A 56062-nucleotide genomic window follows, 5' to 3' on the forward strand; every position below is an offset into this window, starting at 1 on the left:
ACCGGCGCGCCGCACATGCCGGTATCGCCGCCGATGACCGCGAGCGTGCCGAAGCTGCCCTTGTGGGTCGCGAAGTCGCGCGCGGGCATGGACGGGCCGAATAGCGCCGTTGAGTTCAGCAGCGCGATTCCCGGGCTTTGAAAGGCGACCGGGGTTTCAATGCCTGGCGTTTCAATCCCCTGAGTTTCAATCCCGATGGGCGCCACGCTCACCACGCCCGCATAATCGCGCCCCGCGCCCGTATAGAGCCCGGGTTTCGCGGCGATGAAACTGACCGTATGGCTGGCGCGCACGGCCGGCCCGCCGCCGACCACGTTGCCCGTGTCGCTGTCGAGACCGCTTGGCACGTCGAGCGCGAGCACATGGCCGCTGGCGCGCGTGCGTGCCGACAGGCGTTCGGCCAGCCCGCCAAACTCCCCGTCGAGCGCACGCGCCAGGCCAATGCCGAACAGCCCGTCGACGAGCCAGCCGTAACCGTCGAATGAGGCAGGCGGCGTCCGCGTGATCGGCACGCCCGCCGCGCGGGCTTCGGCGAGCGCCCAGCGCGCGTCGTCGGGTTTCACTTCGACCGGCATGCAGACTTCGCAGTCGATGCCCGCCCGCTTGAGCGCGGCGGCGGCCACCAGTGCATCGCCGCCGTTATTGCCGGGGCCGGCGGCGAACCATACGGGCCTGGCGCTGGCCGCAGACGGCGCGTGCAAGATCTGTTCGCGCAGGAAGTGCGCGGCGGCGGCGCCCGCGCGCGCCATCAGCGTATGGGCAGGCAGCGCCGCCTGAGCGGCGTGTTCGCGCTCGCGCAGTTGCGCGACGGTGAGCAACGCCACGGCGCGGTCATGCGGATTGACGAGGGTGGGGTGAGAAGGCGTGGCGTCTGTCATGGCGGCAAAAGCAGGCTAAAAGTCGACACTGCAACGATACCCGAGCGACGCCGGCTCGGGTCCGCAATGAGACGCAGGGCGTCCAGGCCGCGGCGTTTAGCTGCGTGCCGGCGCGAGCGCCTCGATGGTGTCGGCGGGCAAGTCCGGCGCGGTGCCGGACACCTGGGCGGCAATCAGGCGCGCCGAGCCGAGCGCGAGCGCCCAGCCCGCCGGGCCGTGGCCCGCATTGACGTACAGGCGCGGATGGCCGGTGTTGCCCACGGCCGGCAGGCCGTCCGCGGAGAGCAGTTTCATGCCTTCCCAGGCGAGCGCGGCCGAAATGCGCGCGGCGCCCGGCGCCCAGTCGCGCGAGGCTTCGCCGAGCAGGGCGAGCGCCTCTTCGGTGAGCGCTTCGGGCAAGGCTTGCTCAAGCTGTTTCGTGCGCTGCAGGACCGCGCCGCCCGCAATGCGCAGACGGTGATTCGTGCGCGTGACGACGATGCGCCGCGCCGCATCGACGAGCGTTGTATTCGGCACGCATTCCTCGTGCGCGACCGGCGCGTTGAGCGTATGCACGCGCACCGGATAGACCGGCAGCTTGAGGCCGAGCGGCGCGAGCAGCTTCGGCGTCTGTGCGCCCGCCGCGACCACTACGGCATCGGCGGAGATGACCTCGACGTCGCGACGCTTGCCTGCTTCGTCGGGACGCGGCGCGAGTTCGACGGCGGCGCGCTGGTTCTCGACGCGGATCGCGCTCACCGTGCGCCCGGTCTCGAACTGCACGCCGCCGAGCGTGTCCAGCGTCTGCTTGAGCTGTTTGACGAACAGCGGGCAGTTGGCGATGCGCGCCTGATCGAAGCGCACCGCGCCCGCAAACGGCGGATCGGCGGGAATGGTGTGTTCGGCGGCCACGCATTCGTGGGGCGTCAGCACGTGATGCGGCGTTTCGAAGCGGCGCAGCAGTTCCAGCGCGGCCTGGTTGAGCGACCATTCATCGTTGCCGCGCACGAGATAGAGGAGGCCTTCGCGCTGCTCGTATTCAAGCTGGAAACGGCCTTCGACATCGTCGAGCGCCGCCTGGGCCGACTCGATCAGCGGACGCAGCAGCGCATAGCGTGCCGCGAACGCCTCGGAGCCGTGCAGCGAGGCGAGGCGCTTGACGAACGCACGCGCCTGGCCCGTGACGCCGGTCTTGCAGATCACGCCGCCCGAAGAATGCCGGCCGTTGCGCAGGAAGGTGGGGCCGAACCAGACGTCGAGCGGCGTCGGCAGCACGACTCCGCTGTGACCGTAGCTCGCGCCTTGCGCGACGGTGGCGTGGCGCTCGACCACGCAGACGCGATGGCCCGCCGCGCGCAGCTGGTAGGCGGTGGCGACGCCGGCAATTCCGCCGCCAATGACGATGACATCCATGATGATTCGATCTGCAGGCAGGCGGCGCGCCGTTGGCCGTCGTTGACCAGACGCCCTGCCGAAGAGGGTGAGACGTGCGGCGCACGCTTAGCGCTGCGCCGATCGGGTGAAACGCGCAATCATAGCAGCCATTCGGGCGTCGTCGCCATGCGCGTGGCACGGGCGGTTTGCGCTCAGACTGGCTTCAGGGCTGTCAGTTAATCGCGAAAAATCACGAAACAATCGCGAAAAACGGTGCAATGAAGCGTCGATGGTGGCTGCGTCGGTTTTCCGTATCACGAAAAGGCGCACGGACGTGCTTCGCGCGGTGTCGTCAAACCGCCGCCAGGGCGGCCGGAGAGGGGCTTCCGGGTTATAATCGCGGTCTCCCTTCGCCTGACCGTCGCCACAGCCCCGCGCGACGCATCGCCACCTTGCGACGCTACCGCGCGAGGCGAAGCCGCGATGTAACCTCGACGCAACGCCCCAGTCCATGGCCCACTTCTCGTGTTTCCCCGGTGCTTCGGCCCTTTCCGACTTCCGTCAGACCCGCCTGCTCGACACGCTCCAGCGTATCGACGCCAATATCGTCGGCGTGCATGGTCAGTATCTGCACTTCGTCAACTCGGCCACGCCGCTTAGCGCTGACGACAGCGCGAAGATCGAAGCGCTGATGCACTACGGCGCACCGTTCGCCGCTCCGCAGGAGCGCGGCAGCGCGGTGACGTTCCTCGTGGTGCCGCGCTTCGGCACGGTGTCGCCGTGGGCCTCCAAGGCCACCGACATCGCGCATCACTGCGGTCTCGATCAGGTGCGCCGCATCGAGCGCGGCGTCGAATACACGGTGATCCTCAAGAGCGGCCTGCTCGGCGGTAAGAAAACGCTGTCGGACGACGCACGCGCACAGGTTGCCGCCGCGCTGCACGACCGCATGACCGAGAGCGTGGCGCCGTCGCGCGACGCGGCGATGCATCTGTTCGACGAATTGCCGGCGCGCCCGATGCAGACGGTGGACGTGCTCGGCCACGGCCGCGCGGCGCTGGAGACGGCCAACGGCGAACTGGGCCTCGCGCTCGCCGACGACGAAATCGATTATCTGGTCGAGAACTTCACGAAGCTCGGCCGCAACCCGACCGACGTCGAACTGATGATGTTCGCGCAGGCCAACAGCGAGCACTGCCGCCACAAGATCTTCAACGCGAGCTGGACGATCGACGGTCAGGACCAGGACCTGTCGCTCTTCGCGATGATCCGCAACACCGAAAAGATCAGCCCGCAAGGCACCATCGTCGCGTATTCGGACAACTCGTCGATCATGGAAGGCGCGGTCGCGGAGCGCTGGTTCCCGCGCAAGACGGGCGCGGACGGCACGCCGGGCGAGCAGTATGGCCGCCACACCGAACTCACGCACACGCTGATGAAGGTGGAGACGCACAACCACCCGACCGCGATCTCGCCGTTCGCGGGCGCGGCCACGGGCTCGGGCGGCGAAATCCGCGACGAAGGCGCAACGGGTCGCGGCGCGCGTCCGAAGGCCGGCCTCACGGGCTTCACGGTCTCGAACCTCGATCTGCCCGAGGCGCGCGAAACGTGGGAAAACGCCCGCGACGCCGCCGTGCCGCTCGCGCATCGCAATCCCGCCGACGCGCATGGCACGTATGGCCGTCCGGACCGCATCGCCTCGCCGCTGCAGATCATGATCGACGGGCCGCTGGGCGGCGCCGCGTTCAACAACGAATTCGGCCGTCCGAATCTCGGCGGCTACTTCCGCGTCTACGAACAGAATGTCGCGGGCACCGTGCGCGGCTACCACAAGCCGATCATGATCGCCGGCGGTCTCGGCAACATCAGCGACCAGCACACCCACAAGCACGACCTGCCCGCAGGGTCGCTGCTGATCCAGATCGGCGGCCCCGGCATGCGTATCGGCATGGGCGGCGGCGCGGCCAGCTCGATGGCGACCGGCACCAACACCGCCGAACTCGACTTCGACTCGGTCCAGCGCGGCAACCCGGAAATCGAGCGTCGTGCGCAGGAAGTCATCAATTCGTGCTGGCAACTGGGCGAAGGCAATCCGATCCTGAGCATTCATGACGTAGGCGCGGGCGGTCTGTCGAACGCCTTCCCGGAACTCGTCGACGGCGCCGACAAGGGCGCGCGCTTCGAGCTGCGCAAGGTTCAGCTCGAAGAATCGGGTCTTTCGCCGCGCGAAATCTGGTCGAACGAATCGCAGGAGCGCTACGTTCTGGCGATCGCACCGGCTGACCTGCCCGCATTCGAAGCGATCTGCGCGCGCGAGCGCTGCCCGTTCGCAGTCGTGGGCGTCGCCACCGAAGAGCGCGAACTCAAGCTGATCGACACCGACGAGAAGGCGCTCGCCGCCAACGGTGGCCACCAGCCCGTCGACATGCCGATGGACATCCTGCTCGGCAAGCCGCCGCGCATGCACCGCACGGTCGAGCACGCGAGCACGCCGCTCGTGCCGGTCGATGTGACGGGCATCGCGCTCGACGAAGTCGCGAAGAGCGTGCTGCGTCACCCGACGGTCGGCAGCAAGTCCTTCCTCATCACCATCGGCGACCGCTCGGTGGGCGGCATGAACGTGCGCGACCAGATGGTCGGCCCGTGGCAGGTGCCGGTCGCCGATTGCGCGATCACCGCACTCGACTACGCCGGCTTCAAGGGCGAAGCAATGACGATGGCCGAGCGCACGCCGCTCGCCGTCATCAACGCGCCCGCATCGGGCCGCATGGCCGTGGGCGAGGCGATCACCAACATCGCGAGCGCCCCCATCGCTTCGCTCGACAAGCTCAAGCTTTCCGCGAACTGGATGGCCGCGTGCGGCGCGCCGGGCGAAGACGCCGCGCTCTACGACACGGTGAAGGCGATCGGCATGGAACTGTGCCCGGCGCTGGGCATCGGCATTCCGGTGGGCAAGGATTCGCTCTCGATGCGCACGAAGTGGAACGAAGAGGGCGTCGCCAAGGAAGTGGTCGCGCCGGTTTCGCTCATCATTTCCGCGTTCGCGCCGGTCGAGGACGTGCGCCGTCACCTCACGCCGCAACTGCGCCGCATCGACGAAGCGGGCGAATCGGTGCTGATTTCGATCGACCTCGGCCGTGGCAAGAACCGCATGGGCGGCTCGATCTTCGCGCAGGTCACGCAGCAGGTCGGCGACGACGCGCCCGACGTCGATAGCGCCGAAGACCTCAAGCAGTTCTTCAACGCGATCCAGAAGCTCAACGCCAACGAGCAGGTGCTGGCGTACCACGACCGCTCGGACGGCGGCCTGTGGGCGACGGTCTGCGAAATGGCCTTCGCGGGCCACACCGGCGTGTCGCTGAACGTGGACATGCTCACGCTCGACGGCGAGCACGGCACGGACTTCGGCGACGCCAAGGACTGGGCGAAGCAGACCAGCGGCCGCCGCGACGACCGTACGCTGCGCGCGCTGTTCTCGGAGGAACTGGGCGCCGTGATCCAGGTGCCCGCAACGCAGCGCGACGCCGTGATGGCCGTGCTGCGCGAGCACAACCTGTCGGTCTGCTCGAACGTGATCGGCACGCTCAACAACCGCGACTCGATCGAAATCTACCGCGACGCCAAGCGCATCTATGAAGCGCCGCGCGCCGAACTGCAGCGCGTGTGGAGCGAAGTGAGCTGGCGTATCGCGCGTCTGCGCGACAACCCCGCCTGCGCCGACGCCGAATACGACGCGCTGCTCGACGCCTCCGATCCGGGCATGCAGCCGCAGCTCACGTTCGACGCGGCCGAGGACATCGCCGCGCCGTTCATCGGCCGTGGCGCCCGTCCGCGCGTGGCGATCCTGCGCGAGCAGGGCGTGAACTCGCACCTCGAAACCGCGTATGCGTTCGACCGCGCCGGCTTCGACGCGCACGACGTGCACATGAGCGACCTGCTGGAAGGCCGCGCCACGCTCGCCGATTTCGCGGGCGCGGTGGCCTGCGGTGGCTTCTCGTACGGCGACGTGCTGGGCGCGGGCGAAGGCTGGGCCAAGACGATCCGCTTCAACGCAAAGCTCGCGGACATGTTCGCGGCGTTCTTCGCGCGTCAGGACACCTTTGCGCTCGGTATCTGCAATGGCTGCCAGATGCTGTCGAGCCTCGCCTCGATGATCCCGGGCGCCGAAGCCTGGCCGAAGTTCACGCGCAACAAGTCGGAGCAGTTCGAAGCGCGCTTCTCGCTCGCCGAGGTGCAAAGCTCGCCGTCGATCTTCTTTGCCGGCATGGAAGGCTCGCGCATTCCGGTCGCGGTCGCGCACGGCGAAGGTTTCGCGGACTTCTCGCAGCAGGGCGACATTTCGAAGGTGGCGGTGGCGATGCGCTATGTCGATCACCGTGGCCAGGCGACCGAAGGCTATCCGTTCAACCCGAACGGCTCGCCGCAAGGCATCACCTCCGTGACCACCGCCGACGGCCGCTTCACCGTGCTGATGCCGCACATGGAGCGTGTGCACCGCACCGTGACGATGAGCTGGCACCCCGAAGGCTGGGGCGAAGCAAGCCCGTGGCTGCGCGCGTTCCAGAACGCACGCAAGTGGGTGGGTTAAGGCCTTGGGTCGCTTAGCCGCCTGATGGCGGCTTGATGGCGGCTTCCCGCCGCACCCCGGAAAAACCCCGGTCATGCCCGCTACGGCGGCTGTGACCGGGGTTTTTCTTTTCCGTGCGGCGTATAAGCCGACCTGCTACGCGTCGAAGCCGCGCGGAAAGCAAAAAAACCCGCGCCTGTACAGGTCGCGGGGTTTTTTGCACGGTGAAACCGCAGTGCGGCTTTACTGGATCTTCGCTTGCGCGCGCAATTGCTTTTCGAACGCGAGCAGCTTTTCCTGCTGAAGCTGCTGGACGATCTGCGGGCGCACCTGTTCGAGCGGCGGCGGGGCGATCGCGCGGATGTCGTCGACGCGGATGATGTGCCAGCCGAACTGCGTGTGCACCGGCGTATCGGTGATCTGGCCTTTCTGCAGCGACGTCGCGGCAGCGGCGAATTCCGGCACGTAAGCCTTCGGGTCCGACCAGTCGAGGTCGCCGCCGTTCTTCGCCGAACCCGGGTCCTTCGAGTACTGCTTCGCGAGGTCTTCGAAGCTTGCGCCGGCCTTGATCTTCGCGATCAGGTCCTTGGCCTGCTGCTCGTCGGCGACGAGGATGTGGTGCAGGTGATATTCCTTGCCGCCGCCCGCGCCCTGCGTAACCTTGTCGTACATCGCCTTGACTTCGGCGTCGCTCGGCTGGTTGTTCTTGAGGAAGTCCTCGATCCACGCGTGCAGGATGACCTGCTGCTGCGCCATCGCCAGTTGTGCCTTCACGTCCGGACGATTCGGAATGCCCAGGCGCGCCGCTTCCTGCATCAGCACTTCGCGGTTGATCAGTTCCTCACGCACGGCCTTTTGCAGGTCCGGCGTGTCTTGCTGGCCCTGGGCCACGACCTGGGCGACGAGCGCGTTGGCGCGCGACGTCGGGATCGGCGTGCCGTTCACGACGGCGACATTCTGCGCAAAGGCGGGAGCCGCCGCGCACGCAGCCAGCAACACCCAGAGACGGGTTTTCTTCAAGGTCATCGAAAAATCCTGATAGGGCGAATCAAAGGACAAATAAGGCAAATCAAAGCGGGGCTTGACGGGGCAGCGCTGCGGCTTCTTCGGGCGTGAGCGCCGTGATCGCAAGGGCGTGAATGCCGCGCTGCATGGCCTCGGCCAGCGCATCATACACCAAGCGATGCCTTGCCACGCGGGCTTTCCCCATGAATGCGGCCGCAACGATCGTGACATGAAAATGACCGCCCGCGGACGCGCCGGCGTGGCCCGCGTGCAGCGCGCTGTCGTCGCGCACGACGATCGATTCGACCGGCGCGAGCGCCTCGGTCAGGCGCGTTTCGATCAGCGCGAGGCGCTCGGCGGGGCTGGCGTTGAGGAACACGTCGCTCATTCTTCTTCCTTCATGTGACGCGACAGCCAGAGGCTCTGGCCGACGATGAACACGACGAGGATGCCGGTCGCGCCAAAGAGCTTGAAGTCGACCCACGCGTCCGTGGAAAAATGGAAGGCAACGAACAGATTAAGCATGCCGAGCAGCGCGAAGAAGATCGACCAGACGAAGTTCAACTGTGTCCAGACGCGGTGCGGCAGGGCGATCTGCTTGCCCATCATCGCTTCGATGAGGTTCTTGCCGAACGCCACCTGCGAGACCAGCAGCACGACCGAGAAGGCCCAGTAGAGCACGGTGGGCTTCCACTTGATGAAGGTTTCGTCGTGCAGGATCAGCGTGGCGCCGCCGAATACGACGACGATGCCCAGCGACAGCCACAGCATCGGATCGACCTTGCGGTGCCGGAACGCCACCCAGGCGATCTGCACGAGCGTGGCGACGATGGCCACGGTCGTGGCCGTGTAGATGCCCCATATCTTGAAGGCGACGAAGAACAGGATGATCGGGAACAGATCAAACAGAAATTTCATTATCGGCCTGGAGTCCGCAAAAAGAGCCGCAAAAAGGGGCGCGACATCGGGAAAACACGCGCCCCGCATGGAGGGCGCGTGCCTGCCCGCGTCACTTGGGCTCGAATTGTAACGCAGCCGAATTGATGCAATATCGAAGGCCCGTCGGAGCCGGACCGTCTTCGAATACGTGGCCCAGATGCGCGCCGCAGTTCTTGCAGCGCACTTCGATGCGCAACATGCCGTGCGTGCGGTCCGTGCGCTCCTCGATCACCTCGCCGTCGATCGGGCGGAAGTAGCTCGGCCAGCCGCAGCCGGCGTCGAATTTCGTGTCCGATTCGAACAGCGGCGTGCCGCAGCAGACGCAGTCGTAAATGCCGCGTTCGTTGTGGTCCCAGTACTTGCCGGTGAATGGGCGCTCGGTGGCCGCGTGACGCGTGACCTGGTATTGCGTCGGATCGAGCTTCGCGCGCCATTCGGCGTCGCTCTTGTGGCCGGGGTAGGCGTCGGAGTTATGGTCGTCCTGGCTCATGTCGGGGTTCCTGTGGGTTGCTGTCAGGGGAAGATTGCGTAGATGGGGGCGCGCTCACGAAGCGCAACTAGGACGAACAGCTGACTTCCAGCGAGCTTGCCCACTCGGGCGGCAGCGCCGCGTAGGCTGCGTTTTCCGGCTGCTCGTCGAAGGGGCGCCTGAGCACGCTGGCGAGCCGTTCGACTTCGCTGAAATCCTTTTGCGCCGCGCGCTCGATCGCTGTCTGGGCCAGGTGGTTGCGCAGCACGAACTTCGGATTCACGCGGTTCATCGCGCTGGCGCGCGCCGCGTCGTCGCGCGTTTCGTGGGCGAGGCGCGCGCGGTAGTCGGCGGCCCAGGCGTCGAAGGCCGGGCGGTCGAGGAACAGGTCGCGCACGGTCGTGTCGCCTTGCGCGTCCAGCTTCGTGACGCGGGCCAGATTGCGGAACGTCAGCGTGAAGTCGGCGCGGTTGGCGTTCATGATTTCGAACAGACGGTTCGCGAGCTGATCGTCGCCGTCGCGCGCGTGCTCAAGCCCGAGCTTCGCACGCATACGGGCTTCGAGCGCGGGCGCGAAATGCGACTTGAAGCGCTCCAGCACGCCTTGCGCGTCGGCCACGCAGCGCTCGCCGCGCGCTTTCTCGTCGGCGATATCGTAGTGCGCGCCAAACAGCGGCAACAGCGCCTGCGCAAGACAAAAGAGATTCCAGTAGCCGATCTGCGGCTGCATGCGGTAAGCGTAGCGGCCCTGCGAATCCGAATGATTGCAGATGTGGTTCGCGTCGAAGCCGTCGATGAAGCCGAACGGGCCGTAGTCGATCGTGAGGCCCAGGATCGACATGTTGTCGGTGTTCATTACGCCGTGGCAGAAGCCCACGGCCTGCCAGTCGACCATCAGCGCCGCCGTGCTGCGCACCGCTTCGTCGAGCAGCGCGAGGTACGGGTCGTCGGCTTCACGCAGATGCGGATAGAAGCGGCCGATCACGTGATCGGCGAGCTGGCGCAGCGCCTCGACGTTGTCGTTCGAATAGAAGTGCTCGAAGTGGCCGAAGCGCACGAAACTCGGCGACACGCGCGTGACGACCGCCGCCGTTTCCAGTTCCTCGCGGCGCACCGGCTGGTCGGAGCCGGTCACGGCGAGCGCGCGCGTCGTCGGGATGCCGAGGTGATGCATCGCCTCCGAGCAAAGGAATTCGCGGATCGACGAGCGCAGCACCGCGCGGCCATCGCCCATGCGCGAATAGGGCGTGCGGCCCGCGCCCTTGAGCTGCACCTCGAAGCGCCGGCCGCCATGCTCGACCTCGCCGAGCATCAGCGCGCGGCCGTCGCCGAGCTGTCCGGCCCACACGCCGAACTGATGCCCCGAATACACCGTCGCGTAGGACATTGCCGATGGCGAGCGCTCGCGCGTGAAGTTGCCGCTGAAGAGCGCCGCGAACGCCGGATCGCGCACGGCAGCAGCGTCGAGGCCGAGCAGCGCCGCCGTTTCAGGCGAATAACCGACCACATAAGGCGCGGGCAGCGGCGCGCCCGGCAGCCGCGTGTAAAAGGTCGCGCCGAGCGCGGCAAAGCTGTCGTCGCGCGGCGCGGTGAGCGCGCGCTCGAAGTCGGCGAGCGGGCCGCTGGCCGGCAGGTTCATGGCGGTCTGGGTCACTTGGGAGTCGCTGGGAGAGGAATTCGGGCCTGGTGAAAACGACATGTTGAGCGCCTGTTGAATAGCCGATATTGTAAGTCCGCGCCCGCTGGCGTGCAGGACGCCGCCGCGGGTCATGTCAGACAGCCTGGAACCTGAGACCTCGCTGCACATAAGCTGTACACAACACCAACGAGCTTTCCAGACATCCGAGATCCGAGTCGAGGAGACCGCCGACCATGACCGCGCCGACCGCACCGTTGCTGGGCCAGATGATGGACGTGCCGCTGCTGGTGTCGTCGCTGATTGCGCATGCGGCGCGCCATCACGGCAGCGCCCAGATCGTCTCGCGGCGCATCGAGGGCGATATCCATCGCTACACGTATCGCGAATGCGAGGCGCGCTCGAAGCAACTCGCGCAGGCGCTGATCGCGCTGGGCGTCGAGCCTGGCGAGCGCGTGGCGACGCTGGCCTGGAACGGCTATCGGCACATGGAGGCGTATTTCGGCGTGACGGGATTCGGCGCGGTGTGCCACACCGTCAATCCGCGGCTCTTTCCCGAACAGATCGCCTGGATCGTCAATCACGCCGACGATCGCTACGTCCTCTTCGATACGACCTTCGCCGCGCTGGTCGACGCGCTCGCGCCGCAATGTCCGCGGGTGCGCGGCTGGATCGCGCTGTGCGACGAAGCGCATCGGCCCGCCATGCGCACGCCGGTGCTCTGCTACGAAACCTTGCTTGCGGTGCAGGACGGCGTTTTCGACTGGCCGCTGCTCGACGAGCGCAGCGCCTCGAACCTCTGCTACACCTCCGGCACCACGGGCAACCCCAAGGGCGCGCTGTACACGCATCGCTCGTCGGTGCTGCATGCGTATGCGGCCTCCTTGCCCGATTCGATCGCTTTGTCCGCGCGCGACGCCTTGCTGCCCGTCGTGCCGATGTTCCACGTCAACGCCTGGGGCATTCCGCACGCCGCGCCGCTCAACGGCACCAAACTCGTGCTGCCGGGCAAGGATCTCGACGGCCAGTCGCTCTACGAGCTGATGGAAGCCGAAGGCGTGACCTGTTCCGCCGGCGTGCCGACCGTATGGCTCGGCCTGCTCACCTATATGCGCGAGGCGGGCGTGAAGTTCTCGACGCTCAACCGCACGGTGATCGGCGGCTCGGCGTGTCCGCCCGCGATGCTGCGCACCTATGAGGACGACTACGGCGTGCAGGTGATCCACGCGTGGGGCATGACGGAGATGTCGCCGCTTGGCACGCTCGCGAAGCTCAACTGGGAGCAGGCGCAAAGGCCGCTGGCAGAGCAGCGCGCACTGCTCGAAAAGCAGGGCCGCGTGATCTTTGGCGTGGATATGAAGATCGTCGGCGACGATGGGCGCGAACTGCCGTGGGATGGCGTGGCGTTCGGCGATCTGCACGTGCGCGGGCCGTGGGTCATCGACCGCTACTACCGCCAGGAGGCGGGCACCCCGCTGATCGACGGCTGGTTTCCGACCGGCGACGTCGCCACCATCGATCCAGACGGCTTCCTGCACATCACCGACCGCAGCAAGGACGTGATCAAGTCGGGCGGCGAGTGGATCAGCTCGATCGACCTCGAAAACATCGCGGTCGCGCATCCGGCGATCGCGGAAGCCGCCTGCATCGCCTGCGCGCACCCGCGCTGGACCGAACGCCCGCTGATCGTCGCGGTGAAAAAGCCGGGCGCCCAGGTGAGCCGCGAGGAACTGCTCGCCTTCTTCGACGGCAAGGTCGTGAAGTGGTGGCTGCCCGACGATGTGGTGTTCGTCGACGAACTGCCGCACACGGCCACCGGCAAGCTGCAAAAACTCAAGCTGCGCGAGCGGTTTCGCGACCACGTCCTGCCGACGGCGCTCGCGGCGGCAGAGCAGTGCCCGATGGAGCCGCTCGATCTGCGCACGAACGATAGGGACGAGGGCGCAGGCGCTGCCGATCACGTCAAATCCGCCGCCTTGCGAGACTGAACCCGCGACTGAACGAGCTTGACCTCTTTTCTCCGGCGCAGCCTTCGGGCTGCGTTTTTTTTGCCCTTTTTCGGTGCTTGGTACAAACCCTGGCGCCTCGCAGACCGAAAAAAATGGAACGAGCGTACTTTTTTCGGTATTCTGCCTGCTGACCGGGAATGTCGGACAATGAAGCCGGCGACGCACAACGCGGCCCGCAAGCATGGAGGCAGGCAAATGGTAGTGGACAACGCGGCAGTGAACTACACGACTCGCGACGGCGTCGCCGTCATCACGCTCAACAATCCGCCCGTCAACGGCCTGGGTCTCTCGACCCGCACCGGCATCGTCGAGGGCCTCGCGCGCGCCAACAGCGATCCGGCGGTGACGGCCATCGTCATCACGGGCGCGGGCAAAGCCTTCTCGGGCGGCGCCGACATCACCGAATTCAACACGCCCAAAGCGACCCAGGAGCCCACGCTCCATACCGTCATCAAGGAAGTCGAAAAGAGCGCGAAACCCGTCGTGGCCGCGATCCACAGCGTCGCGATGGGCGGCGGACTGGAACTGGCGCTCGGCGCGCACTACCGTGTGGCCGCACCGGGCGCGCAGATCGCGCTGCCCGAGGTCAAGCTCGGCATCCTGCCGGGCGCGGGCGGCACGCAGCGTCTGCCGCGCGCAATCGGCCTCGAAGCCGCGCTCAACATGATCGTCAGCGGCGCGCCCGTGCTGTCGGAAAAGCTCGCGAAGTCGGGCCTCTTCGACGCGATGATCGAAGGCGATCTGCTTTCCGAGGCCGTCGCCTTCGCCCGCAAGGCCGCCGACAAACCCGGCCCGCATCCGCTCGTGCGCAACCGCAAGATCGAGCATCCGAACGCCGAAGGCTTCCTGCAGTTCTCGCGCAACACCGTGGGCGCGATGTCGAAGAACTATCCGGCGCCCGTGAAATGCGTCGATGCGATCGCCGCGGGCGTGAAGCAGGGTTTCGACAAGGGCCTGGCCTTCGAGCGCGAATGCTTCATCGAACTCGTGCAGACGCCGGAATCGCACGCGCTGCGCCACGCGTTCTTCGGCGAGCGCGCCGCGAGCAAGATTCCCGATGTGCCGTCTTCCACGCCCACGCGCGATATCCAGAAGGTCGCGGTGATCGGCGCGGGCACGATGGGCGGCGGCATCACGATGAACTTCCTGAACGCGGGCCTGCCGGTCACGCTGCTGGAAACGAAGCAGGAAGCGCTCGATCGCGGCATCGCGACGATCCGCAAGAACTACGAAGCGCAGGTCAAGAAGGGCAAGCTCACGCAGGAGAAGGCGGAAGCACGCATGGCGCTGATCAGCCCGACGCTGTCCTACGACGACCTCAAGCAGGCCGACCTCATCATCGAAGCCGTGTTCGAAGAACTCGGCGTGAAGGAGCAGGTGTTCAAGCGCCTCGATGAAGTGGCGAAGCAAGGCGCGATTCTCGCCTCGAACACCTCGACGCTCGATGTCGACAAGATCGCGGCCTTCACGAAGCGTCCGCAGGACGTGGTCGGTCTGCACTTCTTCAGCCCCGCCAACGTGATGAAGCTGCTCGAAGTCGTGCGCGGCAAGGACACGGCCAAGGACGTGCTCGCCACGGTCATGCAGGTCGCGAAGAAGATCCGCAAGACGGCGGTGGTGTCGGGCGTGTGCGACGGCTTCATCGGCAACCGCATGATCGAACAGTACGTGCGCCAGGGGCTCTACATACTCGAAGAAGGCGCGCTGCCCGCTCAGGTCGATCGCGCGGCCGAAAAATTCGGTTTCGCGATGGGTCCGTTCCGCATGGGCGACCTCGCGGGCAACGACATCGGCTGGGCGATCCGCAAGCGCCGCTATCAGGAAAAGCCGGACCTCAAGTATTCGAAGATCGCCGATCGTCTGTGCGAAGCGGGCCGTTTCGGCCAGAAGACGGGCGCGGGCTGGTACGACTACAAGGCCGGCGAGCGCAACGCGCTGCCCTCGAAGCTCGTGGACGACATGATCGTCGCGTATTCGAAGGAAGCCGGCGTCGAGCGCCGCAAGATCAGCGATGAGGAAATCGTCGAACGCCTGGTGTTCGCGCTCGTCAACGAAGGCGCGAAGATCCTCGAAGAAGGCATCGCGTCGAAGGCCTCGGACGTCGACATGGTCTATCTGACGGGCTACGGCTTCCCGCTGTGGCGCGGCGGCCCGATGCTCTACGCGGACACGGTCGGCCTCTACAACGTGGCGCGCTCGATCCGCCGTTACGCCGCGCAACCGAACGGCGACGCATGGGAGATCGCCGCCTCGCTGGCCGAGAAAGCCGAAAAAGGCGGCACGTTCAATTGAGTCACTGAGTTCATTCCGGACGGACATCATGAGAAGCGCAGACGACGTGCTCCTGTTGATCGACCTGCAATACGACTTCATGCCGGGCGGGGCGCTGGCCGTCGCGCACGGCGATGAAGTCGTGCCGGTCGCCAACCGGCTCGCGCAGGGCTTCCGGCATGTGGTACTCACGCAGGACTGGCACCCGGCGGAGCACGTGTCGTTTGCGGCCAATCACGCCGGGCGCGAACCCTTCGAGACCCTCGCGCTCCCGTATGGCGAGCAGGTGCTGTGGCCGACGCATTGTGTGCAGGGCACGCAAGGCGCGGCGCTGCATCGCGATCTCGACGTGCCGCATGCGCGTGCATTGATCCGCAAGGGCCATCACGCCGATGTCGACAGCTACTCCGCGTTTCTCGAAGCCGACCGCAGGACGCCCACGGGCCTCGCGGGCTATCTGCGCGAGACCGGCGCGAAGCGCGTCTACTGCTGCGGGCTCGCGACCGACTATTGCGTCGCGTGGTCCGCGCTCGATGCGCGCGCCGCCGGTTTCGAGACCGTGCTGATCGAAGACGCCTCGCGCGCCATCGATCTGAACGGCTCGCTGGCGCGCGCGTGGGAGCAGTTGCAGGCTGCGGGCGTGAAGCGCGCGCAGTCGGCCGACGTGCTCGCGGGCCGCGTCTGAAGAGCGACGCGAACAGCGACTCGATAAGCAACTTGATGAACGTCCAACGCCACTATTCGCAGCATCCATAATTTTGCTGGAGACACGCATGACTGACGCCGTAATCGTTTCGACCGCCCGCACGGGCCTCGCCAAATCGTGGAAGGGCGCCTTCAACATGACGCATGGCGCCACGCTCGGCGGCCATGTCACGCAGGCCGCCGTCGAGCGCGCAAAGATCGACCCCGCGCGCGTCGAGGACGTGATCATGGGTTGCGCGAACCCCGAAGGCGCCACGGGCGCCAATATCGCGCGCCAGATCGCGCTGCGCGCGGGTCTGCCGGTTTCGGTGCCGGGGATGACCGTGAACCGCTTCTGTTCGTCGGGACTGCAAACCATTGCGCTGGCCGCGCAACGCGTGATCGCCGGTGAAGGCGACGTGTTCGTGGCAGGCGGCGTGGAATCGATCTCGTGCGTGCAGAACGAGATGAACCGCCACATGGTGGCCGAAGGCTGGCTCAACCAGCACAAGCCGGAAATCTACTGGAGCATGCTGCAGACGGCCGAAACCGTCGCGAAGCGCTACGAGATTTCGAAGGAGCGCCAGGACGAATACGGCGTGCAGTCGCAACTGCGCGCGGCGGCGGCGCAGGCCGCGGGCCTCTTCAACGACGAAATCGTGCCGATCACGGTGCTTGCCGGCGTCGGCGACAAGGCCACGGGCCAGCTCGTCACGAAGGAAGTCACGATTGCCGCCGACGAAGGCATTCGCGGCGACACCACGCTCGAAGGCGTGTCGAAGATCCGCACGGCGCTGCCGGGCGGCGTCATCACGGCCGGCAACGCGAGCCAGTTCTCGGACGGCGCAAGCGCCTGCGTGGTGATGAACGCCAAGGTCGCGGAGCGCGAAGGCCTCCAGCCGCTCGGCATCTTCCGCGGCTTCGCGGTGGCCGGTTGCGAGCCGGACGAAATGGGCATCGGCCCCGTTTTCGCGGTGCCGAAGCTCCTCAAGCAGGCGGGCCTCAAGGTCGAGGACATCGATCTGTGGGAGCTGAACGAGGCCTTCGCCGTGCAGGTGCTCTACTGCCGCGACAAGCTGGGCATTCCCGCCGATCGCCTCAACGTGAACGGCGGCGCGATCGCGGTCGGTCACCCGTATGGCGTGTCGGGCGCGCGTCTCACGGGCCACGCGCTGATCGAAGGCAAGCGCCGTGGCGCGAAACTCGTGGTCGTTACGATGTGTATCGGCGGCGGGCAGGGCGCGGCGGGGCTGTTCGAAGTCGTGTAAGGCGCGGGTAGAGGCGCGGCGGGCAGCAGAACGCACGCGCCTTGTTTGTGCGTCGCTCACGGCACAGCACAGCCGATGTGCTCCTGGGCGACGTATTGTTTGTCTTCTTGCCGATAGAGCGTCTGCATGGGCGAAAGCGGGTTGAGCGCCACATCCCGATACCTGATCAGCCGTTTTCCCTCAACGCTCGCGCCGGGTATGCGCTTGGGCTGGATGGCGGCCGAGCGCTGACATTCGCGTATTCGTGTCTGAACGAACCGGTTTCGCGGGCCGTGCTCGCCGGGGTGCAGGGCATTGGCGCGATGGCGCACCGCCCGGTTCACGATCCAGCGGCGCGCGGCCGCTGAAAGCACGGCCCTCGCATCGCACGGCACACGGTTATCATGACGGCAGTTTCGCGCCTGGCGGCGCGGCACTTTCGTTCAAGACAGACAGAAAAGGTGATTACGTGATTCGTCATATCGTGATGTGGAAGCTCAAGGAATCGGCCGAGGGTGCAACGCGCGCCGAGAATCTCGCGACGTTCCGCACGCTGCTCGAAGGCTGCCGCGATCTGGTGCCGGGCACGCTGCATCTCGAAGTGGGCCTCGCGGGCGAGGGTCTCGATTCGACTTACGACCTCGTGCTCGTGTCCGATTTCGCCGATAAGGCCGCGCTCGACGCCTATCAGGTTCACCCCGAGCACCAGAAGGTGAAGGACTTCGCCAAACGCGTGGTCGAAACGCGTCAGTGTGTCGATTACGTTGCGTGATTGAAGCCATGACCGTCGATATGAAGCAAGACGCAAAGCAGGAAAACCAGCAACCGACGATCGAAAGCCCCTTCGTCGATGAGCTCGGTGCGCGGCTCGTGAGCGCACGCGATGGCGCAAGCGAGGTGCTGTTGCCGCTCGCGCCGCGTCACATGAATACGTGGCAGGTGGTGCACGGCGGCGTGACCATGACGCTCGCCGATATCGCGCTGGCGATGGCCGCGCGCAGCGTGGCCGCCGACGGCGTGGGTGTCGTCACCGTCGAAATGAAGGTGAACTTCATGCAGCCCGGCCGCGGCGAGTTGCGCGCGTATGGCCGCGTGCTGCACCGCTCGACCACGATGGCCTATTGCGAAGGCGAAATCCGCGACAGCGAAGGCCATTTCGTCGCCAAGGCGCTCGGCACTTTCAAGTACATGCGGCGTCTCGCCGTGGGCCGCGATGTGGTGCGTCAGCGCCTGCGCAGCGACCCGGACGCGACGCCCGGTCCCAGCGACGGCTGAGCTTTTGCGCTCGCCGTTTTCTATCCGCGCGGCGCGAGCCGCGCTTTCATGAAGTCAATCCCGAACGCCATGACCCAGACCAATCGCCAGATCCTGCTCGCGTCGCGCCCTGAAGGCGTCGCCAGCGTCGATAACTTCCGTCTCGTCGAAACGCCGCTCGCGCCGCTCGCACAGGGTCAGGTGCGCGTGCGCAATCACTGGCTTTCGCTCGACCCGTATATGCGCGGCCGCATGAACGACAGCAAGTCGTACGCGACGCCGCAGGCGCTCGATTCGGTGATGATCGGCGGCACTTCGGGCGAGGTGGTCGAATCGCTCAACCCGAAGTTCAAGGTCGGCGACAAGGTGGTCGGCATGGCGGGCTGGCAGGAATTCAGCACGTCCGATGGCAACGATCTGCATGTCGTCGATACGACGCATGTGCCGCTCTCCGCGTACCTCGGCCCGGTCGGCATGCCCGGCGTGACGGCATGGTATGGCCTGAACCGCATCATTGCGCCGAAGGCGGGCCAGACCGTCGTGGTCAGCGCGGCCAGCGGCGCGGTCGGCAGCGTGGTCGGCCAGCTTGCGAAGCGTGCGGGCTGCCGCGCCGTGGGCATCGCGGGCGGCGCGGACAAGTGCCGCTATGTGGTGGAGGAACTGGGCTTCGACGCCTGCGTCGACTACAAGGCCGGCAATCTCTATCAGGACCTCAAGGCCGTGACGCCGGACGGCGTGGACGGCTACTTCGAGAACGTGGGCGGCGCGGTGCTCGACGCCACGCTCGCGCGCATGAACGCGTTCGGGCGCATCGCGCTGTGCGGCATGATCGCGGGCTACGACGGCGAGCCGGTGCCGCTCAAGTATCCGCAACTGCTGCTCACGCAGCGCCTGCTCGTGCAGGGCTTCATCGTGTCCGAGCACATGGACGTGTGGCCGCAGGCGCTGACGGAACTCGGCGGGCTGGTCGCGCAGAAGAAGCTCGTCTACCGCGAAACGGTGGCAGAAGGGCTGGAAAACGCGCCTGGCGCGTTCCTCGGCATGCTCAAGGGGCAGAACTTCGGCAAGCAGCTCGTCAAGCTGATCTGACATAGCAGGCACGGACAGGCCGGCTCGATATGCCGGCCAGTTTTTTTTCGACGCACGGAAATATCCTTGCAGTCCTAACGAATCATAGAGGAGACGCTTGTGTCCGATCCGTTCCAGTTCGAAGGCCGCGTGGCCGTCATCACCGGCGCCGCCAGCGGCTTTGGCCGCGCGTTCGCGCAGCAGGCCGCCGCGCTCGGCATGAAGCTCGTGCTCGCCGATGTCGATGCCGACGCGCTCGAAGGCGTCGTCGCGGCGATGCGCGATCAAGGCGCGCAGGCAATCGGCGTGCGCACCGATGTGCGCGACCCGGCGCAGGTGGACGCGCTCGCGAAGGCCACGCTCGACACCTATGGCCGTGTTCATCTGCTCTTCAACAATGCGGGCGTGGGCACGGGCGGCTTCGTGTGGGAAAGCAGCGCGAAGGATTGGGACTGGGTGTTCGGCGTCAACGTGATGGGCGTCGCCAACGGCGTGCGCAGCTTCACGCCCGCGATGCTCGCGCAGGGCGAGCGCGCGCACATCGTCAATACGGCGTCGGTGGCGGGGCTGCTCGCGCCGTCCGCGATGGCCGTCTACAACGCGTCGAAACACGCGGTCGTGGCGCTCACCGAGACGCTCTATCACGACCTGAAGAACGTCGGCGCCCAGGTGAGTTGCTCGCTGCTGTGCCCGGCGTTCGTGCCGACCGGCATCGCCAACGCCGAGCGCAGCCGTCCCGACGATCTGCGTAACGACGCGCCGCCCACGCGCTCCCAGCAGGCCGCCGATCTGCAATTGCAGCGCGCCGTGCGCTCGGGCCGCCTCACGCCCGAGGACGTGGCGAAGGCCACCTTCGACGCCGTGCGCGACGGCCGCTTTTATATCCTCACGCATCCGGGCATACTCGCGTCGGTCAAGCTGCGTCACGAGGACATCGAGACGCTGCGCAATCCCACCGATCCGCTCTCGCTCAAGCCCGAAGTCAAGGAGGCGCGCGCGCAGTAGCGCTCAGACTGGAGGCATCGAACGCCCATGCCGCTCAACGCGAAGATCGCACTCGTACTCGACATGGTGGCCCGCGCGGGCCGCAAGCCGTACCACGAACTCACGCCGCAGGCGGCGCGCGCGTCGTATGAGAAGAGCGCATCGGTGCTGGAGATTCCGGCCGCGCCGATGCATTCGGTTGAAGACATTGCGGTGCCGGTGCGCGACGGCGCGTCGATTCGCGCGCGGCTGTATCTGCCGGTCGAGCCGCAGTGGTCGCAGCCGCTGCCCGCGCTGATCTATTTTCATGGCGGCGGCTTCACGGTGGGCAGCGTCGACACACATGACGCGCTGTGCCGCATGTTCGCGCACGACGCGCGCTGCGCGGTGCTGTCGGTCGATTACCGGCTGGCGCCCGAGCACAAGTTCCCGACCGCCGTGCACGATGCCTTCGACGCTTTTGCGTGGCTGCACGCCCATGCGGCGCGGTTCGGCATCCATCCGGCGCGCCTCGCGGTGGGGGGCGACAGCGCGGGCGGCACGCTGGCAACGGTGTGCGCCGTGATGGCGCGCGACGCAGGCATCGCGCCCGTGCTGCAACTGCTGATCTATCCGGGCACGGGCAGTCATCAGCAGACGGATTCGCACCGACGTCTCTCTAGCGGTTATCTGCTGGAAGCGCCCACGGTCCAATGGTTTTTCAATCACTACGTGCGCGACGTTTCCGATCGCCAAGACTGGCGTTTTTCACCGCTCGACGGCACGCAGGGCACGGATGGCACGCCCGATTTTCATGGCTTGGCGCCCGCGTGGATCGCCGTGGCGGAGTTCGATCCGCTCGTCGATGAAGGCGTGGCGTACGCGGAAAAGCTGCGCGCGGCGGGTAACGCCGTCACGCTCGTGCGCTACGAGGGGATGATTCACGAGTTCTTCAAGTTCGGCACTTTCGTCGAGGAAGCGCGGCGCGCTCACGCGCAGGCCGCGCAGGCACTGCGCGAGGCGTTCGATTCGGCGAAGTGAGTTTTAAACCGGATCGAAACTGTCCACCGTCGCGCTTACCGTGTAGCGTTCGCGGCGCTCGAAAGCGCCCGGACGCGCAATGCGGTGCGAGCCGTCGTCGTCGCTGCGCTCGCTGACTTCCACGTCCAGATGTTCGCCATTGACGCGCACGCGTAGCGCCGTGGTGCCGCGCGTGCCGTAATCGGGCGTATCGATAAAGGCCGCCGACAAGGCGCGCTCCCGCTCCAGCGGAATGCCGGTGGCGGGCAGTTGAGCGTCGGGTGCGGTGCGCGGGTCGCGCATGATGCCAATCAGCGTATCCAGCGGCACGTCCGGGCCGTTCGCCACTTGCTGCGCGAGTTCGGCGCGTTTGTGCACGAGCTTGGGCCAGGGCGTATCGAGCACGGCGTTCGAGATGCCGTGCGTGCCGTCGGGCAGCAGGGCGGGCGCCTTGTCGGCGCGGTTGCAGTACCAGGCCAGCTCACGGCGCGTCCAGTCGCCGACGATCAGATTGAAGCCGTTGTACAGATCGCCTTCGCGCGCCACCGCTTCGAGATAGCCGAGCGGCGTGTCGCACGATTGCGGCAGATCGGCCGCGCCAGTCAGCCAGCGCGAGACCAGCGTGCCGCGCGTGGGCGCGTCGGGACGCATCTCATGCGGCGCGCGGTAATTGGTGAGCGCGGCGAAGCGCCCGCCGCGCGTCATGCCCAGCCACGTCCCGCCGCCGACCAGATCGCGGCCCGCCAGCACGTCGGGCGCATCGTCCCACCATTGCAGGGGCGCGGCGGTGCGGCGCAGGAATTCGTCGCGGTTGGCGGCGAGCGTGAAGAGCGCACCGTCGCTCGCGCGCGGCCGCCAGTCGAATACGATCAGGCACATGGCGCGCGGTCTCCTTCGGGCGCGGCGACGCTGGGCGTCAAGGCATCAAACCTCGGTGGGCAGGGCGTAGGGCAGCGGCAGGATGCGCAGCGCGGGACCTTCGGCCGAACCCAGATGCACGCTGCCTGTCTCCAGCGCGGCGAGCTTGATCTCGGCGAGCAGATCGACGCCGCCTTCGGGCGAGACTGCCGCGTTCACGATCAGGCCGCAGGGTTGGCCCGGATCGTCGGAATGGAATAGCTCCACGCCCGCATGGGCGGCGTCGAGACCCGCCGCGACGCTCGCCAGCGCCGTGCGGCGCTTGATCGTGCCGCGATACTGGCTGCGCGCGACGATTTCCTGGCCCGGATAGCAGCCCTTCTTGAAGTTCACGCCGCCCAGCACGTCGTAGTTGACCATTTGCGGCACGAACTGCTCGCTCACCGGCTGGGTGATGCGCGGCTCGCCGGCGCGGATGTCGAGCCAGTCCCACACGGCGGGCGACACGGCCTTGAGGTCATCGCCGAGTGTGGCGAGCTTCGCCTCGACGGCTTCCTTCGGGCCGACCCACAGATAGCGCAGGCGTCCGGCCGCGTCCGGCATACGGATCAGCGTGCCGGCGGGATCGTCCACCTTGACGTGCACGCCGTCGGGCAGCGCGTCGAACACGCGGGCCAGCGCGCCGCGCACTTCACCGGCGAGACCCACGACGAGCAGCTTGTCGGTGTCGTCGGTGAGCTTGGCCTTGGCGCGCAGCACGAACATCGACAGGCGCTTTTGCACGGCGGCCTGGACGTCCTTCGAAATCAGCAGGCGGATCGTCTCGCCGGTCTTCCAGGTGAGGAACGAGGCGAGCAGGCGGCCCTTGGCGGAGCAGTAACCCGCCAGGCGCGCACCCGCGACATCGAGATGCTGGACGTCGTTGGTGAGCTGGCCATGCAGGAAGCTGGCGGCGTCGTCGCCATTGGCGTCGATCACGCCGAACTGCGGCAGGATTGCGTAGGCGCCGTCGTTGAGGACAGCGTCGAAATCGGCCGCGGTCGGGGTGTCGGGGGTCGGGTGTGTTGCGAGCGGTGCGTTCATGGATTCGGGGAACAGTCAATCCTGACTTTAGCGAGGGCGAGCGGTTATTATATGAGGTCCCCCAGAGTCATGTTTCCATGTCCCTTCTGAAGAAATGCCTTGCAGCGGGCGCAGCGCTCGTGGTGCTCGGCGCAGCCGCCGCGGGCGGCGTCGCATATTGGGCCACGCAGCCCATCCCGCTTGCCGTCCAGCAGCTCGACGTCACCATCAAGCCGCACAGCTCGGTGCGCAGCGTCACCACGCAGTTGCGCCGTGGCGGCGTGCCGGTCCAGCCCCAGTTGTTCGTGCTGATGACGCGCGTGCTCGGCCTGCAAAGCCAGCTCAAATCGGGCAACTACGAGTTCAAGGCGGGCATCACGCCCTATGAAGTGCTGCAGAAGATGGCGCTGGGCGACGTCAACGAATACGTCGCGACCATCATCGAAGGCTGGACCTTCAGGCACATGCGTCAGGAACTCGACGCCAATCCGGCGCTGAGCCACGACACGGCCGGCATGAGCGACGCGCAGCTGCTCGCCGCGATCGGCGCGCCGCCCGCGCCGCAGGGCAGCGGCGAAGGCCTGTTCTTCCCCGATACCTACCTGTTCGACAAGGGTTCGAGCGATCTGGACGTTTACCGCCGCGCCTACAGGCTGATGCAGACGCGTCTGGACGAAGTGTGGGCCGCGCGCGCGCCGGGCTTGCCGCTGAAGTCGCCTTACGAGGCGCTCACGCTGGCGTCGCTGGTCGAAAAGGAAACCGGCAAGGCGGGCGACCGCCCGCAGGTGGCGGCGGTATTCACGAACCGGCTCAAGGCGGGCATGCCGTTGCAGACCGATCCGTCGGTGATCTACGGGATGGGCGAAACCTACATGGGGCGTCTGCACAAGCGCGATCTGCAGGTCGACACTCTTTACAATACGTACCTGCGCCTCGGGCTGCCGCCGACTCCAATCGCGCTGCCCGGCGCCGCCTCGTTGCAGGCGGCGCTCAATCCGGCCGCGACCGCCGCGCTGTATTTCGTGGCGCGCGGCGACGGCAGCAGCGTTTTTTCTGACAATCTCGTCGACCATAACAAGGCCGTCGACAAGTACATCCGGGGTAACTAAATGGCGCGGGGCCGATTCATCACGTTCGAGGGCATCGACGGCGCGGGCAAGACCACGCATCTGGCGTGGTTTCGCGAGCAGCTCGAACAGAAGCTCGCCGCCGCCGGACGCACCGTGGTCATGACGCGCGAGCCGGGCGGCACGCCGATGGGCGAAAAGCTGCGCGAGATCCTGCTCAACGAGCCGATGGACCTCGAAACCGAGGCGCTGCTGATGTTCGCGGCGCGCCGCGAGCATCTCGCGCGCGTCATCGAGCCGGCGCTCGCGCGCGGCGACTGGGTGCTGTCCGACCGCTTCACGGACGCCACCTTCGCCTATCAGGGCGGTGGGCGCGGCTTGCCGCGCGACAAGCTGGAGGCGCTGGAGCGCTGGGTGCAGGGCGGTTTTCAGCCCGATCTGACCGTGCTGTTCGACATCGACCCCGATACCGCGAGCGAGCGTCGCGGCGCCGCGCGCGCACCGGACCGCTTCGAGAGCGAAACCGACGCGTTCTTCACGCGCACGCGCACCGAGTACCTGCGTCGTGCGGAAGAAGCGCCGTACCGCTTCGCGATCGTCGATTCGTCGCAGAGCATCGAAGAGATCCGCCGCCAGCTCGAACAGGTGATCGGCGCGCTCTGAGCCGTGTCGCGTTTCGCGTCTAAAAGGTTGATTTGACACATGATTTATCCTTGGCAAAGCGGTGATTGGGAACGCCTGCAGCAGTTGCGCAGCCACTGGCCGCATGCGCTGCTGCTGCACGGGCAGGCCGGCATCGGCAAGCTCCAGTTCGCCCAGCATCTGGCGAAGGGGCTGCTGTGCGAGTCGCCGCAAGCCGACGGTCAGCCGTGCGGCGCCTGCCCGGCCTGCACGTGGTTCGCGCAGGGCAATCACCCCGATTACCGCGTGGTGGTGCCCGAAGCGCTGGCCGGCCTCGTCGGCCCCACGGGCGCCGAGGACGACGCCAAAGCCGACAAGGCCGACGGCGACGAGGGCAAGAAAACCCGCACGCCCAGCAAGGAAATCAAGATCGAGCAGGTGCGCGCGCTGCTGGACTTCACCGGCGTGGGCTCGCATCGCGGCGGCCTGCGCGTGGTCGTGCTGTATCCGGCCGAGGCGCTCAACGTCGCGGCGGCCAACGCGCTCCTGAAGACGCTAGAAGAGCCGCCCGCGAGCGTGGTGTTCGTGCTCGTGTCCGCGCGCATCGACCGTCTGTTGCCGACCATCATCAGCCGCTGCCGCCAGTGGCCGATGGGCACGCCCTCGCCGCAGGAGGCCCAGGCCTGGCTCGCGCAGCAGGGCGTCGCCGACCCGGTCGGGCTGCTGGCCGAAGCGGGCGGTGCGCCGCTTGCGGCGCTGGCGCTCGCGAGCGACGAGAACCGCACGCTGCGCGACTGGACGCTCGCCCAGCTCGCAGCCGGGCCGGACTGCGACGCCTTCGCCTGTGGCGAGACGCTGCAGAAGCTGCCGGTGCCGCTCGTGCTCGGCTGGTTGCAGCGCTGGGCCTACGATCTGCTCGCCGAACGCACGGCGGGCCGGCCGCGTTATTACCCGCAGGCGGCGCACGCGCTGGCCCGCTGCGCCGGCAAGGCTGACGCGGGCGCGCTCGCGCGCTATCTCAAGACCGTGACGCGCCAGCGCGCCGTCGAGAACCATCCGCTGAATGCGCGCCTCGTGTTCGAGGAGCTTTTTCTCGGCTATCGTGAAATGTTTGCCTGAACTTCGCTTCAGGCCATTCCGCCCGTTTTCCCGTCTTTCTTCGCAGGACCGCTCATGTTTGTCGATTCGCATTGCCACATCAACTTCGAGGGCCTCGCCGACCGCCTGCCCCAGGTGCTCGAAAACATGCGTGCGCAGGACGTCACGCACGCGCTGTGTGTTTCGGTTGACCTGGAGACGCTGCCTTCGGTGCTCGACATCGCGAGCCGGTTCGAGAACGTCTACGCGTCGGTGGGCGTGCATCCGGACCACGAGGACGTGCAGGAACCCTCGGTCGCCGATCTCGTGGAGCTGGCGAAGCACCCGAAGGTCGTGGCGATCGGCGAAACGGGGCTCGATTACTATCGACTGGGCGAGCGCACCGTCGAGGACATGGAGTGGCAGCGCGAGCGCTTTCGCACGCACATCCGCGCCGCGCACGCGACGGCCAAGCCGCTCATCATCCATACGCGGGCGTCGTCCGAAGACACGCTGCGCATCATGGAAGAGGAACGCGCAGGGGAGCCGGGCGGCGTGATGCACTGCTTCACGGAACCTTGGGCGATCGCCGAACGTGCCATCGCCCAGAATTTTTACATTTCGCTGTCGGGTATCGTCACGTTCAAGAGCGCGACCGAGGTGCAGGAGGTCGCGCGCCGGGTGCCGATCGAGCGTTTGCTGATCGAAACGGACTCGCCGTATCTTGCGCCAGTGCCATTTCGGGGCAAACCGAATGAACCTGCGTACGTTAGTCATGTCGGAAGGTTCATTGCCCAGCAACGCGGATTGCCGGATGCCGAACTCGGCGCTGCCACCACGCAGAACTTTTTCCGGCTGTTCAAGATCCCGGTTCCGGCCTGACGCTTTGCCGTCAACGTGTTGAAAGACCGTCCGCTGCTGGCAAATCCGCTTGATCGATTTGATCCGCTTGTTATCAATCAGATATCGAATAACGTTAAGGCCTGACATGAATCTGAATTCGCTTACGTCCTCCGTCCACGCCGCGCGCGCACCGCGCGCCGCCAGCCTGCGCAGCCTCGCTGCCGCGCTCGCCATCGGCGTGGGCGCCGCCTTCGTCGCGAGCGCGCCGGCCTATGCCGCGCCGATCGACTCGCTCGTGAAGGGCGTGAAGTTCGACGACGACAAGGGCGTTGCCAAGGACATCGCGAACGGCATGGACCCCAATGCCACGGACGAGCAGGGCATGCCGCTGCTCGTGCTGGCCGCGCGCGAAAAATCGGACAAGGTCGCGGCGCTGCTGCTCGACAACCCGAACACCAAAATCGACGCCGAAGACAAGGCCGGCGAGAACGCGCTGATGCTGGCGTCGCTCAACGGCGACGTCGATCTCGTCAAGCTGCTCATCACCAAGGGCGCGAAGGTGAACAAGCCGGGCTGGACCCCGCTGCACTACGCTGCCGCCAACGGTAACGACGACGTGGCGAAGCTGCTGATCGGCTACTCGGCGGACGTGAACGCACCGTCGCCCAACGGCACGACGCCGCTGATGATGGCCGCGCGCGGCGATCACATGAGCACGGCGAAGCTGCTGCTCGATCACGGCGCGAACCTGCAGGCCAAGAACCAGATCGGCATGACCGCGCTCGATTTCGCCAGGCAGTACAAGGCGCCGGACGCGATCAAGGATCTGTCGGCGCGCATGGGTCAGGCTGCGCAGTAAAGACGCAACAAAGACGTAATAAGCACGCACGAATCCGGGTTGGGCGGGCGCGAGTCCAGGCTCGCCGCCCGCGCGGGAAAGGACGCCGCAGGCGGCCAGCCGCACGGCAGTCCGGAAAAACAGTGCACAATAGCGGAATTGCCTTTCGCCGCCGACGCCGCCACCGGCTCGCGCCAGCGACCGGCATGCGGCGCGGGGGCGCCGCCCCACACGACGAATCAAGGAGAACCATGCTGCGGGCTCTGTTCTGCGCCGGCGCGCTCATGTTGCCGCTCTCGGCTTTCGCATTCACTGCCAGCGACCTCAACCGCCTTTGCTCGAAGACCGACGTAGCTTCGCGTAGCGCCTGTGCGGCTTATATCGAAGGGGCCGCCGACGGCATCTTCAATACCATCGACGCGATCGGCGGCACGACCGGCCCGCGTGTCGGCCAGTATTTCTGCCTGCCGCCCGATGCGCGCTCGGCGCAACTGACCGACGCGGTGCGCAAGTACATCGCCGACAATCCCAATGTGGCCGGCTACAACGCCAGCACGGCGATATCGCTGGGTCTGGGCAAGGCGTTTGCCTGCAAGACGGGTAGCTGAAACCGCCTGTTCCCGCTGGATGGTCCTTCCATCCAGAGGATCGATCACGCAATTGACTTTCTAACCGGCTGCGCACACGCGCGCGCAGCCGCGTCTTCTCGTTGCCGTTGAACCTACGGCGAAGTCCTCATTCGATTCACCTCCGGGCTATTAAGCCGTTACCGCATTCTTTCGCGTTTTTTTACGCGTCTTGGCGTAGCGTTGCGTCAGCGCGCTCATGACCTTTCCTGACGTGCGGCCAATCGGCGCGGGCCAGCAGGCTTCTGCGGGCGTGGCGGGACGGGTTCGCCGGTATCGCGGCACGCTCCGTGCTAGGCACTCTGATTGCGGGCCGGCAGCGCGAGTGCGAAGGTCGCGAGAGGGACGCACAGGCGGTACGCTGAATCCACGACGCCCGCGCCCAGAACCTATAACAGAGGAAGCAAGATGAGACGGGAGGAAGAGCAACGATGGCCAGGCTGATAGTCGTCTCGAACCGTGTGGCGACGCCCACGGAGACCAAAGGGTCGGCAGGGGGGCTTGCCGTCGGTGTGTTTGGCGCGCTCAAGGATGCGGGCGGCGTGTGGTTTGGCTGGAGCGGCGACGTGGTGAGCGAGACCGTGGCGAACGCCGGCCCGACGCTCGTCCAGGAAGGCGCCGTCACGTTCGCGACGGTCGGCCTGACGAAAAAGGATTACGACCAGTACTATCGCGGCTTTTCGAACGCCACGCTCTGGCCGGTATTCCACTATCGCAATGATCTCGCGCGCTACGAGCGCGACGAATACGCGGGTTACCGGCGCGTCAACGCCTGGCTCGCGCACAAGCTCATCAAGCTGATCGAGCCCGACGACATCATCTGGGTCCACGACTACCATCTGATTCCGTTCGCGGAGGCGCTGCGTGGCGAAGGCGTGCGCAATCGCATCGGCTTCTTCCTGCATATTCCGTTTCCGTCGCCGCAGGTGTTGCAGACGATTCCGCCACACGACGAGCTGGTGAAGTCGCTGTGCTGCTACGACCTGCTCGGGTTCCAGACCCGCAACGACCAGCAGGCGTTTCACGACTACGTGGCGCGCGAGGCGCACGGCGTCGTGCGCGAACTGGGCCTAAAGCACAGACAGGACAAACAGGACAATCACAGCGAGCACGAGGGCGAAATCGAAGCCTATGGGCGCAAGCTGCGCACGGGCGTCTATCGCATCGGCGTGTTTCCCGACGAAATCGCCGAACAGGCCGCGCGCTACGAAAGCCGCCAGCACGTGCTCGATCTCAAGCAAAGTCTGGAAGGCCGCAAGCTCATCATGAGCGTGGATCGCCTCGACTATTCGAAGGGGCTCGTCGAGCGTTTTCATGCCTTCGAGCAGTTGCTCGAACATTCGCCCGAATGGCGCGGCAAGGTCACGCTCGTGCAGATCGCGCCGCCCACGCGCTCGGACGTGGCCAGCTACAAGGTCATCCGCGAGGAACTGGAGCGCGAAGCCGGGCGCATCAACGGGCGTTACTCGGGCCTCGATTACACGCCGATCCGCTATCTGAGCCAGCAGTACGACCGCTGGAAGCTGATGTCGCTGTTTCGCGAGTCGCAGATCGGCTATGTCACGCCGCTGCACGACGGCATGAATCTGGTCGCGAAGGAGTACGTAGCGGCGCAGAATCCCGACGATCCCGGCGTGCTCGTGCTGTCGATCTTCGCGGGCGCCGCCGCCGAGCTGAGCGGCGCGCTGCTCGTGAATCCCCACGACGCGGCGGGCATGTCCGAGGCGCTGGAGCGCGCGCTGTCGATGCCGCTCGCCGAGCGCAAGGCGCGCTACGAAACCAATATGGAAGCGCTGCGGCACAACGATCTAGGCGTGTGGCGCGACCGGTTCCTGAGCGATCTGGCGAGCGTGCCGCAGCCCCGCTGAGCCACATTGATCCAAATTCAGGGGCGGGACAGGGACGATTGCGTATCATCCGGCGTTGATCCTTGCCCGCCCTGGCTTGTCCAGGCCTCAGCGACGCTTCATCAACGCCTCATGCTCACCACGCTCGCCATCGCTAACTACCGCTCGCTGCGCGAGCTCATCGTGCCGCTCGGGCCGCTCAACGTCATCACCGGCCCCAACGGCAGCGGCAAGTCCAATCTCTATCGCGCGCTGCGTCTGCTTGCGTTGACCGCGCGCGGCGGCGTGATCCCGTCGCTCGCCCGCGAAGGCGGGCTGCAATCGACCCTCTGGGCCGGTCCGGAACGCTTCTCGCGCGCCGTCGCGGCGGGCGACTATGCGGTCCAGGGCACGGTGCGCAAGGACGCGGTGAGTCTCAAGCTCGGTTTCGCGGGCGAGAGCTTCGGCTATGCCATCGATCTGGGCTTGCCGCCGCCCGCGTCGACCTCGCAGTTTTCGCTCGACCCCGTCATCAAGCGCGAGTGCATCTGGAGCGGGCCGGTACTGCGTCCGTCGGCGCTGCTCGTGGATCGCCAGGGGCCGATGATCCGCATCCGCGGCGAATCCGGGGGCAGCGCCGAATGGTCCACGCTCGCGCAGCCCGTGGCGAGCTTCGACAGCATGATGACGGAGTACGCCGACCCGCGCAGCGCGCCCGAGATGATCGCGGTGCGCGAGCAGATCCGCTCGTGGCGCTTCTACGACCATTTCCGCACCGATGAGTACGCGAGCGCGCGCCAGGTGCAGATCGGCACGCATTCGCCGGTGCTCGCCGATGACGGCGCGAATCTCGCGGCGGCCTTGCAGACGATTCGCGAGATCGGCGATGGCGCGGCGCTCGATGCGGCGATCGGCGATGCGTTCGCGGGCGCGCGCGTCGAAATCGTCAATCACGAAGGGCGGTTCGAAGTGGGGCTGCGCCAGGAAGGGCTGCTGCGGCCGCTGCGCGGCGCGGAGCTGTCGGACGGCACCTTGCGCTATCTGCTGCTCGCGGCGGCGCTGCTCAGCCCGCGTCCGCCCGCGCTGCTGGTGCTCGACGAACCGGAAACCAGTCTGCACCCCGATCTGCTGCCGTCGCTCGCGCGCCTGATCGCGCGGGCGTCAAAGCAGTCGCAGGTGCTGGTGGTCTCTCATGCGCCGCGGCTCGTGGCGGCGCTCGAACGCGAGGCGGGCAGCCAGTCGATCGTGCTGGAGCGGCGGCTGGGCGCGACGGCCTTCGCCGATCCCGATACGCTCGACATTCCGGCCTGGAAATGGCCAGCGCGCTGAACTCGGCTCAATCCGCCGAAATTTGCGCCGATTCCATGCGCTGACGATGTTTCCCGATGTTTCCGCATGTAAGCCGATATGAGAAATTGAAAGACTCGGGGCGCGTCGCCAGCGATTCCCCAATAATGATTCTTTGCCGACGGCCCGGAATGGTCAGGCCCGCAATATGCTTGATCTGAACGACCGGACACGACTGGCCGAACACTGGAGACACTCCGATGAGAATTGCGCAGATCGCTCCGCTGACCGAATCGGTTCCACCCAAGCTCTATGGCGGCACGGAACGCGCCGTGTCGTACATCACCGAGGCGCTGGTCGAGCTGGGCCACGACGTCACGCTGTTCGCGAGCGGCGATTCCGTCACGAGCGCGAAGCTCGAACCGGTCTGGCCGCGCGCGCTGCGGCTCGATCCGGCGATCCGCGACCGGGTTGCGCCGCACATGCTGCTGATGGAACTGGTGCGCCGTCAGGCCGACCAGTTCGATGTGCTGCACTTCCATATGGATTACTACTCGTTTTCGGTGTTCAAGCGCCAGGAAACGCCGTTCGTCACGACGCTGCATGGCCGGCTCGATTTACCCGAGCAGCAGCCGGTGTTCGACACGTTCAACACCGCGCCCGTCATTTCGATCTCCAATTCGCAGCGCCAGCCCTTGCCGCAGGCCAGGTGGCTGCGCACCGTCTATCACGGCCTGCCCGAGCACCTCTACACGCCGCAACCCGTGGAGCCGCGCTATCTGGCCTTCCTGGGCCGCATTTCACCGGAAAAGCGCGTCGATACCGCGATCCGCATCGCCCAGCGCTGCGGCCTGCCGATCCGCATCGCCGCGAAGGTGGACGAGGCCGACCGCGAGTATTTCGAACGCCAGATCAAACCGCTGTTCGCGCTGCCGAACGTGGAGTTCGTCGGCGAGATCAACGACGGTCAGAAGGCGGAATTCCTTTCGGGCGCGCACGCGCTGCTGTTTCCGATCGACTGGCCCGAGCCGTTCGGCCTCGTGATGATCGAGGCGATGGCCTGCGGCACGCCGGTGATCGCCTTCAATCGCGGCGCGGTGCCCGAAGTGGTGGATGACGGCGTGTCGGGTTTCATCGTCGAAGATGAAATCGGTGCGGTGGCCGCCGTGAATCGCCTTGCGCGTTTGCCGCGTGCGGGCGTGCGCCACCGCTTCGAGGAGCGCTTCACGTCGCATCGCATGGCGCAGCAGTACGTGGAGGCGTATCAGGCGGTGATTCGCGCGAACAGGCGCTCGCGCTTCAAGGTGATCGATACGTCCGCGACGTGAGCGAGGCGGACGTAGCGGGGTCGTGCGTCAGAGCGCGTTAAAGCTTCAGCCGCGTGATCTTGGTGGTGCCGAGCGAGAGATCGCCGATCAGGCCGCTGTTGGTGAGCACGAAGACTTCGACGGGCTTGACGGCCGTGGTGGTGTCGATCGAGCCGTTGGCGCCGACCTTGACGAGCGCAACCGATGCGTCGCCGCCCACCGACCAGCCTTCCGAGGTGTGCAGCCGCTCCAGCGCGTCCTGCGTCATGAAGAGATAGACCACCGCCTTCGACTGCATGCCGAGCGTCGCGCCCACCGACGCGCCCGTCGTGCTGTAGTAGCCGACCGTATTGCCGCCCTCGCGCAAGGCGCCGTCGCCATGCTCGCCGCCGATGCCGATGCCCGCCTGGATCACCTGCGGGAAGACCAGCACGCCGCGCGCCTTGCCGACGAGTTCGCGCGCACCCGGCACGGTCTGGAAGAGACGCGACAACGTGCCGTCGACGCTGGCGTCGATCGACTGACGGCGTGCGTCGTTGCTTTGTGCAGTAGGCGGCGAATTGCCGGTGGTGGAGCAGCCTGCGAGAGCCGCGCTGGCCAGCGCGATGGCAACAGAAGTCTTCAGGATGAAGCGACGTCCTTGCATGTTGTTCTCCGTTCTGGTTTCCGGAAAGCCAAACCGCTACGGCGTTGCCGATCACGGATCAGCCTCGTCGTTATAGCACAGGGATTAAAATCAGCTTTCGGCGCGGGCACGGAATTCGCGCACGGGCGACGCGTTGTCGCGGGGCCTGACAGTCTGGCGAGCGACCCGCGAGGGCGGCGTCAAGGTTCCGGAACGGCCTTGGCGGCAGGCGGGCGGCGCAGCGCCCGCCGCAGCGCGCCAATGAGCATGCCGATCGCCAGCAGCCCCACGGCCGGGACCACCCAATAACCGACGAAGGCATGCCAGAGATAGCGCACGAGCGTCGCGCGGCGCAGCGCGTATTCGTCGCGGGCGTCCTGCTGGGCAGCGGCGTTTTCGGCCAGCACGGCGGCCGGGCAGCCCGCCGCGCGTGCCTGTTCCGCATTGCCCCGGCAATGCTGGGGCGCGCCGGCGGTGCGCTCGGCGTCGGTGAAGGTCCACGAGGTGAGCGCACGCTGAAGATCCGCGCGGTTATAGGCCATCTCGTCCTGGGTCTCGCGTACCACGACGATCATCACCGGCACCAGCCAGAAGACCATCACCAGCATCCAGCGGCGAAACCAGCGATTCTTGTGTCTCCATGCCATCTGCGCCTCCGTTCGATGCCGATGGCATCAACCAGGATCAGCCTGTCCGTGGCGGCCCGATGGCGATGACGTTGGTGTAAGGGCAGGGGCCGCTGGAGCCATCATAGGAGAAAAACGGCGCATCGTCGTGGACCAGACGGGGGCCGTGCGGCGCCTGAAAAAAACGACGCGCCGCAGCCTAAGCCGGGGCGCGTCGCGTATCGACACAGTCTTCAAGCGGGGGATCGGCCAGATTGATCAGGAATGCCTGGCGGATCCGGAGGATATGCAATCAGCTCTTGGTCGAGAGGCACGTCTTCATGAACGCTTTGCGGTCGTCGCCTTTCTTGTCGGCGGCTTGCGCGTTGCAGGCCTTCATGCGGTCCTGCTGCGTCATCTTGGGAGCGGGTGCGCCGGCAGCCGACAGACATTGCTTCATGAACGCCTTGCGGTCGTCGCCTTTCTTGTCGGCGGCCTGCGTATTGCAGGTCTTCATTTTCGACTGCTGGCTATTCGTGCCGGCTGCGGGAGCCGCCGGTGCCGCGGTTTGCGCGAAAGCCGGTGCGGCGAACACACCGCCCAGCACGATTGCAGCAATGACGGATTGGATCTTCATCGTTCACTCCCATGGGATATTCGACGTTGTAGGTAGTCGTGTGCGCAGGCCGCCATTCGGTCCATCCTCGCCCATCGCCGCAACCATTATGGCAAAGCCACTCTGAAAACGGACCGGCGACGCCTTTGGTTGACGCACGCTGCGGCACAATGTCCTTTAACCCGCTTTAATCCCGCTGGGAGCGCCAGGAGACAGACCATGCATTACCTCTTGATGTACGACCTCGCCGACGATTACCTCGAACGCCGCGCCGAGCATCGCAGCGCGCACCTCGCGCTCGCGTGGGCGGCGGCGCAACGGGGCGAACTGCTGCTCGCGGGTGCGATCGCGGAGCCGCTCGACCATGCGTTGCTGCTATTTCAGGGCGACAGCCCGGCCGCCGCCGAAGCCTTCGCGCACGGCGATCCCTATGTCCAGGCGGGCCTCGTGAAAGCGTGGCGCGTGCGGCCATGGCAGACCGTCGTGGGCGAACACGCGGCCAATCCGGTACGTTGATTTCCGTGCGCGCGCAACGGTCGTGCGAAATGCTCGCCGGCTATTGCCGTTCGCCTGACGAAGCCGCATCGTCGCGCGCGCCGTGTTTCGCCGCGCGATCGAGCAGATCGCGCACGGTCTCGTCATCGACCTGATCGAAATCGGCATAGAACTGGCCGACGCTCATGAACGAAACGGGCATCGTCACGCAGACCAGATCGTCGATGACACCGGCCAGGCGCTCGCGCGCGTCCGCTGGCGCGACGGGCAGCGCCGCGACGATGCGCGCGGGCCCGAGCGACGCCAGCGCCAGCGCCGCCGCCTTGAGCGACGCGCCCGTGGCCATGCCGTCGTCGATCAATAGCGCGACGCGCCCCGCAACCGGCAGCGGCCCGCGCTCGCCGCGATAACGCGCCTCGCGCCGGCCGAGTTCGATGCGCGCGAGCGCGAGTGCGCTTTGCAGTTGCGGCTCGCTCACGCCGGCTTCGCGGATCAGTGCTTCGTCCACGTACTGCGCGCCGTTCGAGGACAGGGCGCCCATCGCCAGCTCGGGTTGCCAGGGCACGCCCAGCTTGCACACGGGCAGCACGTCGAGCGGGGCGCCGAGCGCCAGCGCCACGTCGAACGCCACCGGCACGCCGCCGCGCGGCAACGCCAGCACGATGACATCGCGACGCCCGCCATAGGGCGCGACGAGCGGCGCGGCGAGCAGGCGACCGGCCTCGCGGCGATCGCTAAATAGGCGTTCCATGACGGTTTCTCTCGACCCGAAGCGGCGTTTCGGCGAATGGAGGCAAACTCTGGAGCGAAAAAAGAGGTCTCCAGTGTGCCACGCGCGGCGCGGGCACGGCGCAAAATCCCGGTTAAATCCGTAGCCGCGAATGAATGTCGTTCAGTCCCGGCAGGCGTTGAATCCCGTTGAATCCCGTTGAATCCATTAGCGCGCAGACCGCAAACATCTCCCGCCGCGCGCTTATTTGCATACGCGGATTTCTCGTTTGGCGCCGCTCGCGCGCGTGGTTAGCATGAAACCCGTGCTTTTCACCGACGAGGTCCATGCCATGCCAGACACCGCCTGTTTTTCTCCACGTGTCGTCGAACCCGCCGAAGCCGATGCGCCCGAAGGTCTCGGTCTCGCACTGGAGCTGCGCCTCGCGCGGCCCATCGACGGCATTGCGGGGCACGCGCTGCGCATCCGTTTGCGGCGCGGCGCCCGCATGGATCAGGCGGAAACCTTGCGCGACCTGCTGCACGAGGTCGGCGCGGACATCGTCGTGTCCTGAGCTTATCGAGGAGCGCCGCGCTCAGTCGAGCGGGGTGGCAAACAGCGCGTCCAGCAGATTGGACGATGAAGAATCGGCCAGACGCGTGAGCGACTCGACCATGCGCACCTGGCAGTCCACCAGCGCAATGGCGCGAATGCGGCGCGACTCGCCGAATTCCGCGCCCGCGATCACGCCCGCGCCCACGCCTTGCGCGATGGCGGTCTGCAGCGCCTCGCGGCCATCCACGTAGAGCACGGGCTGCACCTGCAGCCCCTTGCGCACCAGTTCGGCTTCGAGCAACTGCTGCGTGACCGAATGCGCCTCGCGGAAGATCATCGGCTCGCGCACCAGTTCCTCGTAGGTCATGCGGCGCTTTTTGGCCGCCGAACTGTCGGCGGGCACCACCGCCACGAGCGGCTCCTCGCGCAGCACGCGCGTCTGCAGGCGGCTATGCACCTGATGGGCCGCCGTGATCGCCGCATCCACCTCGCTCGACAGCACGCGCCGCATGCATTCGGTCGCGTTCGCGATGCTGAGCTTCACCACCACCCCCGGATAACGGCGCCGGAACGCGCCGACCAGCTTGATCGCCAGATCGGGCGCGTCGGCGACCAGCGCCAGTTCGCCCGACTCCAGCGCACCCGCCGATTCGAGCAGTCGTCGCGCATCGCGCTCGCAGCCCACCATCTGACGCGTCACCGCATAGAGCCTGCGGCCCAGTTCCGTCAACTCGACGCCGCGCGGCGCGCGCTCGAACAATTTGACGCCGAAATCGCTCTCCAGCCGCCGCACGTGATCGGACACCGCAGGCTGGGTGAGGGAGAGCGCCTGCGCGGCGCGCGAAAAGCCGCCGTGCTCGGCGACGGCGTGAAAGGCGCGCAACTGGGCGTATTGCATGACGGCTCTTACCTATAAGTTTGGCTGATACGTACATCGATTATATCGATTTTACCGATGCCCGCTGTTCCAGTACCTTAGCGGTATCAAGCCATTACGCTGAACACCGACTGGAGCAGCCGCATGACCACCCCCGCCGATCCGTACCTGTTGACCCCTGGCCCGCTGACCACCGCCGCTTCGACGAAAGCCGCCATGCAGCGCGACTGGGGATCGTGGGACGCCGATTTCCGCGCGATGACGGCGCGCCTGCGTGCAGCCCTGCTGGAAATCGCGGGCGGCACCGACCTGGGCTACGACTGCGTCCCGCTGCAGGGCAGCGGCAGCTACTGCGTCGAGGCGATGCTCGGCAGCTTCGTGCCGCGCGACGGCCACGTGCTGGTGCTGGCCAACGGCGCGTATGGCAAGCGCATCGCCACGACGCTGCGCTACCTGGAGCGCCGTCATACGGTGCACGACACGGGCGACTACCTGCCGCCGCGTGCGGCCGACGTCGAACGGCTGCTGGCCGCCCACGCCGACATCACGCATGTCGTGGTCGTGCACTGCGAAACCAGCTCCGGCATCCTCAACCCGATCGGCGAAATCGCCGAGGTCGTGGCGCGCCATGGCCGGCGCCTGCTGATCGATTCGATGAGCGCCTTCGGCGCCGTGCCGCTCGACGTGCGCGCGCTGCCGTGCGAGGCGTTCGTCTCGTCGGCGAACAAGTGCATCGAGGGTGTGCCGGGCTTTGGCTTCGTGATCGCGAAGAAGAGCGCGCTCGAAGCCGCGAAAGGCAACAGCCACTCGCTGGCGCTCGATCTGCATGACCAGTGGGATGTGATGAACCGCACGGGCCAGTGGCGCTTCACGCCGCCCACGCACGCCGTGGCGGCGTTTCTCGAAGCGCTGCGGCTCTACGCCGAACAAGGCGGCCAGCCGGGGCGTCTGGCGCGCTACACGCGCAATCGCGACGTCATGGTCGCGGGCATGCAGGCGCTCGGCTTCGAGCCGCTGCTGACCGATGCCTGGCGCTCGCCGATCATTGTCACGTTCTTTTCGCCTGCACATGCGAACTTCAGCTTTGCGCGCTTTTACGAACTGATGAAAGAGCAGGGTTTCATCATTTACCCCGGCAAGCTCACCCGCGTCGAAAGCTTCCGGATCGGCTGCATCGGCGCGCTCGACGAGTCGGTGATGCGCCGCGTGGTGCAAGCCTGCGGCACGGCCCTGCGCACGATGGGCGTGCCCGATGGGGCGCCCGAGCACGCCTCGCTGGACGCCCGCGAGGCGCTCGCGGCCTGAAATCCCAATCGACACGTCAATCGACACGTATAACGCAGCGCAATTCGAAGGAAAACGCAAATGAAACACGTCAAGGCAGTGATTTTCGACTGGGCCGGCACCGTGGTGGACTACGGTTCGCGCGCGCCCATGGGCGCATTCGTCGAAACCTTCGAGGAATTCGGCGTGCCGATCACGATCGACGAAGCGCGCGGCCCGATGGGCATGGCCAAGCGTCCGCACATCGCGGCGCTGATGGCGCTGCCGCGCGTGGCGCAGGCGTGGGAAGCGCGCCACGGCCACCTGCCCGGTGACGCCGATATCGACGCCGTCTATGACGTCTTCGTGCCGAAGAACGTCGCCGTGGCGGCCCAGTACAGCGATGTGATTCCGGGCGTCGCGGCCGTGACGAAGCAACTGCGCGCCGACGGCGTGCGCATCGGCTCCACCACGGGCTACACGCGCGAGATCATCGACCAGATCGTGCCGGGTGCGGCGGCGCAAGGTTTCGAGGCGGACAGCATCGTTTGCACCGGCGACACGCCCGAGGGCCGTCCGTCGCCGTACATGATCTATCGCACGCTGCCGCAACTGGGCGTATGGCGCGCACGCGACGCGATCAAGGTGGATGACACCGAAGTCGGCATCGAGGAAGGCCTGAACGGCGGCACATGGGCCGTAGGCGTGGCGGTGAGCGGCAACGCCTTCGGCATGACCGAGGACGAAGTCCATGCGCTCGCGCCGGACGAGTTCGCGCAGCGCCGGGCCGCCGCCATCGAGCGCCTGCGCGCCGCGGGTGCGCATTACGTGATCGACAGCGTGGCCGATCTGCTGCCCGTGGTCACCGAAATCGAAACGCGTCTCGCGCGCGGCGAGCGCCCGTGACCTTGCGGTAGATGCGGGGATTCGATGAACGGGCGGCGCGTGCCGCCCGTTTTTCGTTGATCGGCGACCCTGAAGCGCCGCCTGCGTTACCATGAGCGCCCGCCGATTCCCGCTCACTCATGAAGACGTTCCTGCTTTTCGTCGTCACCGCGCTCGCCGAGATCGTCGGCTGCTATCTGCCGTATCGCTGGCTGCGCGAGGGCGCGAGCGCCTGGTGGCTGGTGCCGGCCGCCGCGTCGCTCGCGCTGTTCGCGTGGCTGCTGACGCTGCACCCGAGCGCGGCCGGGCGCACGTATGCCGCCTACGGCGGCGTCTACGTCTTTGTGGCGATTCTGTGGCTGTGGGGCGTCGAGGCGATTCGCCCGAGTCCCTGGGATTGGGCCGGCATCGCGTTCACGCTCGCCGGCATGGCGCTGATTGCTTTCCAGCCGCGCTGAAGCGGCCGAAGCAAGCGCTGCGCATCAATCAAGCTACCGTGTTGACGCCCGGAAATTTCGCGCGGAAGGCGTGCGGCATCGGCACGACCTTCTTCGCCTCGTAGTCGAAAAACACGAAACCCGACTTCGCCATCGCGATAAGCGCGCCGTCCGTCGGCCGCGTGATGCGGAAGATGATGTCGCCGCCGTACTTGTTGAAATCCATGATGCCGACTTCGAAGCACAACTGGTCGCGCGCGTAGGCTTCCGCGCGGTAGGTGGTCGCCAGATCCGTCACGATGATGCTGGTGTGCTCGCCCTTCATTTCCTCGATGCCGGCATCGAACAGAAAGCGCGCACGCGCCTCCGAAATCATCGAGATCATCGAATCGTTCGCGAGGTGGTTCGCCGAGTTGATATCGGTGACGCGCACCGTGAGGTGGGTCGAGTAGTAATACTGGTCTTCGGGGAAGTGGAGCTCGATGCGGGCCATGACGGATGGGGAATGGGGGTGTCTCGTGATGTCGATGGATCTGCCACGGCGCGGTCGTGCGCGCATATGCCGCAGGCAAGTGCGCGATTGTAGCGGCTCGCGCGTTTCCTGGCGTTCCCGAGCCCAGGCTCGCTGCGAGGGCGATTCATCTGCTGAATAGGCGTCGAAATCACCGCCCCAAAGCGTCGGGCGCAAAAATTGCGCAGTAGCCCTGCCGCAACGCTCGCGATTGCGGCATGCCATTCCAGGCCACGCGGGAGACCACATGACAGGTGAAGGGGAGCGCAACGACGGGAGCGCGGCGCGGCAGCACGTCATTCGCACGGTTGTGGACGAGGCTATTGCGGCGGTCGGGCAGAGCGTGCAGCAGCGCGCCCATGATGCCCAACAGCCCCGCGAAGCGAGCGGCGCGCCCGGCATGGCCGAACTCGTCAACGCGTTCGACTGGTCCACCACGCCGCTTGGCGCCTACGACAGCTGGCCACACGGCCTGAAGAGCGTCGTGCGCCTGATGCTCGCCTCGCGCTATGCGATGTGGCTCGCCTGGGGCCCCGAGTTGACCTTCCTGTGCAACGACGCCTACCGCCCGACGCTCGGCGCCAAGCAGCAGTTCATCGGCTTGCCTGCGCGCGACGTGTGGACCGAAGTCTGGACCGAGGCAGGCCCGCGCATCGACCATGTGCTCGCCACGGGCGAGGCGACGTGGGACGAAAATCTCCTGCTATTTCTCGAACGCAACGGCTTCAAGGAAGAGACGTATCACACCTTCTCCTACGGCCCGGTGCACGGCGACAGCGGGGCGGTGGAGGGCATGCTGTGCGTGGTGACCGAGGACACGCGGCGCATGCTCTCCGAGCGGCGGCTCGCGAGCGTCGCGCGGCTTTCCGGCTCGGCGCGCACTGCGCAGTCCGTGGCCGGCGCCTGTGACGAAATCGTCGCCGCGCTCGACGGCAACCGCCATGATCTGCCGTTCGTCGCGCTCTATCTGCTGGGTGCGGACGGCGCCTGCGCGCACAAGGCCGCGTCCAATCATCCCGACATCGCGCGCCTCGCCGCGGATATCCCGCTGCACGCCTCGCACGCCGACTCGCTGGCTGCGGCGTTCGCGGAGGCGGTGCGCACGGGGGCGCCGCTCGACGCCTATAGTCTGGACGGCCTGCTGCCCGCGCCGTCGATCTGGCCCGATCCCGTGACGCGGGCGACGGTCGTGCCATTGATGCGTTCCGGGGCGGGCACATCGGTTACATCGGGCACGCCTGGCACAAACAGCCTGCCGGGCGGCTGCACCGGCTTTCTCGTCGTGGGCCTGAGCCCGCGTCTGGTCTTCGACGACGACTATCGCCGCTTCATCGACCTCGTCGCGGCGCAGGCGGGCGGCATCATCGAAGGCGCGCGCGCGGCTCAGACCGAACGCCTGCGCCTCGAACAACTCGCCGCGCTCGACCGCGCCAAGACCGCGTTCTTCTCCAATGTGAGCCACGAACTGCGCACACCGCTCATGCTGATGTTGTCGCCGCTTGACGATCTCGTCGCCGCCGACCGGGACCCAGAGCGTCTTGCGCTGTTGCGGCTCGCGCGGCGCAGCGGTCATCGCCTGCTGCGGCTCGTGAACTCGCTGCTCGATTTCGCGCGCATCGAGGCTGGGCGCATCGAAGTCTGCTATGAACCGACCGATCTCGCGCGCCTCACGCAAGAGGTGGCGAGCACCTTCCGCCCGGCGATCGAGCGCGGCGGCCTCGCGTTTCGCGTGCAGTGCCGCATGGACGAACCCGTCTATGTCGATCGGCAGATGTGGGAAAAGATCGTCCTCAATCTGCTCTCGAATGCCTTCAAGTTCACGCTGACCGGGCGCATCGCCGTGAGCCTCGCGCGGCATGGCGCGCACGCGCTGCTCACGGTCGAGGACAGCGGCGCCGGGATTCCGGAGCACGAGATGCCGCATCTCTTCGAGCGCTTTCACCGCGTCGAGGGTGCGCACGGGCGCACGCAGGAAGGCTCGGGCATCGGCCTCGCGTTTGTGCACGAACTGGTCAAGCTGCATGGCGGCGCCATCGAGGCGTGGAGCGCGCCGGGGCAGGGCTCGCGCTTCATGGTCAGTCTGCCGCTCGGCAGTGCGCATCTGGACGTGGCGCGTCTGCGTGAAGCGACGTCGCGCAACGGCGGGATGCCGGTGGCCGCGGCGTTCGCCGCCGAGGCCGCGGGCTGGCTGGGCACCGAACAGGGCGGGGCGCCGGAAATCCCGCCAATGCCCGCGGAACTGGCGAAGTCCGCGATCGGCGAAACTGACGGCCCGCGCATGGAACCCGCCGCGAGCGCGCTCGCGGGCGGCCTGCGCGACCGGCGTTTTGCGACGACCTTCGGTGCGCGCGTGCTGCTCGTCGACGACAACGCCGACATGCGCGCCTACCTGGGCACGCTGCTCGCCAGCGCCTATCAGGTCGATCTTGCCGCCGATGGCGCGCAGGCGCTCGATGCCGCGCGCCGCAACCGGCCCGATCTGATCGTCTCCGACGTGATGATGCCGCGCCTGGACGGCTTCGGCCTCGTCGCCGAAGTGCGGTGCGACCCGGCCTTGCGCGGCATTCCCGTGATCCTGCTGTCGGCGCGCGCGGGCGAGGAGGCGCGCATCGAAGGGCTCGACGCGGGCGCCGACGACTATCTCGTCAAGCCGTTCTCAGCCCGCGAACTGGCGGCGCGCGTGGGCGCGCTGCTCGAACGCACGCAGATCCGCCGCGCCAACGAACAGTTGCTCGAACTGGCGCTTTCCAGCATTCAGGACCAGTTCTTCCTGCTCGATCACGAAGCGCGCCTGACGCTCGTGAATCCGCGTTTTCTCGAAGTGGCGGGCGTATCGGCGGTGCAGGCGCTCGGCCAGCGTTTGGTCGATATCTGCCCCGAAACCGCCGCGAACGGCTTCGCCGCCGCTTTGAACGACGCGCTCGCGGCGCGCGAGGTGCGCCAGTTCGAGACGTTCTGCGCAGTGACGAACCGCTGGTTCGACACGCGCATCTATCCGGCCGCCGAAGGCGCGGCGGTGCTGATGACCGAGATCACCGAGCGCAAGCACGCCCAGGAGGCGATCCGCCTGCGCACCGCGCAATTCGAAACGCTCATGAACGAGGCGCCGCTGGGCGTCTATCTGGTGGATCGCGATCTGCGTATCCGCGAGGTGAATCCGGCCGCGCGGCCGTTTTTCGGCGACGCGCCTCAACTGATCGGCGAGGATGTGGGTGTCGTCATGCGCCGCGTCTGGAACGCCGCGTACGCGCAGGAAATCGTCGATATCTTCCGCCGCACGCTCGAAACCGGCCAGCCGTATCACACGCCCGAGCGCATCGAGGCGCGGCGCGACCGCGACACGAGCGAATGTTACGAGTGGGAAGTGCACCGCACGCCGCTGCCCGACGACAGTTTTGGCCTGGTCTGCTATTTCCGCGATATCTCGGCGCACGTGCGCGTGCGCCAGCAACTCGAAGAGGCCGACCATCAGAAGGACGCGTTTCTCGCCACGCTTTCGCACGAACTGCGCAATCCGCTCGCGCCGATCCGCAGCGCGGCGGCGATCCTCGCTTCGGCCTCGCTCACGCCCGCGCAGCTTGGCTGGGCCACGGACGTGATCCGGCGTCAGGTCACGCATATGTCGGGACTGCTCGACGATCTGCTCGATCTCGCGCGCATCACCTGCGGCAAGCTCGATCTGCGGCGCGACGTGGTGAGCCTCGCGAGCGTGATCCAGACCGCCGTGGAGGCGTCGCGGCCCTTGCTGGAGCGCAAGCATCACGCACTCGTCGTACACGCGCCGCTGCCCGATGTGCTGATCGACGCCGATGCGCTGCGTCTGGCCCAGGTGGTGTCGAACCTGCTCAACAACGCGGGCAAGTACACCGACCCGGGCGGCCATATCGAACTGAGGATCGCCGTCGCCGACGACACCGTCGAACTCGCGGTGAAGGACGACGGCATTGGCCTGCCGCCCGACGCGCATGAGCGCCTGTTCGCGATGTTCTCGCAGATCGATGCGAGTTCGCTGCGCGCGGAAGGGGGCCTTGGCATCGGTCTGGCGCTTTCGAAGGGACTCGTGCGGCTGCACGGCGGCACGATCGACGCGCGCTCGGCGGGCGTGAATCTGGGCAGCGAGTTCCGGGTGAGCCTGCCGATCGTCGTACCGACGCATCGCGCGCGCACGTCAATCGACAAGGCCATCATCGCGCCGCCTGACGCGCGCCGCGTGCTGGTCGTCGATGACAACCGCGACGCCGCCGAAAGCCTCGCGCTGTTGCTCTCGATCGCCGGTCATGACGTGCGCGTGGCGCACGCCGGCGAGGAAGCGCTCGCGCTTGCGGGGGTGTTTCGCCCGCAGACGGTGCTGCTCGACCTCGGCATGCCGGGTTTGAGCGGCTACGACGTGGCGCGCGCGCTGCGCGCCATGCCCGACTCGGCCGACATGGTGGTGGTGGCGCTGACCGGCTGGGGACAGGAAGAGGACCGCAGAAAAACCGGCGCGGCGGGCTTCGACTGGCACATCACCAAACCCGCCGATCCCGAGCAGATCATGCGGCTGCTCACGCGCTCGCGCGCCGAATTGCTCGGCGAACGCGGCGACGCGCTGGGCGTGCTGCGACGCGGCGGGTGAATCTTCTTCGAGCCGGCCGTTTTCTGGCGGGTCAGTGGCGCTTCACGCGCTCCGGCGGCGCATCCGAGGGTGGGTCGCCGAGCGGCGCAGGCGGCGGCACGTCGCTCTCGGGCACGGGCGGCGGCTGTGTGGGCTTCGGATCGCCGGGTTCTTCCGTGGGCAGATGCGCGCGAATGACGACGCGCGCGCCGTCGTTTCTGAGCGAGGCGAGCGGCATGGCGTCTCCTGATGGCGAGTGAATTCGTCGATGTGCCGCAAGGCGCGTGCCGTCGGTTGTCTTGTGTCTGGAACGCCAGTTGCGCGCGAGTGTATTGAACTAGCGAACTAGCCCCGAAACCGACTGCGTTCGAAAGAGCCGGCTGAAGCGACGCAAAGGAGCCGTGACGATGCATTTGCCTTTTGGAAACTTTGGATTTTCCCGCTCGCATGAAGAGCGGCCGGATTCACGCGCCACGACCCAACCGCAGATTGAGGCGTTCCGGCTCGAACCGCATGCGTGGGTGCCAAACAATCGCTGCCTGCCGCTGATCGTCTACCGGCATGCCTTCGACCCGGCGACGCGCGACCTCGCTGGCCAGGTCGACCAACGTTTCGCGCAGCACGGTTGGCCGGTGCAGTGGCACGACGGAGTATTCGACTATCACCACTTCCACTCGACCGCGCACGAGGTGCTCGGCGTGATCGCGGGGGCGGCGGAACTGATCGTTGGCGGGCCGGGCGGGCGCACGCTGCGCATCGCGACCGGCGACGTGCTGTTGTTGCCCGCTGGCACGGGACATTGTCTCGTCGCGCGTGAGGACGCGTTTCAGGTTGCAGCCGGGTATCCGCAAGGGCAGCAGTGGGACATCCGCCGCGATGCGCTCACGCCCGATGAATTGCGCGCAATGGAGGCATTGCCGTTTCCGGCGTGCGATCCCGTGTGGGGCGAACGCGGCCCGCTGATCGGGCGTTGGACGCCGCAGGCGTAGCCGGTCAGGTCGGCAAAGGGTGCATGGGGCGCCCGGGGCGAGGCTGCGATGGGCATATGACTTGCGCGACGCAGTTTCAGGTCACGCACATCTTCGATATCGAGGGGGATACCATCATGCGTACTACTCGCGCCCGTTCACTCGTATTCGCATTGTCCATTGTGGCCTTTGGCCTTGGCGGATCGCCGCTCGTCCACGCACAGGGTGCGCCGCAGTCGATCGCCGTGCAGAGCATGGCGACGGTTCAGTCGGGTACCGGGTTTCGCGCCTCCAGACTCGTCGGTGCCGACGTGTACGACACCCACGGCAGCAAGATCGGCGAGATCGACGACATCGTGCTCGAATCGCCGAACGACGGCGCGTTCGCGATTCTCTCCGTGGGGGGCTTTCTCGGAATGGGCAAGCATCTCGTCGCCGTGCGGTTCAACGATCTGCAGGTGAGCGCCAAACAGATCGTGCTGCAAGCCGACAAATCAGCCCTGAAGGCGATGCCTGAATTCAACTACGCGAAGGATTGACGGGCGGGGGCGCAAGCGTCCCGGGGCGCTCAGTGGTTATTGCGGTCGGCGACCAGTTGTGCGATTTGCCGTTCGCCGATCATGCCGCTCCACGCATTGACCCAATGCATCGCGGCCCGATGCTCGTCTGGCGCGTCGGCGCCCATCAGGCGCCCCATGGCTTTGCGAAGCCGGTTCATCGAATAGGTCTTGCGGCGCGCCTCGGCCTGTAGCGCTTGAGTCACGATGCGTCTCCCGATATTGAAATGGTCAGACGAATTTAACTTATCACGCGCATTTACCTGGCCGGATTTCGCAAATGGCCGCAGAAGATCGAGGGTATTCCTTGACAGCGAGGGCGGTCGCATAAATGAGCGGGTGAGCAAGCATGCTTTCAACGGCACGTTCGGCGGGAGATCAGGCATGATGGTGCAGCAGTCGCTTCGAATGGCAATCGGCTGGAGACCGTCTGGTGAGCGGCGCACAAGTCTTATTGCAGAAGAATTCGATCAACACCACACAAGGAGGGACCCATGCGAGTCGAGCGAGTCGAGGCAGCGCAGGAAGCTCAAGAGGTCTTGTCGGTGTATGAAACCGAATTGCGAGCGTGGATGAGTCAATGGTTCGATCAGGCGATCTCGCGAGGCTTCGTGCGGCCGCCGTTCATTCTCGACGACGCGAAGGCGCAGCGTCTCGAAGGTCTGTTTATCGCCGGACTGACGCCTGGCGAGGGTGCGCAGGCGTTTTTCTGCACGGCTCATTGAGGACCGTTGATTCAAAGCGGACGTTATCGTGTGGCCACGACATCGCCGGCGCTCCAGGTGGATGTCCGGCGCTCAACCTACACGGAACACGACATTTCTAATTGGCTAGAACACGACATTTCTATAAAGCTACTACATCAAAAACTTCGATAAATTATCTTATGTAAAATCACCAAAACAGGCAAAACTCCTGCCTCTCCCAGCCTGATTGCCTCTACCGCGGGCTTCACTCGGCCCGTCGAACCAACGCCTGCACCTTGGCGCTGCGCCCACTTGCCTCCAGTTCGGCTGCGCACTGAGCGCAACGCCCGAAGATCACAAGGCTCGCACTCGCGTAACTAAACTCGCGCGCCGAAGCGATCGCCGCGTGCTGCGCTTCCAGTTCACTGTCGTCGATATCGCGGATCGTGCCGCAGTCGTTGCAGACCAGATGCGAATGACGCGTGCCCCGGTTGAGTTCGTACACGACGCGCTGCTCGCCAATCCACGCATTCGTCAGCAATCCGGCTTCGAGCAATTGCGCCAGCGCGCGATACACGCTCGCGAGGCTGCATTGCTCGGTGTCAGGCGGCACGCGCCGGAACACCTGATCGGCGGTCATGTGCTCGTTCGGGAATTCGTGAAAAAGCTGCAGAACCGCAACGCGACTCGACGTCGGGCGCATGCGGGCTCGCTTTAGATCGGCGTAAATCGCTCTCATTACTTCAGACAGAGTTTCGGACTTAGGCGACAGTCTCGTCGGCGCTTGCTTAAGGCTTGCTTAAGCGAGCGCGCCCTGCGTCGATTTGCCGATTCCGAAGCTTTACGAGAGATTTCCTTGCGATTAGCATACGTTAATGTAAATGATTCGCATTTGCGAAAATGATTTCGATTAACCTACGCACCAGCTTCTGACCGATGCCCGCCAACACGACGAATCGCTTCCCGGAACGCCCTTTTTCCCATCCACACGCCGCGTCTTTCCGGCGCCTGGCGATCACTGCGGCTTTCGTCGCATTGAACGTGCCGATGCTCGCGCCAGCCAGCGCCCTGGCCGCGACTAGCGAAGCCACGCCCTCCACGCCCTCCACTGTCACGCAGCCCATCGCCAGGCCGGGCGTCTGGTACGTCACGCGCCTCGCGCACGCCGACCGAGCCGAGGACGACAAGGTCCGCGCCCACCTGGAGTCACTCGGTCTCGCGGTAACGATGGTCGATCAATCGGCTCCGGTAGCCGATGCACGTGGCGCGCGGCTCGTCATCATTTCGTCGGTGGTCAGCGCGCGCGACATGGTCGGCACGGCGTATCGCGACATCGGCGTGCCGTTGTTGACGTGGGAATCGGATCTGTTCGATTCGTTGCGTTTCACGGGCCAGCGCAAGGGCGTGGATTTCGGCGAAATGGACAAGGAACATTACGTGAACGTCGTGAATGCGCCGAGTCCGCTCGCGGGCGGTGTGGCGGCGGGCAAGCGCTGGGTCTATCCGCGTGATGGCGAGATGGGCTGGGGCCGTCCGGCGCCAGGCGCGACCGTCGTCGCGACGATTCCAGGCGAGCCGGAGCATGCCGTGATGTTCGGCTACGAAAAAGGCGCGACGATGGACTACGACTTCATCGCGCCGGCGCGCCGCGTGGCGCTATTTCTCGGCAATCGCAGCTTCGAGCACCTGAGTCCCGATGGTCAGGCGATGTTCGACGCCGCCGTGCAATGGGCGCTTACGGGCGCGCCCGCTGACGCACGCCAGCCTTAGCCCCCTGCCCTTATCGCGGTTCCGTCACGACGCCGTACTGCATCTGCGCGCCGACATACCGCGGCCGATGATTGACCGTTTGATTTCGATCTAGCACGTTGCTTGCGCGCGGACATCGGCGCACCGCCGTTCGTTGCCGCCCGCTACGATGACAGATTGACCGGCGCGGATCGAAAGGCCGCCTCTTTACAACTCACGTCAGATGGGGATGAACGCCATGTCCGAAACGAAAGCCAAGACGAAGAAGGCATCGAAAGCCGAAGTGCCGCAGCCTGATGAGAAGCTCAGCGACAAGGCTTACGAAAAAACGCTGCGCCACCTGCACGAGGAACTCGTGAAAATGCAGGAATGGGTGGTAAAGAGCGGCGCGAAGGTCTGCGTCCTGTTCGAGGGCCGCGACGGCGCCGGCAAGGGCGGCACCATCAAGGCGATCACGGAGCGCGTGAGTCCGCGCGTGTTCCGCGTCGTCACCACGCCCGCTCCCACCGAGCGGGAAAAGAGCCAGATGTATTTTCAGCGCTATCTGCCGCATCTGCCGGCGGCGGGCGAGATCGTGATCTTCGATCGCAGCTGGTACAACCGCGCGGGCGTCGAGCGCGTAATGGGGTTTTGCACGCCCGAACAGGCGCAGGAATTCCTGCTCTCGGTGCCGCTGATCGAGCGCGCCATCGTGCACTCGGGGATCATTCTGCTGAAGTACTGGCTCGACGTCAGCCCCGAGGAGCAGACGCGCCGGCTGGAGGCGCGCATCACCGACGAACGCAAGATCTGGAAGCTTTCCCCCATGGATCTGGAGTCCTACCATCGCTGGTACGACTACTCGCGCGCCCGCGACGAGATGTTCGAAAAAACCGATACGACTTTCGCGCCCTGGTTCGTCCTGCACTCGGACGACAAGAAGCGCGCGCGCCTGAACATCATTGCCCACCTGCTGAGCAAGGTGCCCTATGACGAAGTCCCGCGCGAGAAGGTCAAGCTGCCGCGCCGCCAGAACGCCGACGGCTATCAGGAGCCGGACTACGCCTACCATCGCGTGCCGCTGGTGTACTGAAGCTACTTCGCTCGCGCGGGGTTGGCCTGCGCGACCGAGGCGCGCATCGTCACGCTTACGTCGAAGCGGCGCTCTATTTCCCAGTCCGCGCCGTAGCACTGATTGATGAGCCAGCGCACGGCATTGCGTGTGAGCTCCGCCGTCGGGATATGGACCGAGGTGAGCGCGGGCGCCATATAGGCCGCCGAATAATCATCGTCATAGCCGATCACGGATACGTCGCGCGGCACCGAAATCCCCGCGTGCTGCAACCGCGCGAGCGCCGACATCGCCATCGTGTCGTTGGCGCAGAACAGGCCCGTGAAGCGCCGCTTCGTATCGAGCAGCCTGCCCGCCGCCGCGTAGCCGCCTTCGGGCGAGAAGTCCGACATGACGAGCGGCACCTGTTCACGCGCAATGCCGTGACGCTCCAGCTCGGCGAAAAAACCATCGAGACGCGCCTGGTTGTCCGAAGAACTGGCGGTGCCGCCGATTGCCGCGATGTCCCGGTGGCCGTGCTCGATGAGCGTGCGCGCGGCCAGTTCGCCGCCGTGGAAGTGGTCGGCGCAGAAGGAGGCTTCGGGCATCTGGTCGAACGCACGGTTCAGGAACGCCATGCGCGGATGCAGTGCGTGCAGCATTCCCAGATCGTCGTCGTGCAGATCGTGGCTGATGACCACCACGCCGTCGCAATCGCGGCCGATCAGAAAGCGCACCGCCTCGATCGCCTGCTCGCGCGGCGAGGCCTCGCCGCAACCCGTCGCCACCACGACGTGACGGCGCACCGCGCGCAGCTCGGTGTCGGTTTCCTTGAGGATCGTGCCGTAGTACGAGCCGAAAAAAGTCGGCACGAAGATGCCGATGATGCCGAGCGACTGCGTCGCCATGGCCCGGCCGATGGACGAAGGGCGGAACTTCAGTTGCTCGATCGCGGCCTGTACGCGCGCGGCCGCGTCGGCCGATACCGGCCCCTTGCCCGAGATCGCCCGCGAGGCCGTGGACAGGCCCACGCCGGCGAGAGTTGCCACGTCTTTCAGGGTTGCCACGTCTCGTTCTTCCCTTGGTCTTTGGTCGGGTTTTTTGTTGGTTTTCTGGTCGTATCGGGGGCGCTTTTGCCGTGCGTCAGAGCCGCTCGCCGCTCGCTTCGTCGAACAGCGAGACGTGCTGGACGTCGATCTCGAACGGCACGGGCGCACCACCCGCGAGCGGCGTCTTGTCCTGATCGATTGCCGCGATCTGGACGCCATGATAATCGAGCCAGAGCACGCGATGGTTGCCCATCGGTTCGACCAGTGTGACATGACCTTGCAGCGCCCCGCCAGGCACGCCCGCGCGCACGTCCTCGGGGCGCACGCCCAGCATGCACGGCCGCGTGAGATCCGGCGCGCCCTTGAATGCGTAGTTCGTCACGTCGACCGAAAGCTGCGGGCCGCGGAACCACAGCTTGCCTTCGTCGGCGGCCAGCGTGCCGCGCAGCAGGTTCATCGGCGGCGTGCCGAGGAAGGTCGCCACAAACAGGTTCTCCGGGCGCGCGTAGACCTCGGCGGGCGTGCCGAACTGCTGGATCACGCCGCCCTTCATCACGGCCATGCGCGTGGCGAGCGTCATCGCCTCCACCTGGTCGTGCGTCACGTAAATCATCGTCGCGCCCAGTTGCTGATGCAGTTGCTTCAGTTCGCGGCGCAGTTCGGTGCGCAGCTTGGCGTCGAGGTTCGAAAGCGGCTCGTCGAACAGGAATACGTCGGCTTCGCGCACCAGCGCCCGGCCGATGGCCACGCGCTGGCGCTGGCCGCCCGAAAGCTGCGCGGGCTTGCGCGCGAGCAGCGGACCGAGCTGGAGCATGTCGGCCGCGCGCTTCACGCGGCGCTCGATTTCCGGCTTGGGCGTGCCGTTGATGCGCAGCGCGAACGACATGTTGCGCTCGACGTTCATGGTCGGATAGAGCGCGTAGGACTGGAACACGAGCGCCACGCCGCGATCCTTCGGATCGGCCCAGGTCATGTCCTCGCCGCCGATTTCGATGCTGCCGTCCGTCACGTCGATCAGGCCCGCGATGCTGTGCAGCAAGGTGGACTTGCCGCAGCCCGAGGGGCCAAGCAGCACCACGAATTCGCCGGCGCGCACGTCGAGGTCGAGGTCCTCGATCACGGTGTTCGCACCAAGCTCGATACGCAGATTGCGCACCGCTACGTTCGCCAGATTCGTCATCGTTCGTCTCTCGTTAAGCCTTCTTTGCCCTGCTCTTTACCCTTTCACCGCGCCCGACGCGATGCCGCGCACGAACCAGCGTCCCGACACGAAATAAATCGCGAGCGGCACGAGCGAAGTAAGGATCGTCGCGGCCATGTTGACGTTGTAGAGCCGCTCGCCGGTGGTGGTGTTGATGATGTTGTTGAGCTGCACGGTCATCGGCAGGTTGCGCGTGCCCGCGAACACGAGGCCCAGGATGTAGTCGTTCCAGATGCCCGTGACCTGCATGATGATGGCGACGACGATGATGGGCACCGACATCGGCAGCATCAACTGCGCGAAGATGCGCCAGAAGCCGCCGCCGTCGATGCGCGCCGCCTTGAACAGCTCCTGCGGCAGCGACGCATAGTAGTTGCGGAACAAGAGCGTCATCACCGGCATGCCGAAGATCGTGTGGATCACCACGATGCCCGGTAGCGAGCTGAACAGATGCACGGTCGCCAGCACGCGCACGAGCGGGTACACCATCACCTGCACGGGAATGAACGCGCCCGCGAGCAGCACGGCGAACAGCACGCCCGCGCCGCGTGGCTTCCAGAACGAGAGCGCATAGCCGTTCACCGCGCCCACGGCGATCGAGATGATCGTGCTCGGCACGACGATGCGCACGGAGTTCCAGAAGCCCACGCGGATGCCCGCGCATTCAAGCCCCGTGCACGCCGACGCCCACGCGTCCTGCCATGGCGCCAGCGTGAAGTGACGCGGCAGCGCGAGCAGATGACCGAGGCGGATTTCCTCCATCGGCTTGACCGAGGTGACGAGCATGACGTAGAGCGGCAGCAGGAAGAACAGCGCGGCAATAATCAGGAATCCATAGATACCGAGGCGCGCGGGGGTGAAGCGGCTGCGTTTGGGTCTTCCCTTCGCGCCAGGCGCATGGCGCGCCACGCGCGGAATGGCGCCGGAAGTATCGGTCAATGGCGCGCTCATGCTCGTTCTCCTTTGGCCGCCATGCGGCTTCTCGCGTACAGCACGGGCGCGAGGATCGCGAGCACCGTGGCGAGCAGCACGATCGATGCAGCCGACGCCAGACCGATGTTCGCGCGATTGAACAGGTAGTCCATGATGAACTTGCCGGGCACTTCGCTCGCTGTGCCGGGGCCGCCCTGGGTCATCGCCACGACGGCGTCGTAAAGCTTCACGACCATCACGAAGAGCAGCACGAACGCCGTGGACATCGAGGTCTTGAGCATCGGCACGACAATGCTTGCGTACACGCGCCAGCGCGGAATCCCGTCCAGACGCGCGGCCTTCCAGATTTCGTCGTCGATGCCGCGCAGGCCCGCGAGCAGCAGCGCCATCACAAGGCCCGAGGCCTGCCACACGGTCGCGATCACGAGCGTATAGATCGCAAAGCGCTGCGAGACGATCCAGTCGAACTGCGCGTGCTCGAAGCCCATTTGCCGCAGCACGGCCTGCACGCCCAGCTCCGGATTCAGTATCCATTGCCACACGAGGCCGGTCGCGACGAACGACATCGCATACGGATAGAGGAAGATCGTGCGCAGCGCGCCTTCGGCGGCCACGCGCTGGTCGATGAAGATCGCGAGCAGCAGCCCGATCACGAGACAGGCGACGATGAAGCAGACGCCGTAGATCGCGAGGTTCTGCAGCGATACCATCCAGCGTTCGGTGTTGAACAGGCGCACGTACTGCGTCACGCCCGCGAACGTGTTCGACGGCAGCGAGCGCGAATAGCTCATCGACACGCGCGCGGTCCACAGCATCGTGCCCAGATAGGCGAACACGACCGTCACCGCCATGGGCAGCAGCGCGATCCACGCGGCGAGCGAGACGCGCCGCCGCATGGGGCGCGCTGCACGCGCCTGCCGTTTCGTCCGCTGTTTGGCTTCGTCCAGCTTGAGCGCGTACATGGGCCGTCAGCTCTTGATCGCCGTGGCGAACGCTTTCTGGGCGTCGTCAACCGACTGGTTCTTGTTCCAGAAGTTGGTGATGACGTCCTGGAGCGAGCCCTGCACATCGGGCGGAATCAGCATTTCCGGATTCGGCAACTGACGTGTCTTGTCCTTCATGATGTTCATGCCCTCCTTCGCGCAGACGTCGAAGCCCGCCGTATCCACGTCGAGACGAATCGGAATCGAGCCTTTCTTCTCGCTGAACGCGGCTTGCGCCTTCGGCGAGGTCATCACCGATGCGAGCAGTTGCTGCGCCTTGACGGCCTGCGGATTGTCGGTTTTCGGGAACACGAAGGCGTCGCCCGCGATCATGTACGGCGAGTTCGCGAAACCCGGGAAACAGCCGAAGTCCTTGCCCGCGACCTGCTTCGCGTTGGAGAACTCGCCCTTGGCCCAGTCGCCCATGATCTGCATGCCGGCCTTGCCCGAAATCACGAGCGCCGTCGCGTCGTTCCAGTTGCGTCCAGGCGAGCCCGCATCGACGTAGTTGTGCAGGCGCTTGAAGGTTGCCAGCACGTTCTTGAAGGCGGGCGAATTGACGGCGTTGGCGTCGCGGTCGCGATAGACCTTCATATAGAGATTGCGGTCCATGTCGGCGAAGATCGCGTCGAAGGTGATCTTCTCCTGCCACGCCTGGCCACCGAGCGCGAGCGGAATCACGCCCGCCGCCTTGAGCTTGTCGAGATCGGCGAACAGTTCGTCCATGCTCTTCGGCTCGGCGGCGATGCCCGCTTTTGCGAACACCGGCTTCGAGTAGAAGAACCAGTCCTGCATGTGGATATCGACGGGCGCGGCGTAGAAGTGCCCGTTGACCTTGATCTGGTTGAGCACCGATTCAGGCAGGATGCCGTTCCAGTTTTCCTTCGCGGCGACGGCATCGACATTATTCAGGAGTCCCTGGTCGATGAGGTCGTGAAACTGCTTCGAGGTGTTGAACTGCGCCGCGGTGGGCGGATCGCCGCCGACGATGCGGTTGATCGCCGTGGCGCGCGCCTGGTCGGCGCCCGCGACTGCGTTGTCGACCCACTGGCCGCCCGCCTGATCGTAGGCTTGCGCGAACTGTTTGATGGCGGCCGATTCGCCGCCCGAGGTCCACCAGTGAATCACATTGGCCTTGAGCGGCGCGTCCGCAGCGTGGGCGGCGAGCGCTCCGGCCAATGCCAGCGCGGCGACGATGCCGCGCAGGACAGGTGCATTTTGCTTCATTACGTCTCCTCCGGTAGTTCCGGCTTTATTTACAGATATATGAAGTCAAACTGTCGCGGTGTTTCGGGTGGCTGTGCGCGCGCGGTCCTGCGGCTTTTACTTGCCCTGCCCATTCCCCTGTTGACGCATTCTCGCGGCGCGCAGCCGGTACAGCAATTACGGTTACTACTGTTTGGGTGGTCGTTTTTGCTCAACCGCCATCGCGAGCGTTGCGCTCGGCGATAAAACGCGCGATCAGCTCGGCACTGCGCTTTTTCGTGCGCTTTTGCGTGTCGTAATCGACATGCACGACGCCGAAGCGCCGCTCGTAGCCGAACGCCCATTCGAAATTGTCGAGCAGCGACCACACGAAATAACCGCGCACATCGACGCCCTTCTTGATCGCCGCATCGACGGCGGCCAGATGGCGCTTGAGGAAAGCGATGCGCTGCGCGTCAACGACTTCGCCGTCCTGCACGCTGTCGTCCGACGCCATACCGTTTTCGGTAATGTAGATCGGCGGCAGATTGTCGTAGGCGTCATGGAAGCCCACCAGCAGGTCGCGCAGGCCGTCCGGATAGACTTCCCAGCCCATCTGGGTGCGCTCGACGCCGGGCAGCGGCACTTCGGTGTAGCCGTGCGCGCCGTCGCTTTTCACGTTGGTGCGGAAATAGTAGTTGATGCCGAGAAAGTCGAGCGGCGCCGCGATCGTTTCCATATCGCCGTCGAGCACGAGCGGCTCGGTGCCCGGCC

55 protein-coding genes (2 of these 55 only partly in view) are annotated in these 56062 nt (G+C 66.0%); 30 read left to right on the top strand and 25 right to left on the bottom strand.

Going from position 1 to position 56062, the window contains the following annotated elements; all coding sequences use genetic code 11:
- Together B0G62_RS08310 and B0G62_RS08315 are read right to left on the bottom strand one after the other, a co-directional pair.
- Nucleotides 1-878, bottom strand: partial view of an NAD(P)H-hydrate dehydratase gene (locus B0G62_RS08310; protein ID WP_103703719.1) — the 5' portion only. The gene continues 736 nt to the left of window position 1, outside the view; 878 of the gene's 1614 nt are visible here — the first part of the coding sequence; its start codon is at nt 876-878; its stop codon lies off the left edge, out of view.
- Nucleotides 879-974: 96 nt separating this feature from the next.
- Nucleotides 975-2270 carry an FAD-dependent oxidoreductase gene (locus B0G62_RS08315; protein ID WP_103703720.1) on the bottom strand — a complete coding sequence of 432 codons (1296 nt, stop codon included), beginning with the start codon at nt 2268-2270 and terminating at the stop codon, nt 975-977.
- A 472-nt stretch (nt 2271-2742) separates the two neighbouring features.
- On the opposite strand from B0G62_RS08315, the gene purL reads away from it, so the two are divergent.
- Nucleotides 2743-6819 (top strand): phosphoribosylformylglycinamidine synthase, encoded by a 4077-nt coding sequence (purL, locus tag B0G62_RS08320; RefSeq protein WP_103703721.1) that lies wholly within the window; start codon nt 2743-2745, stop codon nt 6817-6819.
- Nucleotides 6820-7041: 222 nt separating this feature from the next.
- On the opposite strand, the gene B0G62_RS08325 is transcribed toward purL, so the two are convergent.
- The 5 genes from B0G62_RS08325 to B0G62_RS08345 all read right to left on the bottom strand — a co-directional run bounded on the left by B0G62_RS08325 (nt 7042) and on the right by B0G62_RS08345 (nt 10850).
- Entirely contained in the window at nt 7042-7824 is a 783-nt protein-coding gene (locus B0G62_RS08325; RefSeq protein ID WP_103703722.1) for a peptidylprolyl isomerase, read from the bottom strand.
- A 43-nt stretch (nt 7825-7867) separates the two neighbouring features.
- Nucleotides 7868-8191, bottom strand: coding sequence for a BolA family protein (locus B0G62_RS08330; RefSeq protein WP_103703723.1), 324 nt, complete (start codon nt 8189-8191; stop codon nt 7868-7870).
- On the bottom strand, nt 8188-8721 hold the full coding sequence (locus B0G62_RS08335) for a septation protein A (protein ID WP_103703724.1): 534 nt from the start codon (nt 8719-8721) through the stop codon (nt 8188-8190). The genes B0G62_RS08330 and B0G62_RS08335 overlap by 4 nt, the downstream gene beginning before the upstream one ends.
- 91 nt (nt 8722-8812) lie before the next feature.
- Nucleotides 8813-9232 (bottom strand): peptide-methionine (R)-S-oxide reductase MsrB, encoded by a 420-nt coding sequence (gene msrB, locus B0G62_RS08340; protein WP_103703725.1) that lies wholly within the window; start codon nt 9230-9232, stop codon nt 8813-8815.
- A 67-nt stretch (nt 9233-9299) separates the two neighbouring features.
- A complete protein-coding gene (locus B0G62_RS08345) occupies nt 9300-10850 on the bottom strand; it encodes a protein adenylyltransferase SelO (protein ID WP_103703726.1) in 1551 nt (516 codons plus the stop codon).
- 233 nt (nt 10851-11083) lie between these two features.
- Between B0G62_RS08345 and B0G62_RS08350 the strand changes: the two genes are divergently transcribed.
- From B0G62_RS08350 to B0G62_RS08365, 4 genes are all read left to right on the top strand, one after another.
- Nucleotides 11084-12835 carry a 3-(methylthio)propionyl-CoA ligase gene (locus B0G62_RS08350; RefSeq protein WP_103703727.1) on the top strand — a complete coding sequence of 584 codons (1752 nt, stop codon included), beginning with the start codon at nt 11084-11086 and terminating at the stop codon, nt 12833-12835.
- A gap of 216 nt (nt 12836-13051) precedes the next feature.
- Complete coding sequence (locus tag B0G62_RS08355) at nt 13052-15148, top strand: 3-hydroxyacyl-CoA dehydrogenase NAD-binding domain-containing protein (RefSeq protein ID WP_103703728.1); 2097 nt, start codon at nt 13052-13054, stop codon at nt 15146-15148.
- A gap of 28 nt (nt 15149-15176) precedes the next feature.
- Nucleotides 15177-15812 (top strand): bifunctional nicotinamidase/pyrazinamidase, encoded by a 636-nt coding sequence (gene pncA, locus B0G62_RS08360; protein ID WP_103703729.1) that lies wholly within the window; start codon nt 15177-15179, stop codon nt 15810-15812.
- Between the two features lie 88 nt (nt 15813-15900).
- A complete protein-coding gene (locus B0G62_RS08365) occupies nt 15901-17079 on the top strand; it encodes an acetyl-CoA C-acyltransferase (RefSeq protein ID WP_103703730.1) in 1179 nt (392 codons plus the stop codon).
- Between the two features lie 56 nt (nt 17080-17135).
- Here B0G62_RS08365 and B0G62_RS08370 read toward each other — a convergent pair whose 3' ends face one another.
- The gene (locus B0G62_RS08370; RefSeq protein WP_146055219.1) at nt 17136-17432 is read right to left on the bottom strand and encodes a hypothetical protein; all 297 of its coding nucleotides are present in this window, start codon (nt 17430-17432) and stop codon (nt 17136-17138) included.
- A 95-nt stretch (nt 17433-17527) separates the two neighbouring features.
- On the opposite strand from B0G62_RS08370, the gene B0G62_RS08375 reads away from it, so the two are divergent.
- The 5 genes from B0G62_RS08375 to B0G62_RS08395 all read left to right on the top strand — a co-directional run bounded on the left by B0G62_RS08375 (nt 17528) and on the right by B0G62_RS08395 (nt 21384).
- A complete protein-coding gene (locus B0G62_RS08375) occupies nt 17528-17830 on the top strand; it encodes a Dabb family protein (protein WP_103703732.1) in 303 nt (100 codons plus the stop codon).
- A 20-nt stretch (nt 17831-17850) separates the two neighbouring features.
- A complete protein-coding gene (locus tag B0G62_RS08380) occupies nt 17851-18333 on the top strand; it encodes a PaaI family thioesterase (RefSeq protein WP_103704096.1) in 483 nt (160 codons plus the stop codon).
- A 69-nt stretch (nt 18334-18402) separates the two neighbouring features.
- On the top strand, nt 18403-19401 hold the full coding sequence (locus B0G62_RS08385; RefSeq protein ID WP_103703733.1) for an NADP-dependent oxidoreductase: 999 nt from the start codon (nt 18403-18405) through the stop codon (nt 19399-19401).
- A 99-nt stretch (nt 19402-19500) separates the two neighbouring features.
- A complete protein-coding gene (locus B0G62_RS08390) occupies nt 19501-20385 on the top strand; it encodes an SDR family oxidoreductase (protein ID WP_103703734.1) in 885 nt (294 codons plus the stop codon).
- A gap of 27 nt (nt 20386-20412) precedes the next feature.
- Complete coding sequence (locus B0G62_RS08395; RefSeq protein ID WP_103703735.1) at nt 20413-21384, top strand: alpha/beta hydrolase; 972 nt, start codon at nt 20413-20415, stop codon at nt 21382-21384.
- A 3-nt stretch (nt 21385-21387) separates the two neighbouring features.
- Here B0G62_RS08395 and B0G62_RS08400 read toward each other — a convergent pair whose 3' ends face one another.
- Nucleotides 21388-22242 (bottom strand): NRDE family protein, encoded by an 855-nt coding sequence (locus B0G62_RS08400; RefSeq protein ID WP_103703736.1) that lies wholly within the window; start codon nt 22240-22242, stop codon nt 21388-21390.
- Nucleotides 22243-22287: 45 nt separating this feature from the next.
- Complete coding sequence (gene ygfZ, locus B0G62_RS08405; RefSeq protein WP_103703737.1) at nt 22288-23304, bottom strand: CAF17-like 4Fe-4S cluster assembly/insertion protein YgfZ; 1017 nt, start codon at nt 23302-23304, stop codon at nt 22288-22290.
- A gap of 77 nt (nt 23305-23381) precedes the next feature.
- Between ygfZ and mltG the strand changes: the two genes are divergently transcribed.
- The 9 genes from mltG to B0G62_RS08450 all read left to right on the top strand — a co-directional run bounded on the left by mltG (nt 23382) and on the right by B0G62_RS08450 (nt 32796).
- Nucleotides 23382-24392, top strand: coding sequence for an endolytic transglycosylase MltG (mltG, locus tag B0G62_RS08410; protein ID WP_103703738.1), 1011 nt, complete (start codon nt 23382-23384; stop codon nt 24390-24392).
- Nucleotides 24393-25013, top strand: a complete 621-nt coding sequence (tmk, locus tag B0G62_RS08415; protein WP_103703739.1) for a dTMP kinase — start codon at nt 24393-24395, stop codon at nt 25011-25013.
- A gap of 39 nt (nt 25014-25052) precedes the next feature.
- On the top strand, nt 25053-26090 hold the full coding sequence (locus B0G62_RS08420; protein WP_103703740.1) for a DNA polymerase III subunit delta': 1038 nt from the start codon (nt 25053-25055) through the stop codon (nt 26088-26090).
- A gap of 54 nt (nt 26091-26144) precedes the next feature.
- Nucleotides 26145-26930, top strand: a complete 786-nt coding sequence (locus B0G62_RS08425; RefSeq protein WP_103703741.1) for a TatD family hydrolase — start codon at nt 26145-26147, stop codon at nt 26928-26930.
- 106 nt (nt 26931-27036) lie between these two features.
- Nucleotides 27037-27750, top strand: coding sequence for an ankyrin repeat domain-containing protein (locus tag B0G62_RS08430; RefSeq protein WP_103703742.1), 714 nt, complete (start codon nt 27037-27039; stop codon nt 27748-27750).
- A 230-nt stretch (nt 27751-27980) separates the two neighbouring features.
- Nucleotides 27981-28337 carry a Rap1a/Tai family immunity protein gene (locus B0G62_RS08435; RefSeq protein ID WP_103703743.1) on the top strand — a complete coding sequence of 119 codons (357 nt, stop codon included), beginning with the start codon at nt 27981-27983 and terminating at the stop codon, nt 28335-28337.
- A 449-nt stretch (nt 28338-28786) separates the two neighbouring features.
- Nucleotides 28787-30223, top strand: a complete 1437-nt coding sequence (otsA, locus tag B0G62_RS08440; protein WP_103703744.1) for an alpha,alpha-trehalose-phosphate synthase (UDP-forming) — start codon at nt 28787-28789, stop codon at nt 30221-30223.
- Between the two features lie 111 nt (nt 30224-30334).
- Nucleotides 30335-31510 carry an AAA family ATPase gene (locus tag B0G62_RS08445; RefSeq protein WP_103703745.1) on the top strand — a complete coding sequence of 392 codons (1176 nt, stop codon included), beginning with the start codon at nt 30335-30337 and terminating at the stop codon, nt 31508-31510.
- A gap of 218 nt (nt 31511-31728) precedes the next feature.
- A complete protein-coding gene (locus tag B0G62_RS08450) occupies nt 31729-32796 on the top strand; it encodes a glycosyltransferase family 4 protein (RefSeq protein ID WP_103703746.1) in 1068 nt (355 codons plus the stop codon).
- 37 nt (nt 32797-32833) lie between these two features.
- On the opposite strand, the gene B0G62_RS08455 is transcribed toward B0G62_RS08450, so the two are convergent.
- The 3 genes from B0G62_RS08455 to B0G62_RS08465 form a co-directional block, all read right to left on the bottom strand.
- Nucleotides 32834-33421: a BPSL1445 family SYLF domain-containing lipoprotein gene (locus B0G62_RS08455; RefSeq protein WP_103703747.1), complete on the bottom strand. Its 588-nt coding sequence runs from the start codon at nt 33419-33421 to the stop codon at nt 32834-32836.
- 179 nt (nt 33422-33600) lie between these two features.
- Nucleotides 33601-34047: a hypothetical protein gene (locus B0G62_RS08460; RefSeq protein ID WP_103703748.1), complete on the bottom strand. Its 447-nt coding sequence runs from the start codon at nt 34045-34047 to the stop codon at nt 33601-33603.
- 271 nt (nt 34048-34318) lie between these two features.
- On the bottom strand, nt 34319-34642 hold the full coding sequence (locus B0G62_RS08465; RefSeq protein ID WP_103703749.1) for a PsiF family protein: 324 nt from the start codon (nt 34640-34642) through the stop codon (nt 34319-34321).
- Nucleotides 34643-34840: 198 nt separating this feature from the next.
- Between B0G62_RS08465 and B0G62_RS08470 the strand changes: the two genes are divergently transcribed.
- Complete coding sequence (locus B0G62_RS08470; protein WP_103703750.1) at nt 34841-35137, top strand: YciI-like protein; 297 nt, start codon at nt 34841-34843, stop codon at nt 35135-35137.
- Between the two features lie 40 nt (nt 35138-35177).
- On the opposite strand, the gene B0G62_RS08475 is transcribed toward B0G62_RS08470, so the two are convergent.
- Complete coding sequence (locus B0G62_RS08475) at nt 35178-35867, bottom strand: phosphoribosyltransferase (protein WP_103703751.1); 690 nt, start codon at nt 35865-35867, stop codon at nt 35178-35180.
- A gap of 310 nt (nt 35868-36177) precedes the next feature.
- On the opposite strand from B0G62_RS08475, the gene B0G62_RS08480 reads away from it, so the two are divergent.
- On the top strand, nt 36178-36399 hold the full coding sequence (locus B0G62_RS08480) for a hypothetical protein (RefSeq protein ID WP_103704097.1): 222 nt from the start codon (nt 36178-36180) through the stop codon (nt 36397-36399).
- Nucleotides 36400-36420: 21 nt separating this feature from the next.
- On the opposite strand, the gene B0G62_RS08485 is transcribed toward B0G62_RS08480, so the two are convergent.
- Nucleotides 36421-37278: a LysR substrate-binding domain-containing protein gene (locus B0G62_RS08485; protein ID WP_103703752.1), complete on the bottom strand. Its 858-nt coding sequence runs from the start codon at nt 37276-37278 to the stop codon at nt 36421-36423.
- Between the two features lie 123 nt (nt 37279-37401).
- On the opposite strand from B0G62_RS08485, the gene B0G62_RS08490 reads away from it, so the two are divergent.
- The 3 genes from B0G62_RS08490 (at nt 37402) to B0G62_RS08500 (ending at nt 39863) form a co-directional block, all read left to right on the top strand.
- Nucleotides 37402-38562 carry a 2-aminoethylphosphonate--pyruvate transaminase gene (locus tag B0G62_RS08490; protein ID WP_103703753.1) on the top strand — a complete coding sequence of 387 codons (1161 nt, stop codon included), beginning with the start codon at nt 37402-37404 and terminating at the stop codon, nt 38560-38562.
- A 60-nt stretch (nt 38563-38622) separates the two neighbouring features.
- Nucleotides 38623-39426 (top strand): phosphonoacetaldehyde hydrolase, encoded by an 804-nt coding sequence (phnX, locus tag B0G62_RS08495; RefSeq protein WP_103703754.1) that lies wholly within the window; start codon nt 38623-38625, stop codon nt 39424-39426.
- Between the two features lie 119 nt (nt 39427-39545).
- A complete protein-coding gene (locus B0G62_RS08500; RefSeq protein WP_103703755.1) occupies nt 39546-39863 on the top strand; it encodes a YnfA family protein in 318 nt (105 codons plus the stop codon).
- A 28-nt stretch (nt 39864-39891) separates the two neighbouring features.
- Here the strand turns inward: B0G62_RS08500 and B0G62_RS08505 are convergent, their stop codons facing one another.
- Entirely contained in the window at nt 39892-40335 is a 444-nt protein-coding gene (locus B0G62_RS08505) for a thioesterase family protein (protein ID WP_103703756.1), read from the bottom strand.
- Nucleotides 40336-40600: 265 nt separating this feature from the next.
- On the opposite strand from B0G62_RS08505, the gene B0G62_RS08510 reads away from it, so the two are divergent.
- Nucleotides 40601-44968 carry an ATP-binding protein gene (locus B0G62_RS08510; RefSeq protein WP_103703757.1) on the top strand — a complete coding sequence of 1456 codons (4368 nt, stop codon included), beginning with the start codon at nt 40601-40603 and terminating at the stop codon, nt 44966-44968.
- Nucleotides 44969-44999: 31 nt separating this feature from the next.
- On the opposite strand, the gene B0G62_RS08515 is transcribed toward B0G62_RS08510, so the two are convergent.
- Nucleotides 45000-45185, bottom strand: coding sequence for a hypothetical protein (locus tag B0G62_RS08515; protein WP_103703758.1), 186 nt, complete (start codon nt 45183-45185; stop codon nt 45000-45002).
- Nucleotides 45186-45468: 283 nt separating this feature from the next.
- On the opposite strand from B0G62_RS08515, the gene B0G62_RS08520 reads away from it, so the two are divergent.
- Nucleotides 45469-45936 (top strand): cupin domain-containing protein, encoded by a 468-nt coding sequence (locus B0G62_RS08520; protein WP_322789223.1) that lies wholly within the window; start codon nt 45469-45471, stop codon nt 45934-45936.
- Between the two features lie 116 nt (nt 45937-46052).
- Nucleotides 46053-46454, top strand: coding sequence for a PRC-barrel domain-containing protein (locus B0G62_RS08525; protein ID WP_103704099.1), 402 nt, complete (start codon nt 46053-46055; stop codon nt 46452-46454).
- A gap of 29 nt (nt 46455-46483) precedes the next feature.
- Here the strand turns inward: B0G62_RS08525 and B0G62_RS31105 are convergent, their stop codons facing one another.
- Complete coding sequence (locus B0G62_RS31105) at nt 46484-46858, bottom strand: hypothetical protein (protein WP_146055220.1); 375 nt, start codon at nt 46856-46858, stop codon at nt 46484-46486.
- A 108-nt stretch (nt 46859-46966) separates the two neighbouring features.
- On the opposite strand from B0G62_RS31105, the gene B0G62_RS08535 reads away from it, so the two are divergent.
- Nucleotides 46967-47197, top strand: a complete 231-nt coding sequence (locus tag B0G62_RS08535) for a hypothetical protein (protein ID WP_103703760.1) — start codon at nt 46967-46969, stop codon at nt 47195-47197.
- A 226-nt stretch (nt 47198-47423) separates the two neighbouring features.
- Here B0G62_RS08535 and B0G62_RS08540 read toward each other — a convergent pair whose 3' ends face one another.
- On the bottom strand, nt 47424-47897 hold the full coding sequence (locus B0G62_RS08540) for a Fur family transcriptional regulator (RefSeq protein ID WP_103703761.1): 474 nt from the start codon (nt 47895-47897) through the stop codon (nt 47424-47426).
- Nucleotides 47898-48205: 308 nt separating this feature from the next.
- Between B0G62_RS08540 and B0G62_RS08545 the strand changes: the two genes are divergently transcribed.
- Nucleotides 48206-48928 (top strand): hypothetical protein, encoded by a 723-nt coding sequence (locus tag B0G62_RS08545; protein WP_146055221.1) that lies wholly within the window; start codon nt 48206-48208, stop codon nt 48926-48928.
- Between the two features lie 217 nt (nt 48929-49145).
- Nucleotides 49146-49979: a polyphosphate kinase 2 gene (gene ppk2 / locus B0G62_RS08550; protein ID WP_103704100.1), complete on the top strand. Its 834-nt coding sequence runs from the start codon at nt 49146-49148 to the stop codon at nt 49977-49979.
- 2 nt (nt 49980-49981) lie between these two features.
- Here the strand turns inward: ppk2 and B0G62_RS08555 are convergent, their stop codons facing one another.
- The 6 genes from B0G62_RS08555 to B0G62_RS08580 form a co-directional block, all read right to left on the bottom strand.
- Entirely contained in the window at nt 49982-51004 is a 1023-nt protein-coding gene (locus B0G62_RS08555; protein WP_103703763.1) for a LacI family DNA-binding transcriptional regulator, read from the bottom strand.
- Nucleotides 51005-51080: 76 nt separating this feature from the next.
- Nucleotides 51081-52166 (bottom strand): ABC transporter ATP-binding protein, encoded by a 1086-nt coding sequence (locus tag B0G62_RS08560; protein WP_103703764.1) that lies wholly within the window; start codon nt 52164-52166, stop codon nt 51081-51083.
- 36 nt (nt 52167-52202) lie between these two features.
- Entirely contained in the window at nt 52203-53138 is a 936-nt protein-coding gene (locus tag B0G62_RS08565) for a carbohydrate ABC transporter permease (RefSeq protein WP_103703765.1), read from the bottom strand.
- Complete coding sequence (locus B0G62_RS08570) at nt 53135-54082, bottom strand: carbohydrate ABC transporter permease (protein ID WP_103703766.1); 948 nt, start codon at nt 54080-54082, stop codon at nt 53135-53137. Before B0G62_RS08570 ends, B0G62_RS08565 begins: the two co-directional genes overlap by 4 nt.
- Nucleotides 54083-54088: 6 nt before the next feature.
- Nucleotides 54089-55330: an ABC transporter substrate-binding protein gene (locus B0G62_RS08575; protein WP_103703767.1), complete on the bottom strand. Its 1242-nt coding sequence runs from the start codon at nt 55328-55330 to the stop codon at nt 54089-54091.
- Nucleotides 55331-55520: 190 nt separating this feature from the next.
- A protein-coding gene (locus B0G62_RS08580; RefSeq protein WP_103703768.1) for a GH1 family beta-glucosidase crosses the window boundary here: on the bottom strand, nt 55521-56062 show its 3' portion. Its footprint extends 871 nt past the window's final position; the window shows 542 of its 1413 coding nt (coding positions 872-1413); the start codon falls outside the window, past its right edge — the gene reads right to left on this strand; it ends in the stop codon at nt 55521-55523.

Origin of the sequence: Paraburkholderia eburnea, from assembly GCF_002917095.1 — a bacterium.
GTDB lineage: Bacteria > Pseudomonadota > Gammaproteobacteria > Burkholderiales > Burkholderiaceae > Paraburkholderia > Paraburkholderia eburnea.

Bases quoted from the DNA above. Each gene is read 5' to 3' on its own strand.
- B0G62_RS08325 (WP_103703722.1), bottom strand. From the start codon at position 7,824: ATGACCTTGAAGAAAACCCGTCTCTGGGTGTTGCTGGCTGCGTGCGCG.
- B0G62_RS08490 (WP_103703753.1), top strand. From the start codon at position 37,402: ATGACCACCCCCGCCGATCCGTACCTGTTGACCCCTGGCCCGCTGACC.
- B0G62_RS08500 (WP_103703755.1), top strand. From the start codon at position 39,546: ATGAAGACGTTCCTGCTTTTCGTCGTCACCGCGCTCGCCGAGATCGTC.
- B0G62_RS08535 (WP_103703760.1), top strand. From the start codon at position 46,967: ATGCGAGTCGAGCGAGTCGAGGCAGCGCAGGAAGCTCAAGAGGTCTTG.
- B0G62_RS08475 (WP_103703751.1), bottom strand. From the start codon at position 35,867: ATGGAACGCCTATTTAGCGATCGCCGCGAGGCCGGTCGCCTGCTCGCC.
- B0G62_RS08380 (WP_103704096.1), top strand. From the start codon at position 17,851: ATGAAGCAAGACGCAAAGCAGGAAAACCAGCAACCGACGATCGAAAGC.
- otsA (WP_103703744.1), top strand. From the start codon at position 28,787: ATGGCCAGGCTGATAGTCGTCTCGAACCGTGTGGCGACGCCCACGGAG.
- B0G62_RS08430 (WP_103703742.1), top strand. From the start codon at position 27,037: ATGAATCTGAATTCGCTTACGTCCTCCGTCCACGCCGCGCGCGCACCG.
- B0G62_RS08455 (WP_103703747.1), bottom strand. From the start codon at position 33,421: ATGCAAGGACGTCGCTTCATCCTGAAGACTTCTGTTGCCATCGCGCTG.
- B0G62_RS08345 (WP_103703726.1), bottom strand. From the start codon at position 10,850: ATGAACCTGCCGGCCAGCGGCCCGCTCGCCGACTTCGAGCGCGCGCTC.
- B0G62_RS08560 (WP_103703764.1), bottom strand. From the start codon at position 52,166: ATGACGAATCTGGCGAACGTAGCGGTGCGCAATCTGCGTATCGAGCTT.
- phnX (WP_103703754.1), top strand. From the start codon at position 38,623: ATGAAACACGTCAAGGCAGTGATTTTCGACTGGGCCGGCACCGTGGTG.
- B0G62_RS08445 (WP_103703745.1), top strand. From the start codon at position 30,335: ATGCTCACCACGCTCGCCATCGCTAACTACCGCTCGCTGCGCGAGCTC.
- B0G62_RS08330 (WP_103703723.1), bottom strand. From the start codon at position 8,191: ATGAGCGACGTGTTCCTCAACGCCAGCCCCGCCGAGCGCCTCGCGCTG.
- B0G62_RS08425 (WP_103703741.1), top strand. From the start codon at position 26,145: ATGTTTGTCGATTCGCATTGCCACATCAACTTCGAGGGCCTCGCCGAC.
- B0G62_RS08400 (WP_103703736.1), bottom strand. From the start codon at position 22,242: ATGTGCCTGATCGTATTCGACTGGCGGCCGCGCGCGAGCGACGGTGCG.
- B0G62_RS08505 (WP_103703756.1), bottom strand. From the start codon at position 40,335: ATGGCCCGCATCGAGCTCCACTTCCCCGAAGACCAGTATTACTACTCG.
- B0G62_RS08350 (WP_103703727.1), top strand. From the start codon at position 11,084: ATGACCGCGCCGACCGCACCGTTGCTGGGCCAGATGATGGACGTGCCG.
- B0G62_RS08335 (WP_103703724.1), bottom strand. From the start codon at position 8,721: ATGAAATTTCTGTTTGATCTGTTCCCGATCATCCTGTTCTTCGTCGCC.
- B0G62_RS08485 (WP_103703752.1), bottom strand. From the start codon at position 37,278: ATGCAATACGCCCAGTTGCGCGCCTTTCACGCCGTCGCCGAGCACGGC.
- B0G62_RS08315 (WP_103703720.1), bottom strand. From the start codon at position 2,270: ATGGATGTCATCGTCATTGGCGGCGGAATTGCCGGCGTCGCCACCGCC.
- B0G62_RS08515 (WP_103703758.1), bottom strand. From the start codon at position 45,185: ATGCCGCTCGCCTCGCTCAGAAACGACGGCGCGCGCGTCGTCATTCGC.
- B0G62_RS08460 (WP_103703748.1), bottom strand. From the start codon at position 34,047: ATGGCATGGAGACACAAGAATCGCTGGTTTCGCCGCTGGATGCTGGTG.
- B0G62_RS08395 (WP_103703735.1), top strand. From the start codon at position 20,413: ATGCCGCTCAACGCGAAGATCGCACTCGTACTCGACATGGTGGCCCGC.
- mltG (WP_103703738.1), top strand. From the start codon at position 23,382: ATGTCCCTTCTGAAGAAATGCCTTGCAGCGGGCGCAGCGCTCGTGGTG.
- pncA (WP_103703729.1), top strand. From the start codon at position 15,177: ATGAGAAGCGCAGACGACGTGCTCCTGTTGATCGACCTGCAATACGAC.
- B0G62_RS08510 (WP_103703757.1), top strand. From the start codon at position 40,601: ATGACAGGTGAAGGGGAGCGCAACGACGGGAGCGCGGCGCGGCAGCAC.
- B0G62_RS08540 (WP_103703761.1), bottom strand. From the start codon at position 47,897: ATGAGAGCGATTTACGCCGATCTAAAGCGAGCCCGCATGCGCCCGACG.
- B0G62_RS08525 (WP_103704099.1), top strand. From the start codon at position 46,053: ATGCGTACTACTCGCGCCCGTTCACTCGTATTCGCATTGTCCATTGTG.
- B0G62_RS08480 (WP_103704097.1), top strand. From the start codon at position 36,178: ATGCCAGACACCGCCTGTTTTTCTCCACGTGTCGTCGAACCCGCCGAA.
- B0G62_RS08420 (WP_103703740.1), top strand. From the start codon at position 25,053: ATGATTTATCCTTGGCAAAGCGGTGATTGGGAACGCCTGCAGCAGTTG.
- B0G62_RS08575 (WP_103703767.1), bottom strand. From the start codon at position 55,330: ATGAAGCAAAATGCACCTGTCCTGCGCGGCATCGTCGCCGCGCTGGCA.
- B0G62_RS08355 (WP_103703728.1), top strand. From the start codon at position 13,052: ATGGTAGTGGACAACGCGGCAGTGAACTACACGACTCGCGACGGCGTC.
- B0G62_RS08385 (WP_103703733.1), top strand. From the start codon at position 18,403: ATGACCCAGACCAATCGCCAGATCCTGCTCGCGTCGCGCCCTGAAGGC.
- B0G62_RS08465 (WP_103703749.1), bottom strand. From the start codon at position 34,642: ATGAAGATCCAATCCGTCATTGCTGCAATCGTGCTGGGCGGTGTGTTC.
- B0G62_RS08435 (WP_103703743.1), top strand. From the start codon at position 27,981: ATGCTGCGGGCTCTGTTCTGCGCCGGCGCGCTCATGTTGCCGCTCTCG.
- B0G62_RS08545 (WP_146055221.1), top strand. From the start codon at position 48,206: ATGCTCGCGCCAGCCAGCGCCCTGGCCGCGACTAGCGAAGCCACGCCC.
- B0G62_RS08565 (WP_103703765.1), bottom strand. From the start codon at position 53,138: ATGAGCGCGCCATTGACCGATACTTCCGGCGCCATTCCGCGCGTGGCG.
- B0G62_RS08570 (WP_103703766.1), bottom strand. From the start codon at position 54,082: ATGTACGCGCTCAAGCTGGACGAAGCCAAACAGCGGACGAAACGGCAG.
- B0G62_RS31105 (WP_146055220.1), bottom strand. From the start codon at position 46,858: ATGCCTGATCTCCCGCCGAACGTGCCGTTGAAAGCATGCTTGCTCACC.
- B0G62_RS08365 (WP_103703730.1), top strand. From the start codon at position 15,901: ATGACTGACGCCGTAATCGTTTCGACCGCCCGCACGGGCCTCGCCAAA.
- purL (WP_103703721.1), top strand. From the start codon at position 2,743: ATGGCCCACTTCTCGTGTTTCCCCGGTGCTTCGGCCCTTTCCGACTTC.
- msrB (WP_103703725.1), bottom strand. From the start codon at position 9,232: ATGAGCCAGGACGACCATAACTCCGACGCCTACCCCGGCCACAAGAGC.
- ppk2 (WP_103704100.1), top strand. From the start codon at position 49,146: ATGTCCGAAACGAAAGCCAAGACGAAGAAGGCATCGAAAGCCGAAGTG.
- tmk (WP_103703739.1), top strand. From the start codon at position 24,393: ATGGCGCGGGGCCGATTCATCACGTTCGAGGGCATCGACGGCGCGGGC.
- B0G62_RS08470 (WP_103703750.1), top strand. From the start codon at position 34,841: ATGCATTACCTCTTGATGTACGACCTCGCCGACGATTACCTCGAACGC.
- B0G62_RS08450 (WP_103703746.1), top strand. From the start codon at position 31,729: ATGAGAATTGCGCAGATCGCTCCGCTGACCGAATCGGTTCCACCCAAG.
- ygfZ (WP_103703737.1), bottom strand. From the start codon at position 23,304: ATGAACGCACCGCTCGCAACACACCCGACCCCCGACACCCCGACCGCG.